The 56,978-nt window shown below is 50.3% G+C and carries 57 protein-coding genes and 1 tRNA gene (2 of these 58 cut by a window edge); 21 read left to right on the top strand and 37 right to left on the bottom strand.

All coding sequences use genetic code 11. The features are described from left to right. Window positions 1–335 carry the 5' portion of a sigma-70 family RNA polymerase sigma factor gene (locus CBR65_RS10520; protein WP_232461413.1) on the bottom strand. It extends 271 nt beyond the left edge of the window, so 335 of the gene's 606 nt are visible here — the first part of the coding sequence; it begins with the start codon at window positions 333–335; its stop codon lies beyond the left edge, outside the window. 307 nt (window positions 336–642) lie between these two features. Here CBR65_RS10520 and CBR65_RS10515 point away from each other — a divergent pair, with 307 nt between their 5' ends. The 6 genes from CBR65_RS10515 (at window position 643) to CBR65_RS10490 (ending at window position 8,327) form a co-directional block, all read left to right on the top strand. Continuing rightward, a complete protein-coding gene (locus tag CBR65_RS10515) occupies window positions 643–3,462 on the top strand; it encodes a DUF4397 domain-containing protein (protein WP_198300938.1) in 2,820 nt (939 codons plus the stop codon). A 171-nt stretch (window positions 3,463–3,633) separates the two neighbouring features. Then, window positions 3,634–4,473 carry a CPBP family intramembrane glutamic endopeptidase gene (locus CBR65_RS10510; RefSeq protein ID WP_087466804.1) on the top strand — a complete coding sequence of 280 codons (840 nt, stop codon included), beginning with the start codon at window positions 3,634–3,636 and terminating at the stop codon, window positions 4,471–4,473. A 15-nt stretch (window positions 4,474–4,488) separates the two neighbouring features. After that, complete coding sequence (locus CBR65_RS10505; RefSeq protein ID WP_087466803.1) at window positions 4,489–4,866, top strand: GntR family transcriptional regulator; 378 nt, start codon at window positions 4,489–4,491, stop codon at window positions 4,864–4,866. Between the two features lie 14 nt (window positions 4,867–4,880). Beyond that, complete coding sequence (locus CBR65_RS10500; protein WP_198300937.1) at window positions 4,881–6,401, top strand: alpha/beta hydrolase; 1,521 nt, start codon at window positions 4,881–4,883, stop codon at window positions 6,399–6,401. Further along, window positions 6,398–7,141: an ATP-binding cassette domain-containing protein gene (locus tag CBR65_RS10495; protein ID WP_087466801.1), complete on the top strand. Its 744-nt coding sequence runs from the start codon at window positions 6,398–6,400 to the stop codon at window positions 7,139–7,141. The genes CBR65_RS10500 and CBR65_RS10495 overlap by 4 nt, the downstream gene beginning before the upstream one ends. Further along, window positions 7,131–8,327, top strand: coding sequence for an ABC transporter permease (locus tag CBR65_RS10490; protein ID WP_087466800.1), 1,197 nt, complete (start codon window positions 7,131–7,133; stop codon window positions 8,325–8,327). Before CBR65_RS10495 ends, CBR65_RS10490 begins: the two co-directional genes overlap by 11 nt. 37 nt (window positions 8,328–8,364) lie before the next feature. Here the strand turns inward: CBR65_RS10490 and CBR65_RS10485 are convergent, their stop codons facing one another. Beyond that, complete coding sequence (locus CBR65_RS10485) at window positions 8,365–8,922, bottom strand: glutathione S-transferase (protein WP_087466799.1); 558 nt, start codon at window positions 8,920–8,922, stop codon at window positions 8,365–8,367. Window positions 8,923–9,055: 133 nt separating this feature from the next. Then, window positions 9,056–9,481, bottom strand: coding sequence for a nuclear transport factor 2 family protein (locus tag CBR65_RS10480; protein ID WP_198300936.1), 426 nt, complete (start codon window positions 9,479–9,481; stop codon window positions 9,056–9,058). Window positions 9,482–9,678: 197 nt separating this feature from the next. Here CBR65_RS10480 and CBR65_RS10475 point away from each other — a divergent pair, with 197 nt between their 5' ends. The 3 genes from CBR65_RS10475 (at window position 9,679) to CBR65_RS10465 (ending at window position 11,784) form a co-directional block, all read left to right on the top strand. After that, a complete protein-coding gene (locus CBR65_RS10475) occupies window positions 9,679–10,194 on the top strand; it encodes a hypothetical protein (RefSeq protein WP_232461412.1) in 516 nt (171 codons plus the stop codon). Between the two features lie 78 nt (window positions 10,195–10,272). Continuing rightward, a complete protein-coding gene (locus tag CBR65_RS10470; protein ID WP_087466798.1) occupies window positions 10,273–10,965 on the top strand; it encodes a YceH family protein in 693 nt (230 codons plus the stop codon). A 51-nt stretch (window positions 10,966–11,016) separates the two neighbouring features. Continuing rightward, the gene (locus CBR65_RS10465; RefSeq protein ID WP_087466797.1) at window positions 11,017–11,784 is read left to right on the top strand and encodes a sulfite exporter TauE/SafE family protein; all 768 of its coding nucleotides are present in this window, start codon (window positions 11,017–11,019) and stop codon (window positions 11,782–11,784) included. Between the two features lie 17 nt (window positions 11,785–11,801). Here CBR65_RS10465 and CBR65_RS10460 read toward each other — a convergent pair whose 3' ends face one another. Together CBR65_RS10460 and CBR65_RS10455 are read right to left on the bottom strand one after the other, a co-directional pair. Then, the gene (locus CBR65_RS10460; protein ID WP_087466796.1) at window positions 11,802–12,287 is read right to left on the bottom strand and encodes an MOSC domain-containing protein; all 486 of its coding nucleotides are present in this window, start codon (window positions 12,285–12,287) and stop codon (window positions 11,802–11,804) included. Window positions 12,288–12,337: 50 nt separating this feature from the next. Further along, on the bottom strand, window positions 12,338–12,874 hold the full coding sequence (locus CBR65_RS10455; RefSeq protein WP_087466795.1) for a hypothetical protein: 537 nt from the start codon (window positions 12,872–12,874) through the stop codon (window positions 12,338–12,340). A gap of 892 nt (window positions 12,875–13,766) precedes the next feature. Between CBR65_RS10455 and CBR65_RS10450 the strand changes: the two genes are divergently transcribed. The 4 genes from CBR65_RS10450 (at window position 13,767) to CBR65_RS10435 (ending at window position 18,568) form a co-directional block, all read left to right on the top strand. Further along, a complete protein-coding gene (locus CBR65_RS10450) occupies window positions 13,767–15,221 on the top strand; it encodes an undecaprenyl-phosphate glucose phosphotransferase (RefSeq protein WP_087466794.1) in 1,455 nt (484 codons plus the stop codon). Between the two features lie 16 nt (window positions 15,222–15,237). Continuing rightward, complete coding sequence (locus CBR65_RS10445; RefSeq protein WP_087466793.1) at window positions 15,238–16,419, top strand: outer membrane beta-barrel protein; 1,182 nt, start codon at window positions 15,238–15,240, stop codon at window positions 16,417–16,419. A 49-nt stretch (window positions 16,420–16,468) separates the two neighbouring features. Further along, window positions 16,469–17,290 carry a polysaccharide pyruvyl transferase family protein gene (locus CBR65_RS10440; protein WP_087466792.1) on the top strand — a complete coding sequence of 274 codons (822 nt, stop codon included), beginning with the start codon at window positions 16,469–16,471 and terminating at the stop codon, window positions 17,288–17,290. Between the two features lie 69 nt (window positions 17,291–17,359). Further along, window positions 17,360–18,568, top strand: coding sequence for a polysaccharide pyruvyl transferase family protein (locus CBR65_RS10435; protein WP_157672035.1), 1,209 nt, complete (start codon window positions 17,360–17,362; stop codon window positions 18,566–18,568). A 139-nt stretch (window positions 18,569–18,707) separates the two neighbouring features. On the opposite strand, the gene CBR65_RS10430 is transcribed toward CBR65_RS10435, so the two are convergent. From CBR65_RS10430 to CBR65_RS22085, 17 genes are all read right to left on the bottom strand, one after another. Next, a complete protein-coding gene (locus CBR65_RS10430) occupies window positions 18,708–20,195 on the bottom strand; it encodes a lipopolysaccharide biosynthesis protein (RefSeq protein ID WP_087466790.1) in 1,488 nt (495 codons plus the stop codon). Window positions 20,196–20,245: 50 nt separating this feature from the next. Further along, complete coding sequence (locus CBR65_RS10425; protein ID WP_232461411.1) at window positions 20,246–21,349, bottom strand: glycosyltransferase; 1,104 nt, start codon at window positions 21,347–21,349, stop codon at window positions 20,246–20,248. Window positions 21,350–21,351: 2 nt separating this feature from the next. Further along, the gene (locus tag CBR65_RS10420; RefSeq protein WP_232461410.1) at window positions 21,352–22,125 is read right to left on the bottom strand and encodes a WecB/TagA/CpsF family glycosyltransferase; all 774 of its coding nucleotides are present in this window, start codon (window positions 22,123–22,125) and stop codon (window positions 21,352–21,354) included. Next, window positions 22,122–23,282 carry a glycosyltransferase gene (locus tag CBR65_RS10415; protein ID WP_087466789.1) on the bottom strand — a complete coding sequence of 387 codons (1,161 nt, stop codon included), beginning with the start codon at window positions 23,280–23,282 and terminating at the stop codon, window positions 22,122–22,124. Before CBR65_RS10415 ends, CBR65_RS10420 begins: the two co-directional genes overlap by 4 nt. A gap of 27 nt (window positions 23,283–23,309) precedes the next feature. Continuing rightward, window positions 23,310–24,362 (bottom strand): glycoside hydrolase family 5 protein, encoded by a 1,053-nt coding sequence (locus tag CBR65_RS10410; protein WP_087466788.1) that lies wholly within the window; start codon window positions 24,360–24,362, stop codon window positions 23,310–23,312. Beyond that, a complete protein-coding gene (locus CBR65_RS10405; RefSeq protein ID WP_232461409.1) occupies window positions 24,359–25,492 on the bottom strand; it encodes a glycosyltransferase family 4 protein in 1,134 nt (377 codons plus the stop codon). Before CBR65_RS10405 ends, CBR65_RS10410 begins: the two co-directional genes overlap by 4 nt. Continuing rightward, entirely contained in the window at window positions 25,482–26,846 is a 1,365-nt protein-coding gene (locus CBR65_RS10400; RefSeq protein ID WP_198300935.1) for a polysaccharide biosynthesis protein GumE, read from the bottom strand. Before CBR65_RS10400 ends, CBR65_RS10405 begins: the two co-directional genes overlap by 11 nt. A gap of 23 nt (window positions 26,847–26,869) precedes the next feature. Next, window positions 26,870–27,745, bottom strand: a complete 876-nt coding sequence (locus tag CBR65_RS10395; RefSeq protein ID WP_087466787.1) for a polysaccharide biosynthesis tyrosine autokinase — start codon at window positions 27,743–27,745, stop codon at window positions 26,870–26,872. Further along, window positions 27,742–29,121 carry a chain length determinant protein EpsF gene (gene epsF / locus CBR65_RS10390; RefSeq protein WP_087466786.1) on the bottom strand — a complete coding sequence of 460 codons (1,380 nt, stop codon included), beginning with the start codon at window positions 29,119–29,121 and terminating at the stop codon, window positions 27,742–27,744. Before epsF ends, CBR65_RS10395 begins: the two co-directional genes overlap by 4 nt. A 12-nt stretch (window positions 29,122–29,133) precedes the next feature. After that, complete coding sequence (locus CBR65_RS10385; RefSeq protein ID WP_087466785.1) at window positions 29,134–29,934, bottom strand: SLBB domain-containing protein; 801 nt, start codon at window positions 29,932–29,934, stop codon at window positions 29,134–29,136. Window positions 29,935–30,406: 472 nt separating this feature from the next. Continuing rightward, on the bottom strand, window positions 30,407–32,338 hold the full coding sequence (locus CBR65_RS10380) for an ATP-binding protein (RefSeq protein WP_087466784.1): 1,932 nt from the start codon (window positions 32,336–32,338) through the stop codon (window positions 30,407–30,409). Continuing rightward, window positions 32,335–32,937, bottom strand: coding sequence for a YfiR family protein (locus tag CBR65_RS10375; RefSeq protein ID WP_087466783.1), 603 nt, complete (start codon window positions 32,935–32,937; stop codon window positions 32,335–32,337). The genes CBR65_RS10380 and CBR65_RS10375 overlap by 4 nt, the downstream gene beginning before the upstream one ends. A 10-nt stretch (window positions 32,938–32,947) precedes the next feature. Further along, on the bottom strand, window positions 32,948–34,921 hold the full coding sequence (locus tag CBR65_RS10370) for a TonB-dependent siderophore receptor (RefSeq protein WP_087466782.1): 1,974 nt from the start codon (window positions 34,919–34,921) through the stop codon (window positions 32,948–32,950). Between the two features lie 741 nt (window positions 34,922–35,662). Next, window positions 35,663–35,998, bottom strand: a complete 336-nt coding sequence (locus tag CBR65_RS10365; RefSeq protein WP_087466781.1) for a hypothetical protein — start codon at window positions 35,996–35,998, stop codon at window positions 35,663–35,665. Between the two features lie 41 nt (window positions 35,999–36,039). Next, window positions 36,040–36,369 (bottom strand): hypothetical protein, encoded by a 330-nt coding sequence (locus CBR65_RS10360; protein WP_087466780.1) that lies wholly within the window; start codon window positions 36,367–36,369, stop codon window positions 36,040–36,042. Window positions 36,370–36,397: 28 nt separating this feature from the next. Further along, window positions 36,398–36,742 carry a hypothetical protein gene (locus CBR65_RS10355; RefSeq protein ID WP_087466779.1) on the bottom strand — a complete coding sequence of 115 codons (345 nt, stop codon included), beginning with the start codon at window positions 36,740–36,742 and terminating at the stop codon, window positions 36,398–36,400. Between the two features lie 102 nt (window positions 36,743–36,844). Continuing rightward, on the bottom strand, window positions 36,845–37,171 hold the full coding sequence (locus CBR65_RS22085; RefSeq protein WP_157672034.1) for a hypothetical protein: 327 nt from the start codon (window positions 37,169–37,171) through the stop codon (window positions 36,845–36,847). A 404-nt stretch (window positions 37,172–37,575) separates the two neighbouring features. On the opposite strand from CBR65_RS22085, the gene CBR65_RS10350 reads away from it, so the two are divergent. Continuing rightward, window positions 37,576–38,184: a PEP-CTERM sorting domain-containing protein gene (locus tag CBR65_RS10350; RefSeq protein WP_087466778.1), complete on the top strand. Its 609-nt coding sequence runs from the start codon at window positions 37,576–37,578 to the stop codon at window positions 38,182–38,184. 43 nt (window positions 38,185–38,227) lie between these two features. Here CBR65_RS10350 and CBR65_RS10345 read toward each other — a convergent pair whose 3' ends face one another. From CBR65_RS10345 to CBR65_RS10335, 3 genes are all read right to left on the bottom strand, one after another. Then, complete coding sequence (locus CBR65_RS10345) at window positions 38,228–38,524, bottom strand: transposase (RefSeq protein WP_198300934.1); 297 nt, start codon at window positions 38,522–38,524, stop codon at window positions 38,228–38,230. Window positions 38,525–38,640: 116 nt separating this feature from the next. Next, entirely contained in the window at window positions 38,641–39,915 is a 1,275-nt protein-coding gene (locus tag CBR65_RS10340) for a Shedu anti-phage system protein SduA domain-containing protein (RefSeq protein ID WP_087466777.1), read from the bottom strand. A 219-nt stretch (window positions 39,916–40,134) separates the two neighbouring features. After that, entirely contained in the window at window positions 40,135–40,407 is a 273-nt protein-coding gene (locus CBR65_RS10335) for an XRE family transcriptional regulator (protein ID WP_232461408.1), read from the bottom strand. A gap of 482 nt (window positions 40,408–40,889) precedes the next feature. Between CBR65_RS10335 and CBR65_RS10330 the strand changes: the two genes are divergently transcribed. Further along, window positions 40,890–40,966 (top strand) — tRNA-Met (locus tag CBR65_RS10330). A 633-nt stretch (window positions 40,967–41,599) separates the two neighbouring features. Here the strand turns inward: CBR65_RS10330 and CBR65_RS10325 are convergent. From CBR65_RS10325 to CBR65_RS10270, 12 genes are all read right to left on the bottom strand, one after another. Next, window positions 41,600–42,574 carry a tyrosine-type recombinase/integrase gene (locus CBR65_RS10325; RefSeq protein WP_087466776.1) on the bottom strand — a complete coding sequence of 325 codons (975 nt, stop codon included), beginning with the start codon at window positions 42,572–42,574 and terminating at the stop codon, window positions 41,600–41,602. Beyond that, window positions 42,555–42,737, bottom strand: coding sequence for a hypothetical protein (locus CBR65_RS10320; RefSeq protein WP_087466775.1), 183 nt, complete (start codon window positions 42,735–42,737; stop codon window positions 42,555–42,557). Before CBR65_RS10320 ends, CBR65_RS10325 begins: the two co-directional genes overlap by 20 nt. A 10-nt stretch (window positions 42,738–42,747) precedes the next feature. Then, window positions 42,748–44,034 (bottom strand): hypothetical protein, encoded by a 1,287-nt coding sequence (locus CBR65_RS10315; RefSeq protein ID WP_087466774.1) that lies wholly within the window; start codon window positions 44,032–44,034, stop codon window positions 42,748–42,750. Between the two features lie 99 nt (window positions 44,035–44,133). Beyond that, window positions 44,134–45,180: a zonular occludens toxin domain-containing protein gene (locus CBR65_RS10310; protein WP_087466773.1), complete on the bottom strand. Its 1,047-nt coding sequence runs from the start codon at window positions 45,178–45,180 to the stop codon at window positions 44,134–44,136. A gap of 2 nt (window positions 45,181–45,182) precedes the next feature. Then, complete coding sequence (locus CBR65_RS10305; protein WP_087466772.1) at window positions 45,183–45,566, bottom strand: DUF2523 family protein; 384 nt, start codon at window positions 45,564–45,566, stop codon at window positions 45,183–45,185. A 1-nt stretch (window position 45,567) separates the two neighbouring features. Next, window positions 45,568–46,905, bottom strand: coding sequence for a virulence factor TspB C-terminal domain-related protein (locus CBR65_RS22080; RefSeq protein ID WP_157672033.1), 1,338 nt, complete (start codon window positions 46,903–46,905; stop codon window positions 45,568–45,570). A 127-nt stretch (window positions 46,906–47,032) separates the two neighbouring features. After that, entirely contained in the window at window positions 47,033–47,254 is a 222-nt protein-coding gene (locus tag CBR65_RS10295; RefSeq protein ID WP_087466770.1) for a hypothetical protein, read from the bottom strand. Beyond that, window positions 47,251–47,487 carry a hypothetical protein gene (locus tag CBR65_RS10290; protein WP_087466769.1) on the bottom strand — a complete coding sequence of 79 codons (237 nt, stop codon included), beginning with the start codon at window positions 47,485–47,487 and terminating at the stop codon, window positions 47,251–47,253. Before CBR65_RS10290 ends, CBR65_RS10295 begins: the two co-directional genes overlap by 4 nt. Window positions 47,488–47,502: 15 nt before the next feature. Continuing rightward, the gene (locus tag CBR65_RS10285; RefSeq protein ID WP_087466768.1) at window positions 47,503–47,823 is read right to left on the bottom strand and encodes a hypothetical protein; all 321 of its coding nucleotides are present in this window, start codon (window positions 47,821–47,823) and stop codon (window positions 47,503–47,505) included. 16 nt (window positions 47,824–47,839) lie between these two features. After that, the gene (locus CBR65_RS22075) at window positions 47,840–48,097 is read right to left on the bottom strand and encodes a hypothetical protein (RefSeq protein ID WP_157672032.1); all 258 of its coding nucleotides are present in this window, start codon (window positions 48,095–48,097) and stop codon (window positions 47,840–47,842) included. Window positions 48,098–48,223: 126 nt separating this feature from the next. Continuing rightward, a complete protein-coding gene (locus tag CBR65_RS10280; protein ID WP_087466767.1) occupies window positions 48,224–48,460 on the bottom strand; it encodes a helix-turn-helix domain-containing protein in 237 nt (78 codons plus the stop codon). A 199-nt stretch (window positions 48,461–48,659) separates the two neighbouring features. Next, a complete protein-coding gene (locus tag CBR65_RS10270) occupies window positions 48,660–48,920 on the bottom strand; it encodes a hypothetical protein (RefSeq protein ID WP_087466765.1) in 261 nt (86 codons plus the stop codon). Window positions 48,921–49,056: 136 nt separating this feature from the next. Between CBR65_RS10270 and CBR65_RS10265 the strand changes: the two genes are divergently transcribed. The 6 genes from CBR65_RS10265 to CBR65_RS10235 all read left to right on the top strand — a co-directional run. Further along, on the top strand, window positions 49,057–49,329 hold the full coding sequence (locus CBR65_RS10265; protein ID WP_087466764.1) for a helix-turn-helix transcriptional regulator: 273 nt from the start codon (window positions 49,057–49,059) through the stop codon (window positions 49,327–49,329). 46 nt (window positions 49,330–49,375) lie between these two features. Further along, entirely contained in the window at window positions 49,376–50,014 is a 639-nt protein-coding gene (locus tag CBR65_RS10260; RefSeq protein ID WP_157672031.1) for a hypothetical protein, read from the top strand. Between the two features lie 815 nt (window positions 50,015–50,829). Next, window positions 50,830–53,772 carry a TonB-dependent receptor gene (locus CBR65_RS10250; protein WP_087466762.1) on the top strand — a complete coding sequence of 981 codons (2,943 nt, stop codon included), beginning with the start codon at window positions 50,830–50,832 and terminating at the stop codon, window positions 53,770–53,772. Between the two features lie 95 nt (window positions 53,773–53,867). Beyond that, a complete protein-coding gene (locus tag CBR65_RS10245; protein ID WP_087466761.1) occupies window positions 53,868–55,421 on the top strand; it encodes a tryptophan halogenase family protein in 1,554 nt (517 codons plus the stop codon). A 4-nt stretch (window positions 55,422–55,425) separates the two neighbouring features. Next, a complete protein-coding gene (locus CBR65_RS10240; RefSeq protein WP_157672030.1) occupies window positions 55,426–56,106 on the top strand; it encodes a SapC family protein in 681 nt (226 codons plus the stop codon). Window positions 56,107–56,442: 336 nt separating this feature from the next. Further along, a protein-coding gene (locus CBR65_RS10235; RefSeq protein WP_198300932.1) for a glycoside hydrolase family 97 protein crosses the window boundary here: on the top strand, window positions 56,443–56,978 show its start. It continues 1,450 nt past the right edge of the window; 536 of the gene's 1,986 nt are visible here — the first part of the coding sequence; its start codon is at window positions 56,443–56,445; the stop codon falls past the right edge of the window.

The raw sequence follows: 56,978 nt of genomic DNA, 5'->3' as shown, positions 1-56,978 counted from the left end.
TCCGCTTTGGTACGGTTCATCTTGCGCAGCAGATCAATGCGCTGGTTGCGCGAAATGGTGAAGATCCAGGTGGATACGGAGGCAAGGGCTTCGCTGTACTTATCGGCATTGCGCCAGACATTGGTCATAACTTCCTGTACTAAAACCTCGGCGTGCTGACCAAATCCCTGATTAATGGCGTAGGCCTTTATGCGCGGAGCAAAATAGCTGTAAATCTTACGAAAGGCGTCTCTGTCCCCGTGTTGCGCGACGCGGGCGAGCAGGGCAGGCCAATCCTGGTCGTCGGCCTTGGTTGCGTTCCTCTCGTTCATTGGCTTTGCCTTGGTGGTTAACATGCAATGCCTCGATTATCGCTGATTGGTTGAAGTTAAACACCCGATAAGGTGAAGAAATAGCCCACTAATTACGCTCCGCCTCTTAGAACAGATCAATCAACCGCCACCAAAAATAAAGATTTTTCAGTGGTACGTTAAATTCATACATAGCGCTTTTTTTCCTTTCCGAATTGTGATCTACAAAAAAAATCGCGCCGTAAATGGCCGAGTCAGTTAATCGGGATGAGCAGCCTGACGTATTTCATCCCCCATCTCCCACCGATCAATGCACTTGTTGATCACCCATCAGCACTTTGAGGAAAGGATAATGAACATAAGAGCGCTATTCAGTGTGTTGTTGATGTGCGTGTTCATGGTCGCCTGTTCCGGCGATGATGACCCACGCGTTAGAGTCAATATTTCACCGACCACAGCTTCTGTGGTGACGGGCGGAACGCAAACCTTCACAGCATCCGTGACCGGTACCAGTAACCGCGCAGTAACCTGGTCTGTTGAAGAGTCCGGCGGTGGCAGTATCTCCGCCAGCGGTGTGTACACCGCTCCCATGACAGCGGGCACTTACACGGTTGTCGCTACCAGCGAGGCTGATGACAGGCGGTCTGCCAGTGCGACAGTTACTGTGACGGCACCCCCGCCGGAGAACGCCATGGTGCGGGTATTCCATGCATCCTCCAACGCCCCCAAGGTGAATATCTGGGTAAATGGTGAAGTGGCTGCCGAGATGGTCGACTATCAGGAATCCACCGGCTATCTGACCGTACCGGAAGATACCTATGAGATCGCTGTAGAGGGCATCATTCCTGGCGGTAACGCGGTGGTAATTGGCCCGGTTGATCTGGAATTTATGGGTAGCACCGATTACGACATCATCGCAGTTAACAGTGTTGATGCTATTGAGCCGCTGGTGTTAAGCGATACCGGCAGCCTGAGCGATGAGTCCATGGTGCGGGTCCGCGTAGCGCATCTGGCACACGCCGCGCCGGAAGTGAAAGTCTTTGTTACCGCTCCGGATGCCGAGATTGCCGGCACAGAGCCCTTGGGCAGTTTCATGTTCAAGGACACTCTCGGCCCGGTCGAAGTAGCTGCCGGCGATTACCGCATTCGCGTAACGCTGATGGACGATACTCTGGTGTACGACTCGGGCACTGTGTCCCTGGCTGCGGGTAAAGACCTGCTGATTGGTGCAGTACCGAATGTGGGCACCGGTGATTCGCCCATTGAGCTGGCCGTTCTGGACGGCGGTGAAGTCGCGATACTGTCTGACGCCTCTGCCGGTGCTGACCTGCGTGTGGTCCACGCATCCGCCGATGCGCCTGCTGTCGATGTTACCGCCAATGATGGCGACACACCGGCTATCGCCAACCTGGCGTTCCCCGATACCACCAATTACCTGAATCTCCCTGGCGGTGATTACAACTTCAAGGTAACCCCCAATGCAGCAACTGAGCCGGTGGTTATCGATGCGGATCTCACCCTGGCGAATGGCGCTGCCTATACGCTGCTGGCGGTTGGTGCGCTGGCCGATATCGAACCCCTCGTCTTGACTGATGACAACCGTTCGGTGGCGACTGAAGCCAAGGTGCGCCTGGTACATGGCTCCACTCTGGCGGGTAATGTGGACATATATGTACTGCCGGAAGGCACACCTATCGGCACCAATGCCCCGGCGTTTGCCGACGTGCCCTTCAAGGCTGACACCGGCTATGTTTCCCTGGCCGCGGGTGCTTATGATGTGATTATTACCCCGGCCGGTGCGCCGGAAACCCAGGCCATCATGGTGACCCTGGATCTGGAAGCCGGTGGTGTGTACACCGCTGTAGCCCGTGACGGTGCCGGTTTGATCGCCCCGCTGGGTGTGATTGCACTGGACGGCCTGGCACCTATGCAGGCGATGGTTCGGGTATTCCATGCCTCCGCCGATGCGCCCATGGTCAACCTCTGGGTTGATGGCGCTGTCGCGGTAGAGGAGCTGGATTACCAGGAATCTACCGGCTACCTCGCCCTGGATGAAGGCACCTACGAAATTGCTGTAGAAGGGATTATCCCCGGTGGCAATGCCGTGGTGATTGGCCCGGCCAATCTCGATTTCATGACCGATATGAACTACGACGTCATCGCGGTTAATACCGTGGCGGACATCGAACCTCTGGTATTGGAAGACGACGGCAAGTTGATGGACGGCAGCAAAGTGCGCGTGCGCGTCGCTCACCTGGCCGCTGCCGCGCCGGAAGTGAAAGTCTTCGTGACCGCGCCTGGCGCTGACCTTGCGGGCGCGACCGAGCTGGGCAGTTTCGTGTTCAAGGAAACCCTTGGCCCGGTAGAGGTGGATGCAGGGACTTACCAGATTCGGGTCACCCTGGCAGACAACACCGTGGTGTTTGATTCCGGTGAAGTGCCCTTGATGGGTGGTAAGGATCTGTTGATCGGCGCGGTGCCGAATGTTGGCACCGGTGACTCACCGATTCAATTGGCGGTATTGGATGGCGATGATGTGACGATTCTTTCGGACGCTATGGCCGGTGCTGACCTGCGCGTTGTACATGCGTCAGCCGACGCGCCTGCGGTTGATGTGATCGTTAACAATGCCGGTTCAGCGGCTATCAGTAACCTGGCGTTCCCGGATGCGACCGGCTACGTCAACCTGGCTGCCGATACCTACAACTTCAAGGTAACCGCCACCGGTACCCTGACCCCGGCGGTGATCGATGCCGATGTGGCCTTGGGCAATGGTATGGCCTACAGCTTGTTGGCCGTCGGTGCCCTGGCGGATATCGAGCCGCTGCTGCTGACCGATAACAACCGTTCCGTGGCTACCGAGGCGCGCGTACGTCTGGTTCACGGCTCTACCCTGGCCGGTAATGTGGATATCTACGTGGTGCCTGCCGGTACGGCGATTACCTCCGCCGAGCCTGCGTTTGCCGATGTGCCCTTCAAGGCAGAGACCGGTTATGTCTCCCTGGCCGCCGGTGAATACGATGTGGTGATTACGCCTACCGGCACTACCACGGCGGCGATCAGTGCAACCCTCGACTTTGCCGCTGGCGGTATCTACACCGCTATCGCTCGCGATGGTGCCGGTTTGACGATACCCCTGGGGGTTATCGGCCTGGATGGTCTTGCTCCCTGATTTTTTCCGGAATAACGTCTCCTCTTGGCCCGGTTTAACGCCGGGCTTTTTTATTGCAGGACAAAATAAAATTTTTGCATTCCCGACTTATGTGTATTAGTGTTCTGATACGCCTGAACAGGCGTCATCGGTTAAGACTATTTCCAACCATAATTTGTCAGGGACTCGCTTATGAATGACTCATCGCTCGACATCATCAATCCAGACTCCTCCTCTGCAAACGCACCTGAACCTCCCCTTACGCCGCAAGCTCCGGCTTCTCCACCCGTTCCGCAACAGTTGCCGCGGGTCGGGCCATCATTTGGTTGGCTGCTGCTTTTTCTGGTGTTGTTTTTTGCTTCCGCCGTCTTTTACGTGGTGGGTTATGGCGCGGTGCTCGGCTATCAATCCGCTGTGCAAGGCGTCGCGTTGCCTGATCCCGCGCAAATAGAAGTCATGATTCAGGAACATTTGGGGCAGCCCAACGGGCTGGCGGGTTTGTACTTGTTGCAATGCCTGATCCTGTTGCCAGTGATTGCGGCTGTGGCCCACTTCCGCACACAGCATTGGTCTGTCACCCTGGGGTTCCGGGGGTTTGCTGTGCAAAGCCTGGCAGTGTGGATGCTGATATGGCTCGCTTATCTCGCCATTACTTATGTCATCAACTTGCTGGCGGACGTGGACCCGGGCGATTTTATGCGTTCCCTCAATGGCAGCCAGCATTTCGGTGTGGCACTGGTATTGGTGATTGGAGCACCGCTGCTGGAAGAATTAATCTTTCGCGGCTATCTGTTTAAAGCCTGGCGCCACAGCCGCCTGGGGTTATCCGGCACGCTCTTGTTAACCTCGCTGCTATTTACCGCGTTACACCTCAGCCAATACAACTGGATTTACCTGTCGATGATTTTCGTGCTGTCGCTTATCCTCGGCCTTGCGCGCGAGAAATCCGGTTCAATCTGGGTGCCTTTGGCCATTCATGCCGCCAACAATCTGGTGGCAACGGTCACGATTATTTATTTGGGCATGCTCTGAGGCGGAAACACAACAATGTTCATCCTCGATCCACATTCCGATATACCGATTTATCGGCAACTGGTTGAGCAGATCAAACGCATGATCGCCAGTGGGCAGTTAAAAAAAGGCGATGCTTTGCCATCGGTGCGCGATCTTGCGCTTACGCATTCGGTGAATCCCATGACCATCTCCAAAGCCTACGGGTTGTTGCAACGCGAAGGTTTACTGGTGCGTCAGCAAGGCAAGCCGATGCAGGTTGCGGCATTAAAAACCCGTGAGACAGCGAATAAACGTATTGAGCGGCTTGCGCCGCAATTGGAACAACTTATTCTGGCTGCGCGGCAGTTGGAGGTATCTGATCAAATGTTACTGGATGCGTTAAGTAAACAATTATTGAAGCCATCATCATGAAGCAAGGAGCACCTATGCGAATCATCCCTGTTGCACTGTTGAGTGTCTTCCTGGCGAGTTGCGATAACCCGTCGGTAGAGGAGTCACCGATCACTCAAGGGTTGCTAACGGCGTGCCCGGATTTTTCCGAAACCGGAAAGCCGCCGATTGTACAAAATGCACAATGCGGCGTCCTGCACGTAAAAGAAAATCCGCAGGATGCGAACAGCCGCGAGATTGGTTTGAATGTTTTGCGTTTACCGGCGATTAATCCGACCCCACAGCCTGACCCGCTGTTTATCATTGCCGGCGGTCCCGGCCAATCCGCAGTGGAGATCGCGGAGCATATTTTCTACACCTTCAACGAAGTCAGAAAAAATCGCGATATTGTTTTTATCGATCAGCGCGGCACAGGAAAATCCAACCCGCTGGAATGTGCAGAGTTTGATGAGGTTCATTACCAGTTGTCATTGCTCGAACAACAGCAGCGCTTAAAAACCATCGTGCAAGCTTGCGCAGAAAAACTGGGTGAACAGTTGCAGTTTTACACTACGCCTTACGCCGTGCAGGATCTCGACACCGTGCGGCAGGTGTTAGGTTATCAGCGTATTAATGTGTGGGGCGTTTCCTACGGTACACGCGTTGCACTGGAATATATGCGCCGCTATCCGGAGGCAACGCGCAGCAGCATTTTGGATGGTGTCGCACCGGTCAATATTGCCTTGCCCTGGCACGGCGGAGAAGACGCTTTGGCCTCGCTGCGTTTACTGAGCGAGCAGTGCAGTGCGATGGACGCTTGTGCAGAAAAATTCGGTGATGTGTTGCGCAATGCCGAAAGCATCGCGCAACGATTGGCGGAACAACCGGTGGAGGTCACCGTTGCGCATCCTCGTACCCAGGCGCCTTTTACCTTGTCGATGAATCACCAGATTTTTGCGTCGATGATTCGCATGGCGCTTTACACGCGCGATTTGTCGGTGCTGCTACCGCTGGCTATCAGCAATGCACAGGATGACAACTATGACTTGCTGGCATCGTTGATTGTGATGGCCGGTGAACAAACGGAATTAATGGGTATCAGTTACGGAATGCATTTCACCGTGTTGTGCAACGAAGATTATCCACAGTACCAGTCGCGCACCGAGGCTTCGGTGGATTTTTTGTCGGCCAATCTGGCAACCGCTTTTGCGGACGTGTGCGAGATCTGGCCGCGTTATCCGCTGGATGAAAACTATTTCACGCCAATTGAAAGCGATATTCCCACCTTGATGTTGTCCGGCCGGCGCGATCCGGTCACGCCGCCACGCTGGGCCGAGCAAGTCGGCCAGCATTTATCGCAGGCGCGTCATTTGATTGCTCCCGGCGGTCATCACTCAATCACCCACGACGGTTGTGTAGCGCAATTGATTGCCCAATTTATCCAGCGCGCCAGCGCAGAAACACTGGAAACAGGCTGTGTAGAGAACATCCAGCCACTCACACCTTATTTTGCAGTTGGGCAAGCGGTTGAAACAGACACGGATGCGGAAGACACATCGGGAGAGCTAACACCATGATTCAGGTTGAACACATCAGTAAACAATTTGGAAAAATTGAAGCACTCAAGGATGTCAGCTTCACGTTGAATGATGGTGAAATCACCGGCTTGCTGGGTGTCAATGGTGCGGGCAAAACCACCCTGATGCGCTTGATCTACGGATTGCTGCAACCCAGCAGCGGCCGCATCCTGGTGGATGGTGTTGAGGTCGCGCAGCAACCGGATCGCGCGCGGCAACGCCTGGGTGTCTTGCCTGACGATACCGGTTTGTACAAACGACTGACGGCGCGGGAGAACATTCGCTACTTCGGTGAGTTGCATCATTTATCGCCAGCGTCCCTGACCGAGAGTTGTGAGGAATTAATTGAACTGCTTGGTATGCACAATATCGCGGACCGTCGCGCGGAAGGATTTTCCCTGGGTGAGCGAATGAAGACGGCGCTGGCGCGCGCCATCGTGCATCAACCGCAACACATCATGCTCGATGAACCAACGAACGGGCTGGACGTGATTACCACACGCGCCGTGCGGCGCATGTTGGTCGCACTGCGCGATCAGGGGCGGTGTGTATTATTCTCCAGTCATTTAATGCACGAAGTGACTGGCTTGTGTGACCGTATTATTGTTATCGCCCAAGGCCGCATTGTTGCTGATGGCTCCGTGGCCGCAGTGATTGAACAAACGCAAACGACCTCGTTGGAAGAGGCATTTATTTATTTGTCGGAATTACCCGCACAGGAAGTCACCCATGCTGAATAAATTATTCTGGCGCTCAGTCGCCATTGTCCTGCGCAAGGAAATCAAGGATGCCGTGCGTGATAAACGCACCATGCGCCTGGCATTTTTACCGGCGCTCTATTTTGTGGGAATGTTTGCGGCGGGCGTGTTGTTTGCTATCAACCTGCAAAAAGATCACCAGGAGGGTGGCCTGCTTAATGTACCTGTTGCTATTTCCGGTGCGGAAAATTTACCGGAGCTGACGCAATGGCTCACCGAACGCGGTGCAGAACTCAAGCCTGTAACCGGGGATGCCTATCAGCAAGTCAAAGATAAAACCCTGGATTTTGCGCTTATTATTCCGCCCTCGGCCAAAGAAGAACGCGCCCAGGGTAAAGCGGCAACCCTGTGGTTGGTGTATGACGCGGCCAACCCCAAGGTGCATTCTGGCGTAGGTTTTGTGCGCGGGCAGATTCACGCCTGGAGTGCCAAAACCGGCAGCGTGCAATTGATGGCGCGCGGTATTTCGCCCGAGCTGCGTAACGCCATTAACCTGCGCGAAAGTAACGTGGCCAGCGATCAGAAGATGGGTGTTTATATCCTCGGCAGTTTGCCCATGCTGTTGTTGCTCAGCGCCTTTATCGGCAGCGTAGGATTTTCTGCCGACATGACAGCGGGCGAACGTGAGCGACGCTCACTGGAATCTTTGTTGATCACTCCCACCGCATCCATGGCGATTATGTTGGGCAAGTGGTTTACGTCGGTGCTGATTACGATAGCCGTGTTGCTGGTAACAATGTCGCTATTGGGGGTTGCGTTAAACCTTCTGCCCTTTAACCAGTTAGGGCTGCGCGTCGACGTGAGTCTGTTGGATATGGTGTACGTCTTCTGTTGCCTGTTGCCGGTGATTTTTTTTGCGGTGGCCTTGCAATTATTGGTGGCGGTTTTTGCGCGTTCATTCAAGGATGCACAAACCTATATCGGCCTGCTCGTGTTTCTGCCAATGGTGCCGATTTTGTACAGTATTTTTAATCCCGGTGTATACCACGAGTGGTTTTTGTGGGTGCCGGTATTGGGCCAGCAGGTCGCTATCAAGGAATTATTCCTGGGCGGTGAACTGGCGCCTTTCGCGCTGCTGAAATTCTGGCTGGTGGCGCTGGTGTTGTGGTTGATCTGCCTGCCGCTGGCCGCCAAACAATTGCGTCGACCACGAATCGTGTACGGCTAGCATCGCGCACTTGGCGGCGCGATGCTTACCGTTTTTTTTATCCGTGCGGAATCGTTTGGGTAAAAGGCTGATAGGCGCGTGCGCCGGCCAGGAATGCGGTGAGGTTGGTATATTCATCAAAGGTAAAACGCTTGCGGAATAATGCCCAATCCAGAAAACAGAGCAAGCGTAGTTCCGCATCATTGTAAGGGCCGGCCGATGGCCAACGCATATCATCAAGTGTTGCAAGGCCCGATTGGATGCGCGCGACGTGGCGTTGCAGATAAGCACTCTGTGCGGGCAGGATGCCGTCTTTCTCCAGCATAAATAAATTGACCGAGGCTTCGAGCAAGGTGTTCACCAGGCAGAAGCGGTCGTACTCAATCGCCGTAAAACAAAATGCCTGCATATTTTTTTCGCGCAGATATTTAATAATGGAGCAGGAATCCGTTAAAAATAATTCGCCATCTTCCAGGAAGGGTACCTTCTTGGTCGGCGACTTGGCCGAGCTGGCAACGCCATCCGTCACGATAAATTCACACGGCAATCCGCTTTCCAGTAAGAGGATGCGACAATGGCGCACAAAGGGTGAGGTGTAGCTGCCGTAGAGTTTCATCTTGGCTCCTGTTGACGGATTCTGTGGTGAAAAACGCGTGCCGATTTAGATTGCCCGCCTGTCAACAACAGGGGGCAACATCAGCGTCATATAGCAAACATAGATCAAATGTAACGTAACTGCGTAACGGTTTTTATGACAACTTGAATGCCTGGCGCGCAAGTAAGGTCCATTCACCTTGCTGTTTCTGCCATACCATCATCACCCCGATGCGCACACTGCCGGGTTTGCCGCTGTCGTTGGTGTCTCCTGTCAGGATATGACGCACGATGGCGATATCGCCTACCATACTGATGTTTTGTTCCTGTAACTCAATGGTGATGAAATCTGACGAGCCATTCACGAGGTTGCTGATAAACGTCTTCTGATCTTCTACCCGACCACTGGAATGGCCGTAATTCAATGCCGTTGCCGTCAGCGACTGCAAGGCTTTTTCATCGGCATCAATCATGGCTTTACTCAAGGCGTTGATGCGTTGCTCCAGTTCGGTTGCGGGTGAATCGGCAAACACAGTGTGAGATACGAACAAAATAAAAAGAAAGGGTAATATTTTTTTCATCGTGATTAATCCATACAGGTTGATAGGAAAGCGGGTTCCGGTGCTTTTTATTAGAGGCATCCCTGATCACGCAGGATTCTAACCTGTTCATTGCGTTTTCATAACCCGGCTTGATCTTGTAAGGAAGTGTTAATTCAGGTCGCATTCAGTTGCTGCGTCCTATTCTGGCGCCAGTATCTATTGTGGAGGTGCAGGTTATGAAGAAGATCGCGCTCGGTCTGGTTATGCTGACAAGCCTGATGATTATCGGATGTGGCGGTGGCAGCTCGGCAGCGCCCGACCCGTCCTACAACTATACGCCGGCGCTGTACAGCTATGACATGCTCGACAGCTACGACACCGACACCGCGGTATCTAATGCACCGCTGGCATTAAATCCCTATCTCTATTACGGGTTATTTGAAGTCTACTGGACCGCTAACAGTCTGGAAGATTATCGGGTTCGGCTGTCTATCAACGACCGCCCAAGTCTGACCGACAGTGTGGAGATTCACAACGAACGCTGCGGTGCCGGCTTATGGTGTGACCAAGGTGGCAGCCTGATCTGCGAATACGGTGCAGACTTGACGCTCTCCTGTGACACCAGCGCCGATCCTGTGGATATCAGCTACCTCTTCTATACCATTCCTGAGGATCTCTATTTATTCCTGGAGATCTGCGATATCGATTCACCTTATTGTGAGTACGATTATTATCCGGTGACCATGGAATAATTCCGCACCCGCAAAAGGGGATGCAATCTCTCCGCAGGAGGCATACTCTATGCCTCCCGCCAGAGTGGAGAAGAGTGCATGAATTCCCCCGAGTCAGAGACTGAAACCGGCTCAGCCGAGCCCCTGTTAACAGAAATTGAAGCGCGTATCCTCGGCGCCTTGATGGAGAAGCAACTGGCGACGCCGGATGCCTACCCGCTGACCCTGAATAGCCTGGTATTGGCGTGTAACCAAAAAACCAGCCGTGAACCGATTACCAATCTTGAAGCTGGTGAAGTCCAGCGCTGTTTGAGTCAGATGCAGGACAAAAAACTGATTGAAGTGGATTACGGCTCGCGCGCTAATCGCTTTGACCAGCGTCTGACGCGTGTCCTCAGTCTTGATAAATCTGCCCAAGCTATCCTTAACGTCATGTTGCTGCGCGGGCCGCAAACCCTGGTGGAGTTGTTGACGCGCACCCAGCGCATGTTTGATTTTTCCTCGCCTGAAAATTTGCAGGAAAAACTTGATCAACTCTGCGCTAAAACCCACCCCATCATCCTGCGTATTCCGCGTCAACCGGGGCAGCGGGAAGATCGCTACATGCATTTGCTGTGCGGTAAACCTGATCTTAATGCCATTGCCGCCATGGGCAGCAGTGCAAAAAAATCTGCATCACCGGAGCTGGAAGAGCGGGTTGAAAAACTGGAAGCCCAGGTGGAGCAATTGCAGAAATTGGTGGATAAATTGCTCGACCTTAACGGCTTTACCTTGGAAGACCTTCAGGATTAATACAGAGTCAGTACGCATTGGTGATGAGTGTGTCGCACATCAACTGTAGATATGATTAACGATCCGGCGTTTTATTTACTGGCAATACCCGTGGTGTTATTGGTGGGTATTTCCAAAGGCGGTTTTGGTGGTGGGCTGGGCGTTCTCGCTGTTCCGCTGTTGTCCTTGATGATCGATCCGCGCATCGCCGCCGCGCTCCTGTTGCCTATCCTCTGCGTTATGGACATCTTCAGTGTCTGGAGTTTTCGCGGCGCCTGGGATAAAGCGAATCTTAAACGGCTGATGCCCGGTGCCTTGCTCGGTATTCTCGCCGGTGCCCTCACATTTTCTATTACCAACGTCGATATGATCCGCATTCTTGTCGGTATCCTGGCGATGTATTTTGTCGGCCACTACCTGTGGGGATTGCGATTGTTGCAACAGGCGGCACGTCGCGAGCCGGGAAATATCGGCGGAACTTTCTGGGGCGCGATGGCGGGTTATACCAGTTACATTGCCCATGCCGGTGGTCCGCCGGTGTCCATTTATCTCTTGCCGCAACAATTGCCCAAGATAACCCTGGTGGGCACCACCGTATTATTTTTTGCCATCATCAACCTGATCAAGTTGGTACCCTATGTCTGGTTGGGACAATTGAATACGGCGACCTTGATGACATCGCTGGTACTTTTGCCTTTGGCACCTATCGGCGTGAAGATTGGGGTTTATTTGCTGCATCGCGTGTCGGAGCGATGGTTTTATTGGACGTGTTACGGATTTCTGATGATGGCAGGCATCAAATTATTTCTGGAAGGCTTAATCAATCTGCTGAATCCATAGCAGATAAAATGGATCGATTACTTTTCTAATACCCGCACCTTGTCGTTTACCCGAATAACGCCGCTTTCGAGAATGCGTGCAGTAATGCCACCGTGGCCACGCACGGCGTTGTAACCACCGGGACCAAAACGTGTTTCCATTTGCGAGCAGGGATGACATAAACCAGTGTATTCCAGAACGGCATCGCCAATCGCAAAACGTTTATTTTTCAACGCCAATAAATTAAGCCCGGCAACCGCAATATTGCGTCGCAATAATTCCGGTTCGATAGCAGGGCGGCCGAGCAATCCACCGATAACGGCCAGGTGTTCCCACTGAATCAAGGTGACCTGACGTTTGCCGTTGCGGCTGGCGTAACGATCGCCCGTTAAACCTTTTCCCGCCACCGCCTCTACTGCCGAAACAATCTCCATGGTCGCACCGCGCTCAGGGCGCGTGGCAATCCATCGTACTTCGCCAATCTGGGGCAGAGTATCCAACAAGGTTTGCAGGGAATCGCTCATAAATATCCACTCAACGTCAGGGTGGTGATGATTCTAAAGACACATCGCATTTATTGCCAGTCAGGTTCCCGCGTGCCCGCCATACATTCGCGCACATCATCGTCGAGCAAATTGCCGGGTTTTATGCATTCATTTAACGGCCGCTGGCGAGTTTGATTTTCCGCAAGGGTAGGAGGGTGACGTTGCGCATCATCCAACGCGCGGCAAGCGGTATCACGGTAGGTTTTATTTTCCGGTGAGGGGTTGCGGTTGTAGGATTTGATCCAGAAGTTGCAGGTCGTCAATAATTTTTGAACCACAGGATGGTCGCTGTCTGCCTTACGCAGCTTTTGAATATCCGGTTTCGTGCGCTTTGTTTGCTTGCTGCCGGTGGCCCGGTGCATGCTGGGTTGCGCGCGCAGGCATTCGCGATAACGCGCTGAATATTGTTTGCGTTGCGCCTGCCAGCGATTCATCTGCTTGGCGCTGCCACCGGCACGCTTTAATTGGGTGTAACGGTCCACCTTTGCTTGCAGATGTTCGCAGGCGTGGGATGAGAAGGGGATAAAGAGGCAGATTGCCAGACAATAGATGGCGATGTATCGCATAGATTTCTTCCTTGAATGTTAATCCTTGGGTCAGGCCCAGCGCGTTAATTAGCGCTTCGTTGTTGAAGGCGCACCTTAAACCAGTTCAATAAAAAATACCAGACCTGAAGACTGCGGGTTGACATGGATAGCTTAAGTGCCATCGATTGTGATCCGTATCCTGTTTTGCGTCATCGCAATTTACATTAAAAAAATAAGTGCGGAAAAATGATGAGAAATTCCAGGCATTCATACATTGGAAATGATTCAGCGTTTTAATCCGTTGTGCATTGTAGTTCACAGATTACCTTTTCTCTTAAGTTAGTGAGTGGAAGCGAACAGAAGGAGTTTGGTGGTGAATGCAAGCTACGTCCACCAATCGATCTGGCTGCCTTGAGCGCGGTGTAAAAAAACCTGACGTTTCATGGATATGCCAGCGCAAAAATGAGAAGTCCTTCCTGTGGTTTTGATGCTCATTGCTGAAATTTTTTCCACGGTTTGTTTTCAGGCAAAGGACGACTTGCCGTTTAATTTCGGACGGTGCTCACGGTCGGTGTTGTGTTTATGGTTAACCTGATGACAGGGGAGGTTGGCGCGTCAAATGTAGTAGAGGTTTCATCAACAGGTCAGCAGTTTTAAACATTATGGTTAGCAACTCTAACAACAAAATTGAATTCAAACGGTTTCATTTTGTGGGCGTAGGGTCGTAAAAGTGCCTTAAAGTGGGGCGAGCGACTTGCAGCGAAATCACTACGGTAAACAGTGGTGGCGGAAAAAGTATTTCTGAACAGTTTTTTTAGTACTTTTTCACAGCCCGACGAGACTTATCTCACGCTGTTTGCATACATATCCATCTCTGGCTTAAAAAATGCAAGCTGGAATAGTTCAAGCAGTAACGCGCATGGAGGTAGTTATGGGCAGTCAACAAATACCAGGTATTTCGGGGACCCCGGTTGTATCCACTCAGCCGCCAGTTATCCGGCTACATCACTCAAAAATCCTCGCGTTATTTCGCGCGCTGGATAGTTTTCTGATTATTTTTCTCCTCTGGTTCACTCTGCGTAGTATGGATTTGGCATGGACCAATTCCTACACCGCGTTGGGTATCAGTGCGGTGATTATCTTCGGCTTTTTTGCCGAAGGTAATGAAGTCTATTATTTGTGGCGCGGCCACTCCACAGAAAGTCTCGCCTATCGTTTGATGGGTGCCTGGCTGGGAACGGCAGCGGCGGCCAGCCTCGCTGCGCTGACGATTTATATTTTCCGCGATGTAAATTTGCAGGCAATTTTTACCTGGATGGTAGCCACGCCGGTGGTGATGATAGGGTTGCATTGGGCACGCCGCGCATTGTTGACGCGCCTGCGCTCCAAACCTACAGAGCCGCGCCGCGTTGCGATTGTCGGGGCCAATAACCTCGGTTCCCGCGTGGCTAAATCCATGCGCGGTATGCCGTGGATGGGTTACCGCGTGGTGGGTTATTACGACGATCGCCAAGGCACCGATGATCCAACTCGTCGGCTCAACGAAAGTGACACCACCATCCGCGGCGGCTTCGAGCAACTCTATGCCGACGCGCGTGATGGCAAGATTGATATTGTATTTATCACCTTGCCGATGCGTGCAGAGTTGCGCACGCATTCGTTGATCGCACGCCTTGCTGATACTACCGTCTCAGCCTATTTAATCCCCGATGTCTTCAACTTTGACTTATTGCACTCGCGCTTAACGTGCTTGCAAGGCATACCGGCACTGAGCATCTATGATTCGCCGATGGTAGATAACGGGTGGGCCAAGCGCATGGAAGATATTGTGCTCGGCACCGGCATGATGATCGCGCTGGCGCTACCGATGTTAATCATTGCGCTGGGGGTGAAGTTATCATCGCCCGGACCGGTATTCTTCAAGCAAACCCGCTACGGCATGCGCGGTGAACGCATCAAAGTCTGGAAATTCCGTTCCATGACGGTGTGTGAAGATGGTGAAAATGTTGCTCAGGCGCGTAAAGAAGATCCGCGCGTGACACCCTTCGGCGGATTTCTGCGGCGCACGTCGCTGGATGAATTGCCGCAGCTGTTTAATGTGTTGTCCGGCAGCATGTCATTGGTTGGACCGCGCCCACATGCGGTGTCACACAATGAATATTATCGCAGCCAGATCAAGGGCTATATGTTGCGCCATAAAGTGAAACCTGGCATTACCGGGCTCGCACAAGTTAACGGCTTCCGCGGTGAAACGGAAACCCTCGACAAAATGTCCGGGCGCATTGCTTACGATCTGGAATACATTCGCAATTGGTCCTTGCTGATGGATTTAAGAATCCTGTGGATGACGGTATTCAAGGGCTTTGTTGGTCAACACGCCTATTGATATCGGGATATTGTTCATGCGGGAATCAGTGAGTTTTTTTCGTGTTATACCTCTGTGTACGTTAGTGGCAATGCCGGCAGCGGCGCAGACGGATTTATTTTCCATGGGCGCGTCGGTACGACAATTGTGGGACAGCAATTACGAACGTACGCCTGAGGAAAATTCGGAACGCATCACCATGTCATCGGCGTTTGTCTCGCTGGATAAAACGCTGAGTCGTCAGCGTTTTATCGCGCGGTGGCAATTGTCTCACTATGATCATGCTGAACGCCCCGATCTGGATGCAACGCTCAATGAAGGGCGTGTTACCTGGCAGGGTCAATGGGGCAACCGGTTGAAGTCGCGCCTCGAATGGATGCGCGATTCTTACCCTGTCGATCGCCTGGAATTTCGCGACAAGGATATTGTGAAGCGCGATGAAGCCCACGCCTTGATCAGTTATGGCGCCGGCCATCGTTTGACCTTGGGTGTTGGTGGTCGTCAGGCCGAACAAACTCACTCTAATGGCCTGCGTGAAGGACTGGACTTTGAAGAAGACGAAGGTTACTTCGAGGCGGGTTACAAAACCGGTATTCAATCGACGTTATTCTTGCGCGTTCGCTACGGTGAACGTATTTATCCCAACCAGCAAATAGGTTTGCCGGTCGATGATCCGGATGTTGATCCGGGTACGTTGGAGCCCTATGAAGATCTGGATTTTGACTACCAGCAAGCGGAACTGGAAACAGTCTGGGAAACTTCTGCCAAAACCAATCTGACGGCAACACTCGGTTACTTCAATCGCGATGGTGTGGTGAACGATGGCACTGGTGTGCTCGCGATACTGGAAGCTAATTGGGCGATGACAGAAAAAACCGAATTCAATGGCGGCTATTCCTATCGTGAACAAGCCGTCGGTGAAACGTCTGACTCACCCGCAGGCACGCACACCGTATTTGTTGGCACAGAGTGGCAATGGACACCCAAGATAAGCGTGGGTGCCGATGTTAATGTTATTAGACAAAATTATCAGGACGACAGCCCCGGCCCTGACCGCGACGAAACGGTTTATAGCATTTCACCCTTGCAAATGGTTTATGAATTTTCCGAACAGTTCTCTATTCGTCTGGATACCCGCTGGGTCGACCGTGATTCACCTTTGGCGTATCGGACCTACACGTCTTCCCAGGCTATTTTGGGATTATCGTTTCGTTATTAATTTGTTGAGCGTAATTTATCGCCGCTCTTATTTCCGTTAAGGAGCAAACGTGTTAGCAAAGTTATCAACACTCGCCAAAAACCTTACCCAAGCGTCACCCCTGGTGGGACGTTTGCCTTATCCCCATGTGGATTTATTTCATTGGTCACCTGACAACGGCAATGTGAATTTCGGTGATCGACTTTCCGACATTGTGACGCGCCAGATGCTGGCGTTCCACGGATTAAGCCTTGACGATCAAGTCCGCGATCCGGCGCGCCTGTTAGCGATAGGGTCTATCCTGCATTTTGCCCAGACCGGTGACAACGTGTGGGGCTCGGGCTGGAATGGCAAAATTCCGGAGAAAGAATTCACCGCAGGCGATTTAAAAGTGCATGCCGTACGCGGCCCTTTGACTGCTGAGTTTTTGCGCAAGCGCGGCATTGTTGTGCCGGACGTCTACGGTGATCCGGCATTGCTTCTGCCGTATATCTTCAAGAATCGTTTCGTGGCTACCGCTGAAGACGATTACGTCGTCGTGCCCAACCTGCATGACCTGGCGTTGGTCAATGATCATCCCAAACTGGTGTCGCCATTGTGGGGTTGGAATATTGTTATTAATAAAATTCTGAAAGCAAAGTTTGTGTTGGCCAGTTCACTCCACGGTTTAATTATTGCCGAAGCCTTCGGCATCCCGGCCCGTTACGTACGCTTGTCGCAAACGGAAGATTTGTTTAAATACAAAGACTACCACCTGGGAAGTGGAAGAACGGAAGCTGAGTTCAGCTTCGCTACATCTTTACAAGAAGGTTTGGAAATGGGAGGTGCTCCTGCTATTCGCTATGATCATACAGCTTTGATGTATGCGTTTCCGCTGGAATTGTGGAATTAGCAATATCGGGTTGATGCAGTTTTTCTGGGTGAGGGAGCTTCATGTTAATGCGTTATGAAGGATTACATTATGGAAAAGTTAGCGATCTCTGTAGGACGTATGCTTGGCAGCATACGCAACAAATCTGAAACAACCGGGGCAGGCGTTGCTGTTGATCAGCGCGCGTTAATTATCCCGCCGACCGTGCCGGGCAGCTTGGGTGATTCGGCAATGATCTCCGCTACGGCGGGTATCCTGCGGGATAAAGGTTTCTGGCAAGTTGATCTTATGTCCGGAAAAACCTGGGACCTGGATGAAAAAATAGATCGCAGAATCAAATCCGAACGTTATTTTTACAAACGCTCACCGCTACAACATGCGCTGCTGGTGTCCTGCTTACCTGGTTATGCTGAGTTCTACATGATTGGTGCAGACGTCATTGACGGTTCATACAATCTCAAATCCATCACCGGCCGTCTGGCCTTATTTTCCGAGGCTGCCCGGCTCGGCAGAAAAGCAACCCTGCTTGGTTCAAGTTTTAGTAAAAAAGCCCAGGAACCTACCCGGAAAATTTTGCGGGAAATGCCGGACAACGTGACGATTTGTGCGCGCGATCCTTACTCCAAACAGCGCATGGAGGAAATGCTGAACCGACCTATTCGACAAGTAGCTGACTTGGCTTTCCTGGTTGCACCCAGACCCGGATGGCCGTCAGCTATCAGTGCTACAGCCTGGATTCATGAGCGCCGCAAAGCGGGTGATCAGGTTATCGGCTTAAATGCCAATTTTCTCCACGCCGAGCGAAACAAAGATATTCCGGCGGCCTTACAAGTGCTGGTGAAAAAATTATTGGAACATAATATTTCACTGCTGTTAGTTCCGCACGATACGCGTTCCAGCAAACCCGATGAAGCGGTTCTTCTGGACGCCGTATCTGCCGTGGAAGAGAAGGATCGTGCGCGTCTTTATTTGCTGCCGCCGGAAAGTCCGGGCGCTGTTCGTGCGGTGCTGGCCGAGCTGGATATGCTTGTGACCGGGCGTATGCACGCGGCTATCCTGGCCATGAGTGGCGGTACACCAACCTTCAGTTTTGCTTATCAGGATAAATTTGAAGGCTTGCTGCAGCTATTCGATCTGGAGCACCAGGAGTTGCTGTCGTCACCGGAAGAATTAGCGACGGACCCCAAACGTGTTGCGGATCGGGTGATTTCTCTGCTCAATGACAAAGAGCGTCTTGGTGAGCATATCGGGCAACACCTACCCGGTGTAATTGACTTGGCTAAACGCAACTTTTTATAAGGAAAATTTGGCTTATAAGGAAAATTAGGCTAATAAGGAAAACTAGACTAATAAGCAACGTTAGACCTCTTGCGGATTTGATTTCTACGGCTTCCTTGATTATTTCTGTCTATAATTTTTTCGTCATGACGGAGAATACTTACATTCTGAGTAATCTCCGTCCCTTTGCCAGTACAGGTCTGAATTTTTGCGGCACCATATCCTGTCCCTCGTTTAAAAAATTGCGTGTCTCTTTGCGAAAGACAGTGATCATCAGTGCGGCATAAAGGGTGGCGCCCGCAAGACAAAGTATCAGAAGGCTCGTGATCGCCGGCAGGTCATCGGGCAGGTAGAACCTGATAAGAGATACCAGCGCAAACATAATCACCGCGGCGATAAAAGACGCGGCAACAGAGCGCATGACGAACAGGATATTTATCCCGAACACTTTTCTGAAGAAATACATATTAAAAAATATAGTCAGGTAACTACGCACAGCAAAACCATAAGCGGCGGCAATCAATCCGTAGGATACGGACACTAGTCCCAGACCACAGTTAATCACAAAGACAACACTGGCCAACGCCATAACCATGCGCGAGTTGCCGCTGGCGGTTAGTGCCGCATTGATTTGAAAACCGATAACCAATGGCGCAGTACCCAGGGCGAGGATGGTCATGATCTGGCCGCTGAGCGCCCATTTTTCACCAAACGCAAAGATAATAAATTCCGGTCCTATGGCTGCCGCGCCGAAGAAGATCGGAAAGGTGATGTAGGCGCTGATCTTGATGACACGTAAGGTGCCAGCCGCCTGCTGATCGCGCTCAGGAATGCGTGACAGTGCCGACAAGACGGTCTGTTCAAACGGTTTGAGTACAATTTCCTGCAAGATAAACAGCGCGCGTCCGCCGACGCGAAAAAACCCGAGTGCCGCTGGCCCGACCATCACCCCGATCAACACTTCAAAAATCTTTGAACTGATATTGCCGATCAATTGTGCAGCCATCAGAGGCGACGAGAATTTCAGCAGTTGTTTGCAATCCTCTTTGGAAAATACCAGGCGTGGTACCCAGCGTGAAGCAGTCAGGGTAAACAGGGTGATGACACTGTGGTTGATCAATTGTTGCCACACCAGTGCCCAGACACCGAAACCTTTGATCGCGAGAAAAATACCCACCGCGCCGGACAACAAACCCGCGACCACCATGCGTATTGCGATGACCTGAAATGCAAATTCCCGCTTCAACTTTCCTTCGTGGACTGCCTTGGCGCCTTCGATAAAAAAGATAACCGACAGAACTTCCAGGATTGGCCCGGCATCGGGCTCGTAATAGGCTTCCACCAAGGGTACACCGATAAAGAAAATCAGTGTGCTGATTAATAACGCAAAAACCATATTGAGGTGAAAGCAGGTGGAGGCGTAAACATCGTCCCACAATTGGCGTTGCACAATGGCCTGGGGAAAACCGGCGTTGACGATGATCTTGCCCGCCTCTACCACAATCAATGCAAAAGCCACCAAGCCAATTTCAGCCGGCGCGAGGATGCGGGAAAGGACAATAAAAATCAGAAAGCTGACGACACTGTTACCACTGGCCGCCGCGCTCATCCAGACTGTACTGCGGCCCAAACGTTGTTTTAAGGTCATGTAGGTTTATCGATCAGAAAAAGAAATAAAAAAATAACACGGCGGGCCGGTTATAAACGCTGATACAACTTCACGGTTGCATCGGCCAGATGATCCCAGTTGTATTCATCCAGCGGGCATACAGCGGGGCGCTCAGCAGTTTCCAGTTGCGCAATCGCCTGCTGCAAGGTTTGTGTCTGAAAATCGTCGCGGTAACTGTGTATCCATTGTTCGCCGAGTTGTTTTTGTAATACCACCATGGCGCCGATGTGCGGTGCAATCACCGGTTTGTCGAACGACAGGGCCAGCAAGAGCGCGCCCGAATTAAAGATCGCCTTGTAGGGCAGGACAACAATGTCGGCGGCGCTCAGATAAGTGTGTAATTCATTGTCCGGAATGAACCGCAAAAACACGTGCACATCGGGATTGCTTTCGGCGAGGTGCTTGATGTCATTCGCCAGCGCGCTGGTTTCCGGGCTCCCGGCCACCACCAGTGTGTATTGTTCAAGCTGTGCCTGGTTAAACACTTTAATCAGGTTGTCGACATTTTTATAGGGTTTGATCATGCCGAAAAACAACAGCACTTTTTTATCGGGCAGCAATCCCAGCGTAGCCTTGGCTTGTTGTTGATCAATGGCGGCGGGATAAGAATTACGATAATGGCCGTGGGGGATAATGGCATATTTCAGCTGTTGCGGTGCCTGATACTGTTTGAAGAACGCATTCTTGCTGTCTTCGCTCATAAAGATTAAACCGTCGCAACGCTGGATAAACCAATTCATAAAGCGCTGGGATAACGCCGGGCGAAACGCGTCGTGGGGTGCGACATTGTGTGCGGTCCATACCACCTTGGTGCCTTTTAATTTCAGCAGGGTAATGATCAACACAAACAGCGCAATACGCTGCCAGGCCTTAAAAAAACCGCGCTCATTCATGTAGCCATCGGGCCAATGGAAATGCACGATATCGTAAGGTTCCAGCACCGCCTTGCGGTGTGAATACTCGTCAACCGGTACGCCCAATTTCTGCATCTCGCGGTAGAGCAAAGCGTTGTAGGGATTAACCCGTTCATTGGAAAAAGCCGGTGAAGCAAGTATGCGCATCGCGTGCGTGGCTCCGCTACTTTTATCGCGACCCTTTACATAAAGTGGTTCGCTGTTTGATGAGGTTTGCATGCTCAATCCTGTACCGGTACCCGGGTGGGTTGTTGTTTGCCGGCGCGCAGGCACAGTGCCAGAAACACAGCGATGTCGATGGTGTAACGCCGCATCAGGCGCGTGGGCTCAAGGCATAAACGATACAGCCATTCGAGTCGCAGGCTTTGCACCAAGCGCGGTGCGCGGGGTTTATCACCGGCGAGAAAATCCAGCAGCGCGCCGACGCCGATAAATACCGTCGCCGTGGTGTGCTGACGGTTGTCGAGAATCCATTGCTCCTGCATGGGATTGCCCATGGCGACCAACACAATATTGGCCTCGGCGGCGTTGATGGCGGTGATCACCTTTTCAGGATCGCGCCCCTGTTCATAGCCGTCGCAGGTGCCGACCACCTCGACATCAAAATCTTTTTTTAACGTGTCCGCCGCGCGCTGCGCAATGCCGGGTTTACCGCCAAATAAAAATACCCGCGCTTTGCCGCGCACACTGTGCAAATACTGCGGCGTAAAATCAGTGCCGTTCAGGTTCTGCGGAAATTTGCGGCGATGCACCAGCCAGGTAGCGATATCCACGCCGATGCCGTCGTTGACGATCAGGGTGCGCTGCTCGTTCATGGCCTCTTTCATCGGCTGGCATTTAACGATGAAGTTGGTGTTGGCAAAAAACAGTGTGTGTGTTTCACCGGTTTCCAATGCGCGTTGTAATTGCTGTGCGAGTTCGGTTGCTGTCGTGCGCAGCAAGGGAAAGCCGCCCAGCGACAAGGTGTCTGGCGATGGGTTTACTGACATATTCATGCAGTCATCTCCGTATCGCGAAAGAATTGCGGGGTAAGCATGCGTTCTGTTACTTCGCCCCAGCTCAACACCTGCCGTGTAACCAACGGCTGCACCGGGCTCAGTGCGCGATTGATGGCCTGTTCGATCGAATCGCCATCGCCAATCTCGTAGCCGAAACGGGTCGGGTAATCCGCCGCAATAAATGTCGGGCAGATCGCCGGTAATTTAAAAAATTCGTATTGAATTAATTTCAGCGAGGTATCGCGCAAATAAGCCGGTAAATTGGTGCTGGAATAGGGCGCAATACCGATGCGCGCGTGTTTGATGTAACGCAGTGTCTGCGCGAAAGGCATCTCACCATACACGGTAACGTTATCGCCGTACTCCGGATGACGCGGATGCCCCGAGCCGATCACATGAAAATGGATCTGCGGAAAACGTTTGGACGCGAGCACAAAAAAGCTGGGATCAAACAACATGGAACCCACGGATACCGCGTGAATACCCTCGCCTTCATAGGGCGATGGATCAGCTTTCTCCGCGACGGAATGATCAATACCGTGAGGAACAAAAATCAAATTGTGGCGACTGGGAATACTGTCCACCAATGCTCTGGACGGTAGGGCGATAGTATTGATGTCGCCAGCGATACGCGCGAAAGCATCATTGACATACTCGGCCACGTTGATGGCTTCCAGCGAATCCGACGCGCGATACAAAATTTTAGCGGAAGGATTTAACTGTTTAATCAAATCAAAAAATACCGGTGCGACACCGCTTTCCAACAGGATGACCGTCGCGTCCTTGATCCACTGGCGCAACACATTGTTACGCCCCTGGCTGTACCAACGATACATGATGCTCTCCGCCGGGCGCAGCCAGGAACGCCGCGTGTTGAACGGGTGGATCATGGTCTTCCACAAATAACATTCCACACCCTGATGGGTGGCGATGCGATTGGCCTGGTCATCCAGCGACAAACGCGGGTCGGCGGTGTAACGCGAGAGCATGCTGTAACGCAGTGAAAAAAATCGCGTCGGTCCGCGCTTGGCCAATTCATTGGTAATGAAATGGATACTCGCCTTGCGCGGAGAGCGATAGTCGTGCGCTGAAAGCACCAGGAAATTATCCGTCGCGGTAGACGGTTGTTCCTTAACAGCGGCTTGCGAATTCATAGGCAGGCTCCCATAGCGTGCGAAAAATTAATTCACCGGTTCCGGCGGATTAGGTGGATTTTCAACATAGAAATGATCTTTCAGCGGTTTCCACTGCAAGGAGGGTGTTGCGGCGTTGGTGTTCAACGCAAAGGGATAGTCGCCCCACCAGCCGCCAGCAGCCCAGTAGCTCCAACCTTTCCACACCGGCCCTTCCATTAGTGACAGGATACGTTCCAACACCTGCAAACATTCTTCGGTGGTGGCCATGCCGAATTCGCCGAGGAACAGTTGCTGATTATGTTCCGCGGCCCAGGCGCTGATGCGTTCGAACCTGGGATCAAAATGATCTGGCGGATGGCAGTCGATCTTGGTGCCGGAATACCACTCATCGGCGTACTGATGCACTTCAATGGTGGTGCGCTTGAGCGGATCTTTCAGGTCCGCGAATTCCGCTGCATTGGTGGTGTCGCCCTTGGGTTTGAACCAATCGTGTAAACCGCTCCAGCCGCCGCCGCCGACAAATATGCGGTTGGTGGCGCCTTCATCGCGCAGGGTTTTCAGGGTGCGTTTGGCCAGGTCGGCCCAGCTATCTACCGGCATATGCGCCGGCTCGTTCATCAGACCGAAGATAGTTTGGGTCGGATCGGTAAACTCATCTGCAAGGCGCTTCCACAAGTCGACAAACGCATCTTCCAGGGCGGGCTTTTCTTTGAAGGACTCGCCGTAATACTGGGCATAGTTATGCACATCCAGCAGGACGCATAACCCCTCGGCGCTGGCTTTGCTAACGGTATTTTTCAACCGTTTGAGTTCGTCGGCATTGAGGGCTTTGTTCGCTTCCGGCTGTATGCGTTCCCAGCGGAAGGGCAGGCGAATGATGTTGGCGCCCTGGGCGGCGATGTACGCCAGTTCCGAGTCTTTCGGGTAGGTGTAATCCTTGAAGATCACGCCCGGTAAACGCTTCGAATTAAACTCGGCACCGGCAATATTGACGCCGGTGAGGCGTGGTGAACTCAGGCAATTATTCGCATGGGCAGTGGACACCGTGAGCAACAATGCCAAGGGTGCGCAGATAACAAGGTGGATAAGGGATTTCATGACGGTCGACCTCCTAACTTGTCGTACAACTCCAGGTAGCGATCAGCTACTCTGGGCCAGGCGTACTGCCGGGAGAAAGACATGGCAATGCGCCGCCGCGCCAGATAGGCATCCTGCCCCTCCGCATGAAGTTGCAGGAGGCTGTCTATGGCGGCATCCGGGGATGCATCGGTATTGATAGTGAAGCCCAGACCGGAGCGCTTAGCCAAGCGCTGGAATGGAGGAATATCAGAAAGGATGGGCGTCAGCCCGGCGCTCATGCCTTCAATGGGCGCGATGCCGAAACCCTCATGGCGCGACAGGCAGAGAAAATAACTGGCCTGCTGCAACAGGGTGCGGATCTGCTCATCGCTGGGGTTGGCCACCAGTTGTACGTGATCCTTGATCCCCAGTTCGGCAACCCGCGTTTGCAGCTCGGAGAGGCTGTGATCATATTCGCGCCCGGCAATAATCAGCTGCCAGCACGGGTCGCGCGCCTTGAGTCTGGCGATCAGTTGCAGGGATTCCACCAACCCTTTGTTGGACGACCAGCGTCCGAAATACATCAAGGTCGGCTGCAGGCTGAGGGACGCCTGGTCGTGGTACTTGTCCACATCCACGCCGTTTTCAATCACCTGCAATTTAGGCCCGCTCATGATACGGCTGAATAGCTGGCCGTCATTGGCACTGGTGGCTACCACCTGGCTGTAGGCCTTGGCCGACAATCGGGTAACTGTCTTGAAATAGGCCTGCTTGGCGCGGGAGGCAAAGCTGGTATGGAAGAAGCCGCCGTGGGTCGACAACACCAGCGGGCGACGGTGCCACCACTTGGTCAGCGCCAGAAAGTCATAGAAGAAATCCACACCGTGTACATGCACCACATCGGTAGAACCCAACTGGCCGAGGATACTCGGGCACAGCGGATAGCGGCTGGAACCGTAGTAAGGCAGCCGCACCACCTCCACGCCACCGATCTCTTCGCGCTCCGGCAACCGCTGGCTGGTATTACGGAACAAGCGGTCCAGCGTGATGATGCGGGTTGCCTGTTGCCCCGTGCGCGCCTGATGCAGGGCAATGTTACGCACCACTTCTTCCATGCCGCCGATAGACGGCAAATACTGGCGAACAATATGGGTGACGTTAATAGACATCCTTCCTCCGGGTGGCTTGGGTTTGGGGCGCCTGGGAATAGGCTTCGTGGAACTGGTTGACGCGCTTTATCAAGGGTTGGGCTGAGGGGCTTTCCGGCGCCGGATTGCGCAGGGTGCAGCCCACCAGGAACCAGAGCAGGGCAGCGGTTTTGAAGGCAAATAACGAGGTGCCGCTAACGCAGAGGATCAAGGCGATATACACCGAGACAAAGGCGCGAAAACGCTGGCCGCGCGCATCGGGAATCTTGAGCAGCCACAGGCTGAACCACAGCAACAGACACAGCGGCAGACTGAAGGTGGACAGCACATAGGCATAACCCATATCCGCAAAATTCTCACCCGGTGCCGCGCCCAACAGCGTTGCTACATCAAATTCCGCCAGCGCCCAGCCACTGATGGCCAGACGCCCCAGGAAGGTGTCGCCGATGCGTTCATCGATCATCGCCCCGGCCACCATCACAATGGCAATGGCGCCGAAGGGCGCAAGAATCGCGAGGTACAGACCTTTGCCACTCAGCACCATGCGCATCGCTACCATCAGCGATACCGACATCAGCGCGAAGCGCGAATCGGAGAGCACCATCAGCACCACGGCGGCACAGACAAAGAAGATGCCCTCGCGCCAGTCGTCTTTATCGCGGCTCAGGCCCCAGGCGGCGGTGATCGCCGCAAAGTTGCCGAGCGACACAGGTTCAAGAAACACCGAGGACACCCGGTGGCTGCCCAACAGACCGGGTAGCAGCGTGCGGCCGATGCCTTCGGGGCGAATCCCGTTCATTTGCAGCTTGCTGTCGCGCACATACTCGGTGATGACCTGCAGGTTACCGATGTTCACGTAGTAGCCGAAGATGTTGAAAAATTGGGTGTAGAGGTCGAGCAGGAAAAACTCGAACAGCCCCATGGTCAGCACTACTGTGAAGGCATAGGTCAGGGCGCGATCCGCCAGTTCAGGGCGGCCAATATTGCAGCCGAGCCAGAAGAACGCCAGCGGGATGAGCAAGTCGCGGAAGGCCTTGATTTCAAGCTCACCACTGAGCAGGGTCAGCAGGCAGAGCAGGGCGCCCATCAGCGCCAGGATGACGATCACACCGGGTAACAGACGGCGCACCAACAAGGGCAGGCAGGCGGCCAGGATAATCGCTTCGGCCAAACCGACCATGGCGCGGGAGACGGAAAAGACCTGGGTATTGATCAGGCACAACAGCGCCTGGTAAGACACGGCAGCCACCAGAATACCCAACACCAGACGCTGCTCGAACACCTGCTCGGCAGAGGTATCCCTCATCAGCGAATTACCCGTCGGTACTGGCGAGGCCAGCAGGCCGGGCGGTGATTGGTACCGTGCAAATCCCATCCTGAATTCTCCCGCAATGGGCCTTAGTGGCGCAGTGCCACACCGACGACGCGGACGCCCACGCCCCAGAGGTTGGCGCAGAGCTTTTCCAGATCTTTCATCCGCGAACTGTGTTGCTGGGCGATTAACAATGCCGCGCCGGCTTGCGCCGCCACTAACTGGGCATCACGGTTGCGCGCCATGGGCGGTGTGCTGATCAGGGTGATATCGAAACGATTGGACAGTTCGCCCACATAATCGCGGTAATTCCTGCCCGACAGCAGTTCCTGGGGATTGGGCGCCTGGGTGCCGGCAGGCAACAGCCACAGCGATTGCAGGGCTGCCACAGTTAACGGCTGGATGCGCGCGCGGTCCGCCAGCAAGTCCGATAAACCCGGATGGCGGCCGTCCACGCCGAACAATTTATGCAGTTGCGGCTCGCGCAGATTGCTGTCGATCAGCAATGTGCGCAGACCCAACTGGGAAAAGACGATAGCCAGATTGGCGGTCGTGCGGGCAATGGTCTCGGCCTCGTTCGCGCCGACCACAGCCAGACTGAGGTTGGGCGCGGTATTGAAATAGCGCAGCATCAATTCGCTGCGCAGGCTGCGCAAGGCTTCTACCTCGCTGCTTTCGGGCCTGAATATGGCCGTGAGCGAAGGCGCGAGCCGGCTGGCGGCATCGGGTACGGCGGTGTAGGCAAATTGCCGGGCGAGTACCGAGCGGATATCCGCCGGGCTGACCAGCCCGAGCAACAGCGCCGCTTCACCAAAGCGAATGCCCCGCTCGTTTTGCAGGGTGATGATGGCTTTGAGGTCGGCGGCGGTGATCTTGCCGTTATCCACCAGCATGTGGCCCATCTTGACGCGCGTACTGGGGACTTGCAGGTCGTCGGTTGTAGCCTGTGCCAGGTTGTTCATCGCTTGATCTCCCTTTTGGACCAATTCCGCTCCAGAGGTATATAAGCCAACACCGGTATGCCGAGACTGGCTTCCAGTTCTTCGCCGCTGCGCACTCGCCGATCAATCCACTCCCAGCACAAGGCGACCGCCGTACCCAACAACAAGCCGAAAACCATGGCAATGAGCAGGTTTAGCGCCGGCTTGGGTTCGGTGGGTTTGCTGGGGATCGCAGCGGTGTTGAGGATGGCGACATCCGTGAGTGCAATACGGCTTTCCAGTTTGGTCTGGGAAGCCCGCGCCAGCGCTGCATCATAGGCAGCCTGGGCGTTATCAACTTCCTGACGTAAGAGGGTGAGTTGGTTGCGATTGCGGTTCAATTGCAGCACATGTTCTTTTTGTGCGGCGACCTCGGCCTTTAACTGCTCCTCGCGGCTTTGTGACAGTTCAACCGAGGAGCGCAGACTGCCGCCCACCAGTTTGAGGGTGCGCTGTAACTGGGTTTGCAGGGCATCCACTTCGCGCTGGGCCTGGCGATACTGGGGGTGATTGCTGCCGACCTGGGAGCCAATCTCGGCCATGCGCGCTTGGGCCTGGGACAATTCGTCAGAGATCTTCTGTACCTGGGGATTGGTCAGCACATGTTCCGGCAGGGCGCCGGGCTTGCTGCCATCCAGTTGTTTGCTGCGACTTTGTTCATCGAGCCGCTGCCCCTGTACCACCAGCAACATGGAGGACAACTCCGCCAGCTTTTCGCTCTCCAGATCCAGGCGATCACTGGACGCGATGATGTTGTGTTCTTCCTGATAAGCCGCCAGCGTATTCTGCCGGTCCACCAGGTTTTCGCGCAGGGACGCCAGTTGCAGGTCGTACCACTGGGTGATTTGTTTGGCCGGTTCAATGCGCAGTTCCAGGTTGGTCTGGATATAAGCCTGGGCAAAGGCATCGGCGATGCGGGCGGCCAGTTCCGGGTTCCGCGCCTTAAAGGAAATACTCAACACGCTGCTGTCGCGCTGGGGAGTGACTGCCAGCCCGGTCTTGAGGTAATAGAGCAGCCAGCCGCGCGAGGGCAGGGGTTCAGTGCTGGCCGCACGAAATTCCGGTTGCAGGGCCGGCTCTTCAATCAGGTTGAGCTGATCAATCACCTTGTTGGCGACATTGCGGCTGCGGATGATATCGGCCTGGGTGGCGATATAGCCGGACAGCATCCGCGCCGGCAGGGATTCACCACTGATGGGGTCCTGCCCTTTGCCATCAATGATCAATTCCGTGGCGGCTGTGTAGGACTTGGGTGTTTGTAAGGTGACTACGCCTGCAACCACTACGGCGATCAGGGTGAGGCCGGCGATGGTTATCCATCGCGCGCTCAAAATGCGTAAAAGTGCCGCCAGGTTCATACTGCTGACTCCCTAAAAAAGACTTTCCTGAATAACCAATACATCGCCGTCCATGACCGGATCATCGGGTTGGGCCCGCAACTCTTTGGCTGAACCATCGGGCTGCCGGCGATAAAGTTTCACGGCCTTGGCGTTGGCGCGCGCGGTGGGGCCGCCGCCGACACCCAGTGCCTGCATCACGTTGAGTTTACGATCGAGGGGATACATGCCCGGCGAGCGCACCTCACCGCTGAGATAAAACCGGCCCGCTACCGGCACGTAAATGGTGTCGCCATTCTTCATCCACACCACTGGCTGATCTTCTGCCTGATGATTCAACAACTGCTGCAGGTCGTATTCGTAACGTTCCTGCTTACCGTTTTTGTCGGTGCGGATCAGGATCAGGCGTTCGCTGCCGGTTTCTGCCACACCGCCGGCGAAGGCCAGGGCATCGGTTAAAGAAGTCGGACCTTCAAGCACCAGTTTTCCGGGGCTGTTTACTTTGCCCAGAATGGCAATCGATTGGCTGCGGTACTTGGTGATCAGGATATTGACGTGGGCATCCTGCAAAAAATCACCGCGCACATAATGGTCAGCGATCATCCGCGCGGCGTCGGCGCTGCTGCGGCCAGCGAGCTGCACGCTGCCCAATAACGGAATTTCCAGCGTGCCATCACCACTGATTTGCCCTTCGGTCGTGAGGTCGGGTTGGTTGTAAACGGTCAGACGAATTTCATCGCCCGGACCCATTAAATAACGGCTTTGCGCGTGGGCGTTGGCAACTGCCATGCAGATCAGGACGCCCCATACTACTGTTCGAAAAAAATCCTTCATGGGTTTTCCTTAGTGGCGTTAATGGCCTTTCCCCGTGTTAACGACGACTTTGCATAGCAATACCTATGCAAAAGAAAGGCCGCTTCGGGAGTGCTGGAGAAAAGGAGTGCCGTTTTACATCAATCACCGGAACACAATGTGAATAAGTGTGAAAGAGTTACCACTCTTTGCGTATTCCGCTGTCGTTGCATCGATGTAACAACACAGGTTTGAAGTTAGTGTGAGCCTTTTGTCTTACAGCCGTGTGTAAGCTACCGCTTCGGGTTTAATTGCTTCCGTGCGTAAGCTAACACTTAACTGACGCATGATTTATTTTGTGCGCCAAGTCCGTGAGTCAGCGGGGTGCGTGCGCACAATGAATGTGCGTGATGGCATGAAAGAGAGCGGTTATGCTGCAGCGACAAGAAGAAAAAAACAGGATGAATAATAAAATTTCTGAACAGATTTTTTATCTTGCATAGCGAATAAACGTTTAATGCGAATGGTTGGTACGTCGGTGTCCATCATCCGTGTCGTTAACCAGCGCGGTGCCTTTTTCAATGATTGACAGGATCTGCGCCAACTCCACCGGTTTCACCAGATGGTGATTAAAGCCGGCACTGCGGGATAGATCGCGATCTTTATCCTGGCCCCAACCGGTAACGGCAACCAGAACGCATTGGTGTGTTTCCGGAAACTGGCGTAACAAGCGTGCCAGATCATAACCATTCAACCCCGGCATGCCGATGTCGAGAAAGGCAAACTCGGGCATAAAATTGCGCGCGATATGTTGGGCGGTTGAGCCTTCATGGGCTGTGCGGACATCGTGGCCCATTGCACTGAGCAGTGTGGCCATGGTTGCGACGTAATCCACATTGTCATCCACCAATAAAATGCGGCGCGGCGCTTGTTTGTGTGCGGTGGTGGCGGGCGATTTTTCAGACGTGGCAAAAGGTGCTGTTGCACTGGCTAAATACACGCGAAAACTGCTACCCAAACCGGGCCCGCCGCTGTGGGCGACCAATTGTCCGCTGTGCAGTTCTACCAGGCGTTTTGCCAATGCCAGACCAACGCCCAGGCCGGCGTGCGTGCGCTCAAGGGTTTGGTCAACCTGGGTGAACATATGGAAAATATTGTCGAGCATATCCGGCGCCAGACCGATGCCATTATCGGTGACTTCCACGACGACTTTATCGTCTATTAATTGCCCGCTGAAGCTGATCAGCCCGCCGCGATTCGTGTACTTGGCGGCGTTGTTCAAAAGGTTGGAAAATACCTGCGCAAGGCGAATCGGGTCGGCATCGATATACAGTGATTCTTCCGGCATATTCACGCTGAGTTGATGGCCACAATTTTCAATAAAACCGCGGCTGGCTTCTACAGCATCGCGCATGATGGATTGCACATCGATGCGTGTTTTGCTGATGGTTAATTTCCCGGTCGTAATACGCGAAACATCCAACAGGTCATCCACCAGTCGCACCATTTGTTTGAGCTGGCGCTCCATAACGGACTTTGCGTTGGCGGCAATGGCGGGGTTGGTATCTTTAGCGCGGAGTATGTGTAAGCCGTTGATGAGGGGCGCGAGCGGATTGCGCAATTCATGGGCGAGGGTTGCCAGGAATTCATCTTTGCGGCGATCTGCCAATCGCAAGGCATCTTCAGCCGCTTTGCGCTCGGTCATTTCGTGTTCCAGCGATTGATTCGATGCTTCCAATGCTCTGGCCCGGCGCTCGACTTCGCTGAGCATGTCATTGAAGGCATCCACCAGCACGCCAATTTCATCCTCCGTAAATTTTTTCGCACGCAGGGAGAAGTCGCGGCTCTGCATCACTTGGCGAGCAACGTTGGTCACGGCGAAGATCGGTTTGGTGACCGCGCCGCGCAACCAGATGGCGACCAACAGCGCCAGCCCCAAACTGGAAATCAACACGCCCACGAGGATGATGGCGTAACCCACCAGGCGGGCGCCTAACTCGTACCGGGCGTGAATATAAACCGCGCCGAGAGGCAGGTCGTTTTTTACAATCTGCTGCCAAACCTGAATACGATTACTGTCAATGATGGTTTCATTGTTTGTTTGCGGTTGTGGCGGTGGGGTAGATTCCAGCTCGCCGTCGTTCGTATATTCCGCAAAGATCGCACCGGTATTGTCGTACAGCACCGCTCGCAGAATCATCGGGCGGGTGCGCAATAAGTCCAGGTTTTCCTTGCCCGTCGCCGGGTCATTAAATTCCAATGCCGGGGTGCTGACTTCCGCAATGATATTGGCCTGGGTTGTCAGATCCTTGATCACGCTGTCGCGGTAGGTGCTCAGGTCATAGGCGAGCATGACAATCGCATAAGCCACCAGGGCCGTCAGCGTGGTGGCCATAATGACCAGCATCAGACGGTTGGAGATTGACCGTTTGGCGATATGCATCATTGGGACGTCTCCTGTTCTACGGTCAAGGCGACTGAGAGCAACCGGGCACTGAGCTTGAGGTTGTTGCGGCGCGCATCGGAAAGCGACACATCGAAACCGATACGGTCGTTCAGCAGGCGGAGGTTGATGGTGCTGCCGGGCACCAGCCCCTGGTCATTTTCCGTCACGATCAAAATCGCCTGCTGCTCGGCCATTTGGGCCAGTTGAGGCAGGTGATGTTCTGCATTGCGCCCGACAAAAACAATATGAGGTTCGTCGATACGATCAACGAAGCGGGTCTTGAACACGTTAATAGCGCGGTCGTTAGAATTGCGCTCACGGGTAATGACTCGCAATTCATTACCAATGTCATTGGCATCCAACAGCCAGATGCGATAGGGCGATTGAGGTGCATCAAAGGACTCGACAGGCCACTCAGTGTAGTCGAGAAATTTAAACAGCATGGCGGCTTTGATCTGGATTTCCGCCGAGTCGGTTGCGTTCTCGGCGTTGGCCACATGGAGTGATCCGCAGACGATCAACACCGCGAGATAAACCAGGCGGGATAACCATTTTCGTCTGGGGGACCGATCTTCAGTGTGGTCGCACATCGTTAACATGATCAATGTTTTACAGATCCCAAATTAATTTGCCGTAGAGCGCACGCTCATATTCGCTACGACCGGGCGAAGCGCCAAATTCCGGGTGCGAGTGATCGGTAAGATTCTGCCCCACCAGTGAAATTTCGAGGTGTGGGCTGATCTCCCATGCTACACGGACATCCAGCGCCGTGTAAGCCGGCACTTGTGAACCCTCAAGTTCATCCACATAGCGCAGGGTTGAATCAATCGTTACGTGTGACGACAGATCATAAGACGAACGGATAGAGGAATAGAAGTCCGGGTCCTCGCTGGCCAACCCGGTGGTGTTGGAAATATCGGTGCTGCCGGGCTCCAGGTACACATCAAACGTCTGCGTCACCAGGCTGGCATGCAACCGCCAGTTATGCACGGGCTGCCAACTGCCCCAGATTTCCATACCGTAGGTGTCTGCTTTTGCCTGGTTTTCAAAGACATAACCGGTGGCTGGGTCATTCAGCTCCAGGGTGCGCAATTTATCGTATTCACTATAAAACGCCGTGATTGACCAGGACATCTGCGCGACAGGTTGTTGGCGATAACCCAGTTCGTAAACACTGGCAGTTTCCGATTCAAAATCGGGGCCGCCGGCAATCAAATATTGGGGAACGCCATCGACAACCGGCGGGTTGGCGGGGCTATAAAAATCCCGGTCGATGCGTGAAGGCGTGCGTACAGCACGGGACGCCTTGGTCCATATCAGCTGGTTATGTCCCGGCGTCCAACCCAATTGAATAGCGGGCAAGGTTTCCCAGCCGGTGAAGGGATTATCCTCCCACTTGGCGCCGATTGTCAGCTCCAGGTTTCGGGTCAATTTGATTTCATCCTGAATAAACACATTGCGCCATTGCATGTTCAGGTCTTCAGGCAGGAACGCAAAAAATACATCGTTATCGACATGGTCCGACATGTAGCGATAACCGCCGCCCCACATAAACATCTGCCGCTCGCCAATCAAACACTCGTGTTGCAATTCCAGGTCGATGGTATTCAGGTGTTGCACGAAGGCGTTGGGTTGATGGCGTTGGGTATGATCAACATAAGCCTGGAAGGTCAACCGGGAACCCGGCGCGAACTCGCGGCTGGCGCGTCCGAGAATATTGGCGCCGCTGATTTTTATGTCGTCGGTGCCGGCCTGATGCAGTCGGCCGCTGTAGGCGTCGCCCTGCAAGGTGTAGTGATCATCATAGCCCTCCCAGTCTGCGCGAAAACCGGTCTGGCTGCGCTCCCAACCGGTATGGGTGGAAATCCCGCCCGCCGTTTCGGTGTCATCGTGACGACTGTGCTTCGCATAGATGCGATAAAAACCATCGTTGGTCAATTCACCGCCGTGACGCACAGCGGCCTGTTGCTCATGCACACTGCCGCCCACGGAAATCAGTTCACCCTGCGTGTCTTCCGCCGAGCGCGTGACGATATTCACCACACCGTTTACCGCATTGGCACCCCACAGGCTGCCGCCTGGCCCGCTGATAACCTCGATGCGATCCAGGTCAGCCAGCATGACATCCTGCGCATCCCAGTACACGCCGGAGAATAAGGGTGAATACACACTGCGTCCGTCGATCAAGACCAATAATTTATTGGCGAAAGCGCTGTTAAATCCGCGCGCGGTAATCGCGTAATTGCGCGCATCCAATCGCGCCACTTGCAGGTTGGGTGCCAGACGCAAGGCTTCTGGCAAGGTGGTGGAGCCTGAGCGGCGAATATCCTGTTCGGTAATAACGAAAACGGATGCCGGTTCATTAGCCAGCGGTTTAGGCTTTTTTGAAACAGAAGTAACACGCAGTTCTGCCAACTGTTCGAGTGACAGATCGGCAAGTGTGGCGGCTGCCTGTGATGAATGTATTACGCCCGCGCATATAAATGTGACAACCCATATCGCCTTGGGAAGAAGGTGGCGATGGTAAAAGTTTGAGTGCCGATATGTCGGATGAATTTTCATAGAGATAATAATCGGAGCCATCGCCGGTGAACCAGATTGGCGCTTTAAGTTGCAAAAAGAGATTTACTGTCAGCGAAAAATATTTTCATTATCTGTGTCCGTCTGATGATCATAGAGCATTCGGCCAATAGGTCAACGTTTTGATAATGAAAGAAATTATTCATTAGCGAGGCGGTTGTAGAAAATTCATTAAGGAGTGCGGTGACTCTTCGGGTAGTGAAAATTGTTTTGGGATTTCTGATCGAAGCTGATGTGTCTCGTCCAGTAAAGAGTGCTCTGCGAAAGTTCACAATTTTAGTGTGCTGGTAAAAAGTTATTTCGGCCGGACACCAAACGGAAAAAGACCGAAAACAAGCCGGCCCCTATCGCAAAAGAACTAACCTGAACTACTGCACCCCATCGGCATCTTCGCCAGCGCTGTGAAATAACGAAGCATGTTGTTTCTCGCTCACCTTGTTGCGAAAACGAATTTTTTGGTAGTGGGGTGATTATCGAGATTGGGATGTGACGAAGGGTGGGGCGACAGATGTGATAGTAATAATCTTATGAGAACCGGTAAATTTTCTAAGTACCTGATACTGATAGGGCATTGGATGCATAGAAGGGACTGTAATTAAATCTGTGTAACGGTTTATCCTTCTCTTAGGTCGGGGCAATGATAAACTATTACGCAGATTTAATTACAGTATCGGAAACCTATTTGGGGTCCCAACGATTTTATGTTGATACTTTTCCCATTTTTCCGCGCATCCTTTCTGTTGGCTACTCTTTTGTTTCGATAAATCTGACGTAACATTGACCTACTTCGTTTTTGCTGTTGTCATCTACCGAAAGCGTTACCCTTTTTCCTGCCATTTTTGCGGCTAATGCCATTGAGTATGATCTATCGCCCGAGGTGCCAGTCCGAAAAGCGGCTATCACTAAACCCTCTGCGGAGAGCGGGCAGGTACCTGCTGACTCAAAGCCATTAAGAATGATAATGTCGGAGTCGATCTGATATTCGATGACTGCTAATCTTAAAATGGTGTCGGTGTGTTTAAACGTAGCAGCGAAGCCTAATGTCGGAATCAATAAAAGGATAAAAGCTAAATTTTTCATGATTATTACCTCTTTTATGAAAGAGTGTTTAAAACAAGGCTTTAGAAGTTAACGTCGACTCGATATACCTTGGGGTGATCTGCGAAACAATCTGCTATGCCCAATGTGACGGTTTTTTGTGCTACTGCGGCTGCTATCGCTAAGGAATACATTTCTCTCTTTTCTATGGTGCCTACTTCAAAGTTTATGATTGCCCTGCTTTTTGAAGCTAGGCAATTTTCTTGTGCATGAGTGAATGGTGGTTCGAAGTACACAACGGCATAATCGTCATATGCTGACATTTTTGTTATGGTGACTTGGTGTGTGGTTTCATTGGCTGCATGTGCAGCAATAGAGAATATTAGTAGTGCAAATGGAATTAGTTTTTTCATAGTGTCTTTTCTCGATAGATATAAAAAATTACTTCATGATGGTGTAGTTTGGTTTAACGTAATGAGGGCGGGTTGCGCAGGTCTCGCCATTATCACTGTTCATGTAAATTAGCAGGGGCTTTTCTGCAACTTTGGCGCTTAACACAAGAGAGGATGCTGCATCGCTATTGTTGCAAAGCCAGTTGTCTGAACCGGTAATTTTAAAGGCAAGTTGCTTTTTTCCATTCCCGTCTGTGCAGTTAGGGTGATCTCCCATGACCCATGTGACTGTCCCGGTACAACTAATATCTGCAGCAAGAGTTTGGAATGAATTGGCTGATAACACTAAAATAACTGCTTTAAAAAAGACGGAGTTGTTTGGAAAGGGTAACATTGATAATTCCTTTTTAATCCTGGATAAATTTGCAAGCTATAACTTTTCTTAGGAATATCCCTTAAAAGATCAGAGCTTTAGTTCCCCTTCTGTCTGGCAGTACTAAGACTTCTCCAGTCTAATATGCTTAATGGCTGGTAGTCCTTCATGGCATCCCGAAACTGTCATGCTGACTCTTTTATTTGCTATTTGTGCGGAAAGTAATAACGAATAAATTTTATCGGAGCTTGGGTGTGAATTTGGCAGGATGAAGTAATCACTTCTGCCACAATTATCAGGATCGGCTAAATTTTCGTGTTTTATTACTACCCCGGTATGGGATGCGTGGAAGTAAATTGCATTAACCTCTCCCGCTGAAATATATCCATCTGCGCTAGCCGCTGAGCTAATAATCAGTGCTGGTATTAATAATTTAATAGATTTTTTCATATGACGTCTTCCTTGTGGCTAAAGGGTTGTTTAAGCAGGCTTTTTCCATCTTTTGCATAAAGAGGCCGCTCCAGTACAACTTGAGGTTCGATACTAAATAGATGGATGGTGCTTCATAAAAAAGGTCAGTAGGCGTTAACCTGCTGACCCTTGTCGCATATGGTAGCTAGAGGCGGACTTGAACCGCCGACCCCAGCATTATATGAGTCCCGTGTACCGAGGCATATTAAACCACAATATCAGTTAAAACAGCAACTTAAAGCCATTGCAACCTGATTGAACCATGGGCTTTGAGAAAAACTGGTGAGTTGGTTAGTGACTGTCATACAGTTTAGTTGGCGGAGAATTGATCCTAGAGTTTTGTGAAGTTATAATTCGCGCACTTTTAAAAGGAGCTTTCAAAAATGCTTGTCCGACTGATATTCGCTACCCTCATCCTCTGTGCCTCTGCCGTATCTCACGCTGATCTGATTGATTTCGAAGGCTACGCCCCCGCAACCCAACTTGGCGGTTATTCTATCTCTACATCCGATTTTCCGCTTCAACATGGTGACTTCTACACCTATTCGCCAATAAACAGTAGCTCAATCTGGAATGAGACCAGTTTTTATGTCCAAAACGGGATCTATCCCGATTCAGGCTCCGATTGGCTTGCCACTTCTTCTTTGGGGATCGAGCTCGCTGGTGGAGGGGTCTTTTCACTGTTAAGCGCTGATATCGCAGAGTCGTTTTATTTTATGCATCCCACCAATAACATTTTGACCTATATGTTAATCAATTCAGAAGATCAGTTTGTTCAGGGGGTGCTGGGCCTTGATGAAATCTTTGGCTTTGAAGCAGTTCAGTTTGGTTCGGTATTTTCTAATATTCGCCAGATAATCATCAGTGCTGACGCCGCTTTTGCGATTGACAATGTTGTTGTAACTAGAACAGTTCCTGCTCCGTCGACTATCGCATTGCTGTTTTTGGGTGTCGCCGCGCTAGTCTTCGCTCGTCGCCGTCAAAATAATTAAAAACTCGCTATCTCTGTTTTGCTTCTTTAAAGAGTCCGTCTTTCTACGAGCCTCGCTTCTTGACCAGCTGCGGCTCAAAGCTGCCTTCACGATCACGGGGTGTGTTGAGCTGGAATTCGCCGTCTTCGGTTTTCAGCGTTTTTGTCGTATGGCCATTGCGGCTATTGGTGGAGGTGGATTTCTGGTGTTTTTCATAACCGAGGTGGACATCCAACTCGCCGTTGAGAGCGGCCTCAACGGCGACCTTGGTCAGCATCTGGGTAAAGTAACTCAGATCCTTTTCGGTATTCATGTGTTTCGTCGCTTCACAGGCGAAGGCTTCGAGGTCTTTCGGGTTCATACTGTTTATCCTTCCCTTCGGAGGGTTAATGATAAACAGTTACACAGATTTAATTACAGTCTCATGCTACTGCTACTAAGATCCAAATTTCCATTTTTTTTGCGGCTTTTAGCTGGTCAATTTTCCAATGATCTTGACATATTCAAGACTGCTGTGGCCAGTTCATCTAGGCTGATGAACCCGATTAATTTGTTTTCATTCTTTTGTTGGTGTCGGTTATAAAATACTTTATTTTCATTGTCTTTTATCCCGGCTATCACAAATCCTGTTATTTTATTAATATCTTTTTCGCTCAACTCCATTTTCTCAAGAACCTGATTTTTGCTTCGTCTGATTTCAAATAGCCAATCTGATACCTGACTATATGCATGATTTAGATCTGCGGTTTCGTGTCCGTTCCTTTTGAACAGTCTCATTTTTGGCCTTTCAATCTCTATAAATATTAAATTGTTGTTTGCATCTAAAACTGCGAAGTCTGCTTGGTGATTTCCGATTATTTCGGGCTTGTTAAATACTTTTTTTGCATTGAACATACAAAGCATTACCGGATTTTCTTCGATGAATCTTTGAATTACGCTTTCATTATTTTCCGTTTGAAGGATGCCTATAAAATCACCTACTACAGAGTTAATTGAGTTCTTGGAGTATAGATTTTGTGTGCTTGTTGATTCTGCGGAAAGGAATTTTTGGAATAGCAGCGCGTGCATGCTCTCTTTGCAATACCTTAATGGCGCATTTACTTTTCCGCATTTACACCTAAAATATTCTGGTAAGTCTGACTGCCATATGCAACCGTCATTTTCTAGCTTGGTGCTTCTACTTAATCCTGTATATGCGGGAAATTTTTGATTGCAGGAAGTGCACTTTATCTCTAATTTTGCTTCCTTGTAGCTCATTAGTCTTGATCTAATTCCTTGAACGTCATTGGCATTCAAAGGTTTTTGCGGATTGTAGGTGAAAATAATTTCTGATAGCCACATTTCCTCTTTATTCTTTTTATTTCTTAGAAATATCGCTACTACACCGGGTTCTTCAATTAACACGCCTCCGGCTGGGATTTCGAAACTAATCCATTCTTGATACTTTAGATAACCGTAACCTTTTATTTTTTCGCCTTTCTTTTTTGGGGGCTTTCCCAATACAGATGTTTCCCATATGATCTTGGCCTTTCTTTTGAACACTAGCTCATAGTGTCCATCGAAAAAGTCTTTGGTAAAAGAGTTGTGTACGATGAAGATGTACTTCGCGTTATGGGGAGAGGTTGGGTAAATTAAGTAGTTCTTAGCTAACCCTATATTTATGAAGTCTGTTCTTGCGTAAGGATAGCTAGCGTCAGAAATGACTCTGTCGGCCATGCCTAAGAAAACTATTGGCGGTGTGCCATTAATCATTGCTTATTCCTTTGCTGAATCTTTTTGTCTTTTTATTGCTTTCTTTTTATATGGAGGGTGTTTAGCGTCCACACACTCCTAATTTTTTATATTTTAAAGGTCAATATAATTAGTTTTTCTTTCGATTTTTTCCTGGGCGAATGTTTCGTATGCTTTATAGCAGCTCTCCTTCCTGTTCTTACACCTTCCTCCACCTGCGGGCAACCTTGCTTGCTATCTTCAAGCCTTCTTTTGTGTTCCTAATTCTTTTTGAGCGGCTTTTGTCATTGGGCTTATTTGCCCTGCATCTGATAACTCTTCTCCATACGCCAGCCATAGCATGTACTCAGGCCGTGCTTTTCCTATTGCTTCGATTTCTTCACGCCTGAGTTTTGCTTTCCGTTGGAGAACATTAGTCCATCTGGTATGGCTAATGCCTGTCCTTTGGCTCAGAGAATCTTTACTGGCTGGCTCAGTTTCAATAATTAAATTGATTCTGTCTATTACATCCAATAACGGCTTAAGTATTTATTGCTGGCAATTAATTACCGGTAAGTATTGCCTTTATCGGTAGTTGATCGTGGTTCATTGTGGCTCAGCGAGGTTTAAAAACCAAGCCCTGAACCGTAACCGGAAAGGGTGCTTGATATGCCGACTCCCGTTGTTTACCTCACCTTTGATAACGGGCTGGAGCTCCGCCTCTCAAGTTCCTGTATCGATTTCTTCATGGCCGTTCTGGTCGTCTTCTGTTCACTGACCATCAGTTCCATAGCATCCATCACATTATCCCTGCTGGCGGTAAAGACTTTGCCCTGCATTTCGATCAAGCCTTCTTCGGCCTCCCTATTGCTAACTCCTTATGTAGAAAGAGTTTTTGCCGCTAGCTCGGGCTGTTCGTGCTGCCCGTCGTTTGTGGCACATTTATTTGCATTCTGGCGATCAAATCTAGGGTTGACAATCATTCAAACGCCCCCCAAAATACGCGCCCTCACTATGGCTAGATAGCTCAGCTGGTTAGAGCACAGCACTCATAATGCTGGGGTCGGCGGTTCAAGTCCGCCTCTAGCTACCATATACGACAAGGGTCAGCAGGTTAACGCCTACTGACCTTTTTTATTGGCTTACCAAAAACTTACCAAACTTTCCTTTTTACCTCAGCCGCAGTATTTACAAACCACAGCTTTCGCAAAACGCACCGTGCCACCACAATCTAAAAGCAACGCTCCACGCTGGTTCGTAACTCGCCGTTACAGGCGTCTCCGACGGCTCTCCGAGGGCTTAGGGGGATGATCCCCCTAAGAACCCACAATCTCATGCTGCAACATCCCCAGTAATAGAAAGCCGATACCAACGGGAAGAACCAAAGGGTTGGGTGCACACCCGTGTTAGATGATTGCCACCCATTGCCGTGTGGACAAAACGCGAGAGTAACGCCTTAACCTGAAACACCGTGTTGCGTTGTTGCCCACACTGCCCGCGCTCACGCGCCCTTGTTGCCTATCCGGCAACCACAGGTAGCAATATAAAAACTTAAAAAGCGATTCCTTTTTTTTCCTCTTCGAGAGTCGCGCGACTTATCACTGAAATGGTTTTTCAATCGCGTGATTATCGTGCTAACCGGAAGCATTGCGCGGTGCGATTAAAAAACCATTCCAGTGAACGCCGTGATACAACGTCATGAAAGCAAGAAGTGGTCAACAGGGTGTCATATCAGCGAGAGTTCCCGAACCTTTGCCATGTAGTCAGGGGCAAGGTGTGCATACCGCATGGTGATCTTCAAGTCTGAGTGCCCAAGGATACGTTGCAGAGTGAGGATGTCACCACCGTTAATCAGGAAGTGACTTGCGAACGTGTGCCGCAACACGTGAGTCAATTGACCATCCGGCAACTCAATGCCCGAACGCTCCACCGCCTTGCGAAATGCCCCTTTGCACGGAGAGAACAACCGCTTTCCTGTGGGAAACGCCAGCGACCGCAGATAGGCCACCAAGTCAGGCTTCACAGGCACAACACGCACACGGCCATTTTTAGTAGCAGCGAACACTATGCGGTCATCAAGAAGCCCTGTAGGCGGCAAATCATTAGCCTCAGACCAACGAGCACCCGTAGCAAGACACAAACGAACCACAGCACCGCAATGATTATTAGAGGACTGATCACATGCGTGAAGCAATGTCGGAATTTGTTCCAGGGTGAGAAAAGATAATTCCCGCTCACGCTCAGCAAACGTGCGAATTTTAGCAAGAGGATTTTTGCCCGCGTATTGATCCAACCGAATAAGTTCAGAAAACACCGCCCGCAAATAACGGGTTTCATGGTTAACCGTAGAGGTAGAAACCTCAGTCAAACGGCGCTCACGATAGGCTGAAAAAGCTGATCCGGTAAATTTATCTAAAGTAGGATCACCAAGAGCATTAACAACCGCCAAAGTGCGAGATAATCGATACTTAGCGTCACGCAAAGTACGACCATGCAGCCTATACCAAAGTAGCACCAGATCGGAAAGGCGACGCTTATCGACTTCAAACCGCTCAGGGGCAGCTTGATAATCCATCTCATATTGAGCCTGCAAAACCTTTAGTTCTTTACGAGACCTCCTAATGCGAACAATACGAGGACCAGAAGAACCAGCAGGGTAAAAATCCAGTTTATACCGCCCATCAGAAAGCTTTTTTATCACCGGAAGATCCCCTACCACCAACAAATAAAATCGAAACGAGAAAGCCAGCGATAAATCCAACCGCTATCCACGCCAGTGACGTGTAAAAAGTAAAATTTTCAAACCAGACAAGAAAATCCCAGAGATCAAGAAAAAGCGCCTCACATGAATCAATCTTTTCCATAAAAACCCCCTTAAGCAGCCACACCGTTTAACAAGTGCAAACGCATTTTTTCAGATACAAATTCAAGCAACACGTCATAAAGCACATCAGAGTTACCATAGAAAAGCACACCAAAATAATGCGCCAAATCAGACTCCAACCCCGAGGAAAGGAGTTTAGAAACCACATACTCAGGATTGAAGCGCTTGCGAGAATAAAGCTTGATTTGATTGCCAAGCCAAAAAGCAACATTGCGACGGGATGAATCAGACGGTGGCTTTTGTTCACGACGATATGGCAACGCCGGAGCAGGGCAAAAAAACTGAATATCTTCAATCAATGCCTGCCAAAGCGGATCAATATAAGACGTTGAGTGCTGCAACCGGAAATTGTTTAACGAATACTGCCAAAGAGCAGTTAAATGTGGAGCCAATTCGGAATAGTTTTTAATTGAAAGAGACTTACCATCAGGCAGTTTAGTACCCCAACAAAACTGATTAATTACCGAGTGATGAAACCTTGCCTCAATCCGATGGACCGTATCCCCAATTTGATATTCACTGGCAGCAACAGGATTAGAAAAATCGCCATCAAAATCAGACGCTGGCACTTGAGACCAGATCGATTCCCAAAAATCAATCTTGTCACTCTTTAGGGACTCGGCAACTTTATCGTAAACACAAAATTGCAGAGACCCAGCCGAGCCAAAAGTATAAGACTGACCAGCCCCGTAAATCACCGCCGTTTCATTCAATTCAAGCTGGGCGTTACTGATCGAATTAAATTTATATTGACGCTTAGCTTTTGCCACCAAACGCGCCTCAAAGTCCGCAGGAACCACAAAACCCTTAACATCTACCGCAATATGGACAGACACCCCAGCGTAGACCAGCTGGACGCAGAACAGCGACGCAATACGATCAATTTCAGCCGTCAAAGACTCAGGCGTATGTTCAGCAATAAGCTGGGGCGTGCACTCGATCTTAAGATGACTGGCGGACAGGTCAGCATCCGCATAAAACGATTTAAGCAGCACCACAAAACCAGCATCAAGGTTTTTAAGAATGAACTGGTAGCCAGACGCTTTAGATGACCGGGTAATCAACCAATCAAGACCACCCCACGTAAAGACAATATCACCGCCATCATAGGCTTGCTGGATAGCACAAAGCACATCATGGCGAATCAGGCAATTATAGAGCTGTTTAATCGTATCCACCCCGGTGTGAAGATAGCGAAGCCCGGAAAGATCAACAGAAGCCGTTTGATTAAAAAAGCGGTGGCCATCACGGTGCCAGAATTTATTTTCGTAACGCATGCGGAGATTCCTAAAAAAAGCGGTTTAAGGAAAGAATGTGGCGTTTTGTGGTTCTGTGTGTGTTTGCACTCCCCTTATTATTAACGTGTTACAGAGACGTTAGCGTGCCGCCGCGAGCGGGCGGGGCAAGCCCTGTTCGCCCGCATTCGCGGCAGGCCGAGCAGATTGATAGTACTCATCAGGTTTGGTGTGATCGAAATAACCATTTTCCACATAGTTGTAACAAGCAGTTTGTGAAATGGTTATAGGGGTAGCTTGTTGGCTAAAGCATTTACATACACCGGTAAGGTTATTGCGAATGCACTGAGGCCGTGGAAAGCTCTTAGGGGTGGTTACCGCATCATAGATAGGTGCAGACCAAGGCACATCAGGCAAACGCGGTGTAAACGACTGGGTGTACTCTTCTGTGGTGATAAATTTTGTTGTGCCTGATGAAGACGTGGTGGTCAACGACGGAAAACTTAACGATACACCCGTAGAAGATTGCAGTTCAGCATCAGCCAAAGCCACCTCATCCCCAAGCCGATCATTCCAGCGCGAGAGAAAGTGAACCACCAGCCCGATAAGCAATGCCAGGAAGATAAACGGAATAAATACCTTGAACGGAATCTTGCGCTTGTGAGTGTGGACCTCGGCGGATTTATAGAGGCCATAGTATTTCTTATCGAAAGAAACCCTTTTAACTACCGCCTCTTTGCGCTTGAAGTGATCCTCGACATCTGGCACACACTTTTCCCACGTCATCCACTTGGCCGACTCCAAGCCGAAGACCCGCTCAATATGAACATGCTTACCCACAAAGCGACGAAAGCCCGCATCTAACAGCATAGGATTCTGTGTGATGAAGATGAGGTCATAGCCTTTGTGGCGATGCTCCGACATTTTGACGATCCAATCCGGCATAGGCTTGCGACTGTCGCGAGTAGGCATCAGGTATTGCGCTTCATCCACCACCAGCACCGCACCATCCGGCAAGGTATCCCACTCCATTACCTCATCCGCCGTTAACTCAATCCATGGCAATTTCAATTCCTTGATACGGTGATAATAAATCTCCCGGTTTTTGAACGTGGGATCTTCATTAATCATCTTCAATACGTTTAACGTCTTCGAGGAACCGGGAACACCTGTAAATAAATAGATCATGACTACGCCTCCATGCCGCCCGGAATATTGGAAGGTTTATTCCATACAACTTTTGCAGATTGTGTTGTGACTTTAATCGTGATTGCTACGGACATGGCAGCAAACATCATCGACATTCCGATATCCAATTTCAGCAAAAGTAAAATTTGCAATAGGTCCGAGGGAAGGCCATCAAATTTGTTCATCAGGTACGAAGACAAAGAGTCAATAAAGAAATTGAAACCGAGGAACGACACCAGCCCAATTCCGAACAACTTTAAAATGAACCCCATCATCTGAGGTAATAATGCAAAAATGAATGTTGCCAGCCAGCCCCAGAAGGATGTAAACGCAAAGCGGAAATAGGACAATAAGCCTGCCAGTGCTCGCAAAAGTAAACCGACCATATCAAACCCCCTGCAAAGAACGATAAATAAGAAGTGACGAAAGGTAGGAGAAAATTAACACAAGGAAGCCCGACAACTGAGTAGCTAAATCGCAGAAGGGCTCATAGGAAACTTCATAGCTTCCAACAGACAATTGAATTGTTCGAGGTGGCGGACATGAACCCGACGAAGGAGAATTACCAATGGCATAAACATCAGAAAGGCCAAAATCTTGCGAAGACAAGTCAATGCGATCAGGCGCTAATTGTGTAAGCACTCCGTTCTCATCAGTTTCTTCACCCTCTTCTGTCAGCGTGGTAATAAACTCATTAAATTTGCCCTCATCCTCAGTCTTGAATCCATCAAGGCCAGAACCGAAGTTATTTTCAACGAGGTCAGAGTTTTGTTGATGATCTTGACAATTAATCAGCCAGGTTTGCTTGAGGACAGAACAACCGACAGGATCACCCGTACAACTCGGCTCCTCGCCACAACTGCCGGCAGCCGTGGATTGTTTGTCAGTATTGCAACGGTGGTAATGCGCGTTTAAGAGAATTGCACAGCCAACCGGATCACCATTACACACCGGAGCCGCACCACAGGTTCCCGCCGCCGCTGCATCAGCCCCATCACTGGAGGCTTGCCCCTCACTGCTCGGCATAGGATTGGATTGGCAATACCACTGATCACCAATCTGGAATTTATTAGGACACGTTGAATCAGCAGGCACAGGATTACCCGGAGAAGAACTACCGCTCCCACCATCATCACCACCATTACCGCTTGAAGAATTACCGCCACCCGACGAAGACGCCGAACCACCACCAGAAGAAGAACCCGCCGAGGAATTACCAGAAGACGAAGAAGAAGGCTCAGGCAAACAATCACCTGTCTCAGGATCAATACCCCAAACACAAATCGGTTCAGAAGAAGAAGCCGAAGAACTGCTACCCTCACAGTCCCCAAAAGGGCAATCATCATCTACACATGAAAAATTTGTCCCGTTGTACTGCCACGACTGACCCGCAGGGCATGAGGAGGCCATATAGTTGCATTTATTGTTGTAGTAGCCGACGAAATTGGAAAACCCACTGCAAGAACCGTTGCAATAAAACGCTTCCCATTGATATTCAGTGTGTTGAGTAGGACCAGTAATAAGAATGCCATTAGGAAGCGGGTTAGAGCATTGTGAATTAGGCGTTGGATATGAGCTACAAGAACGAGAAATCCAATTAGATGTACACGCGGGATTAGTTTGAGCAGAAGCAGGAAAAGAAAAAAGCAATAAAACCAAATAAATAACGGCAGTAAAAACAAGCATATAAAATGAATAGAGCCGGGGATCTTTAAACACAATCACACCCCCTCACCCATCACCACCAACGCCGCGAGCAAAACCAGTAACAAGTAGGCATAGGGATCAAAAAACATTGTGGTAGCCCTCAAAGAAAAAAGGAGGCCGAAGCCCCCTTTCTGGGTTGTTGCTATTAACCGAAGAAAGTCGCCTTCACCCACTTGATACCGACGGCAGTCACCGCCAGACCGATCATGGCACCGCCTACGGTGATGATGTCGGTGTTGGTGTCGGCCATGTTGAAATCAATCGGCAGAACAGACTGAGCCTGTGCAGCACCGGCCAAAACCACACCGGATACAGCAGCAGAAGCAGCCGCAAGTTTTTTGTTGATAAACGCAAATTTGTTTTTCATGGTTGGTCACCTTTTGGAGAAGAAAGTAAAAGTTTTAAAATCACACGCACACTGATGGCAGTGAGCATGATTGCTATGGTGCCCCCGGCCAGTTCGTAGTAATCAGCCTGGGTAAGCTGGCTAGAGCGGACGAGAGCACCAAGCAATTCGTTCTCCGAAACGGATTGCCATGCGGAGCAAGATATCTGGTTGTCGATCACGACAATTTCAGACTCGCACCGGAGATAATGCATACCCTACACCTAGCCTTATGCGCTGGGTTTAGAGCTGGAAACAGTTGAAGCCGAACCCGCCGAAGGCTTGGTATCGACCTTCACACAGTGCTGGCCCATGCGACCGCCAGCGGCTTTTTTCAGGCGCACATGCATATCAACAGGCGAGGGATACTTGGCCAATTTCAGGCTGTGATACACATCAGGATCACAAGGCAGTTTCATCATGACGATGCCTTTCGCGCCCTCTTCTTTTTCGTCAACTACCTCTTGACCAACATAGAGAGACGCATATTGCTTGCCGTCAACATCAGCGAGAGAAGCACCATACAAATTCACAGACATTACTTGGTTCATAACAGTTACCTTTTGGTTAAATGAGCTGGACTTTATTAAATCCTGCGCCCCAGCTTGTCAGCGCAGAATGTGTTGAATAAAAAGGTGGCACATGCACACGGACGATCCGCATATCGCCTTTAGTGTGTGCAGTGCCAGAAGCGGAAGTCATTGCGGAGCAGGAAGCTGACTGACTGTTGAATTTATTCTCAAAGTAAAAAATCGCTAAAGACCAGATCAACGCCGAGTGAACAAGAAGAATTAAAAAATGAACAATGTGTTTTTCTTTGATCACGATAAAAGCCCCTACCAAGGAAAACTCAAATTAGGCGATTCAGAAACCAAGCACCCCAAGATCAATAGCAACACCAAATGCGGAAGCAGATACAGGAAGCAGCGAGACAGACGAGTAATAAAAACGCTAGTCATGAGAAAAATCCCCGCTGGAAAAAATCGTTTTGCCAGACTCCAACATTTTCACGAAGCGGATCACGTCGATAAAACGCTGGCGGCCAATCTTTACGTGCGGGATTGTGTCTTGCTCTACCCAGCCGCGAACGGTGTCTTTGGTCACGCCTAAGAACTGGGAGAATTGCTCCTGTGAACTCACCGGAGGCAGCACGGACAGCTTTACCGGTGTGTTGTGATCGAACGACATTACGCAACCTCAACAATAAATTCACGAGTACAGCAGTCAAAAATCTGATGAAGCTGACCAATAGTTAAATCTTGGAAACTAATAGAACGAAGCTGACAATAAGCAGTAACACGCTCATAACAGAGTTGAGTAAAAGGCGCATTGCACCCAGAAAGCTCAAGACCACGGAGAAAGTGCAAAAAAAGAGTTTCCGAAATCATTACGCAGCCGCCTTAGCAGCATTCACTTGCTGCAAAAATTCTTTAAGTTTTGGGAGTTCAGAAATCGGGAAGCCGAAGAAGGCTTGATCGAAGTACAGGGTGAAGCCTTTACCACCGGCATCAATAACGTGATGGATGCTGTTGGAGCTGATGGTCAGTGAACCGACGACCAGAAAGGCCATGAAGAAATCGATACGGGGACTTGAGAGGCGGAATTCCAGCCCATTATCAGCGGTGAGGTAAACAACTGGAGTCGGCATAGCAAGCACCCTTTACGGTTAAGGTTCAGGGCTTGGTTTTTAAACCTCACTGAGCCACAATGAACCACAAGAATTAATGCGATAACTAATTATTAGTTATTTGATCATTTTATGGAAATAAAACTAATTAATAGTTATGAATGTAATAGATAGAATCAAGCTATTGAGAACCTTGGAAGGAATTAGCTATAACGAGCTTTCCGAAAGGACGGGCATTGACAGAAAAAGACTGGAAAACGTAATAAACTTAAAAGCAAAGCCAAGACATGAAGACATCGAAGCAATCGGAAAGGCATGGCCGGAATACATGCTTTGGATCGCATACGAAACTGAATTACCAGAAGCGGGACAAATAAGCCCAATGACAAAAGCCGCTCAAAAAGAATTAGGAACACAAAGGAAGGCTTGATATTAGCAAGCAAGGTTGCCAGTAAATGGAGGAGGGAGCAAAACCAATGAAATACTTAATCACATTCTTGTTAATTACAATAACCCAAATTGCAACAGCAGACGATTGCTCACACTGGGAAAGAGAAGCCGATTACTACACGGACCTAAGGAGAAAAGGTGGAAGCAACCATCAAATGAATTGGTGGCTAAAAAAGAGAAATGAATATCGGCAGAAATATCACGACTGCCGACTAGACGGAGGAACCACCGGCCAAATCGAAAAAGTAAAAGGCAGCAGAAATAAAAATAACTATGCCGACTACAGAGACCATGTACACAGCAACACCAACGACGAAACACTGCAAAAATTAATCAAAACCTGCAATTACTGGATAAACACTCACAACAACCACCCCTCATTTGATCATAAAAATTACCGAGATATCGCATGTAAAGCAGTAAGCGCAAGAGAAAGGGAAATCAGAAACCCAACAACACCAGACACACCAATAGTCAGAAGTGTCAAAGAATGCATGAAACCCAATAACGTCATTGACGAAGAAGTAAAAGACTGCGCCCAGGGTAAAATAAGCCCCTATTGGCTAGGTGAGACCAACAATGAATTGTGTGAATTTTGGATAAACGAGCACAAAAAAGACAGCTCAGATTTTAACAACAGCAGAATGAAAATGGCCTGCCAATAACAAGCTATTAACCAATCTAATCACCAATTACAGTAAAAAATAACCGCTTAGCATGTTTCAGTAAGTTTATAAACCATTGTTTTATATAGAATTGTGGGCCAGCATGGACAGATACACAGTTCTCATAATGCTGGGGTCGGCGGTTCAAGTCCGCCTCTAGCTACCATATTCGATAAGGGTCAGCAGGTTAACCTGCTGGCCTTTTTGTTTGCTCATTTTTTGTCCATTCTATTTGGTTCGCCATCGAGTCTTTGCCCTTCTTATGGGTTTGTCTCTAGGCCATTTCTACCCCCTATTACTTATCACTGGAATTTTTCGAATAGCGATCATCTTTGCTCGTGATTCACATGATGTGATTGAAATAGAGCTGGCCACTATATAACCATGGCGACCCAATCAAACGTCAATATTTTTCCAACGCTTTTTTTCACCTGACAGGAAATTTCTGTTTATCCACTTTCTTCTCATCTGTCGCATTTAGTTGAAAACGTTTTCCGCCAAAATATTATTTTTTTCGCACAGTCATAAACTTACAAAAATTATCCTGAAATCGTTTTCAGAAATTTGAAAACGATTTCTTTTTTTCAAAGCCTTGTTTTCTGCTGGACAGGTAATCCTGCACGTCTTTAAGATGATCTGCGTTGGGTGAAGCAGTTTCTTATAAGCAATAATCCGCTGCAAATGTTCCGCCCGATACCTATGTTTTAACTTACCCAAAAAGGGAATTTTTCATCTGGCGATTAATGGCAAATGTTGGCAAGTATTAAGAGCCGGATGATAAAAAATAATCCATAAATGAATAATTGGAGAGGTTCATGAACATCAAACGAGGTTTTAAGAAAAAAATTCTGGTAAGCGCCATCGCTTCCTATGCGGCAATCGGTTTGAGTGCTCAGACACAAGCGCAGGCTGGCAATGATACGGTTGAGGAAATTGTTGTCACGGGTGTTAGAGGTGCGCTGACATCCGCAATGGACACCAAGCGCGAGTCTTCCGGTATCGTCGATGTCATTAATGCGCAAGATATCGGTAAATTCCCGGACACTAACCTGGCAGAATCACTGCAACGTATCCCTGGTGTGTCTATCAATCGCGAGGGTGGCGAAGGAAAGTTTGTAACGGTTCGGGGTTTTGGTCCCGGCTTTAACGTGGTGACGCTGAATGGCCGTCAGCTAACATCGGAAAATAATAACCGCGATTTTGAATTCGATACGCTCGGATCAGAAATGATCAACGCTATCGTGGTCAACAAGAGTGGTTCAGCGCTTACCGATTCCGGTGGCATTGGCTCTGTTATTGATCTGCAAACACCGCGCCCTTTTGATGTTGGTAATAAGTTTGCCGGTACTATCAAGTATAACTATGAAAGTCTGGCGGAAGAGGGGAGCCCACAAGCCTCGTTGTTGTACAGTGGCAATTTTGCAGACGATACCTTGGGGATTTTATTTGCCTACAATCACTTTGAACGGGATTCGCGCGTTAATCGTGTAACCAACGCAAACTGGGCGCGGGTGGAAGCCAATTCGGGTTCTAATCTGTATCCGGACGAAACGGAATTGCGTTCTAACGCCAATCCTGATGGCCGTCTGTATCTGCCACAAAACCATTTCATCCAGGTGCAACAAGATCAGCGTACACGCGACAATGCTAATTTAGTGTTGCAATTTGCACCCAACGAAGATTTCACCATAACGGCGGATGTACTCTATTCCGAGTTCGAGTTGTTACGCGATCAAAATATGCTGGTGCATTGGTTCGGCAGCCGTCCGGATTGGCGCGATGTCGTAGCGGATGAAAACGGTACGGTGACACACTTTATCGCGGACCGGCGCGAAGGCGAAGGCGTTGTGCAAGCCACCGAGTTCAACGCAATTAAAGAAAACCGGAAGTCCAACACTTTAATGGGCGGCCTCAACTTTGCGTGGGACGTGACCGATACATTGAGTCTTTCCGTGGATGCTTACCACTCTGAATCTGAATACGATGACCCTATGGGGTATGGTAATTCACAGGTGACCATGGGTTATCGCAACCGTCTGACCTGGGATTTGGGTGATGGCTTTATTCCCGCCATCTCCGGCTTTGAGTCTGACACGGGTTCGGTTCCCTATCAGCCAGATGCTGACGGTAACCTGACTATTCCGAATGGCGATTACCTTGACCCCAGCAATTTGCGGCCGGGCTTTACGATTCGCAACGGTCGCGTTGTGGATGACACCATTGATCAATTCAAAATCGCTGGTGCATTTAAATCCGATGAAGCGACGGGTTTGGTAAAAGCCGATTTTGGTCTTTCCATGAAAAGCCGCACCAAGGCGCGCCAGCAATTTACCACCGGGCGCGGCCTGACTGAGCAAGAGGCGGAGACAATTGCTGAGAATGAGCCGCGCGCTTACGTCGGCCCAGGTGCAACGCTGAACTGTATGTTCTGTGGTGGCGAGTTCTTCTGGACGGAAATTGCACCGCCGCAAGTGTCCGTGCTTGATGCGGGTTCTGATTTCCTCAGCGGTGTGAGTGGCAGTGGAAATATTCAAACACAATGGTTGGAGTTTGATCACGACGAGTTCCGTCGCATCTACGAAGGCCACGTCGGTGTTCCTTTCACGACAGTCAATGTACCTTCAGAGTCTTACGACATTGATGAAGACATTATGTCGCTCTACACGCAATTGGAGTTCGCGGGTGATTTGGGTGGTTACCCTTACGGTTTTGTAACGGGCTTGCGCTATGAAAAAACGGATCTGACCATTACAGGGAATCTCGCATCGATTCTGCGCGTCGAGGCTGAAGGTGCGGAAGTGCTGAATGAAGTGCTCACAGCGGTTACGCCGACCAAGTTGGAATCGGATTATGCGATGTTCCTGCCGAATGTGAATTTCAGAATTGATTTCACTGAGGACTTGGTGGCGCGCGCGGCTTACTCGAAAACCATTACGCGTCCGTCTATGCAAGAGTTACGTCCCAATCTGGAGTTCAGGGATCTTAAACAGAACGGACCCTATCCGGTCACGGCGGGCAACCCGGATCTGAAGCCGCTGGAGTCGGATAACATCGACTTGTCTCTGGAGTGGTACTACGGTTCCGGTAGCTACGCCTCTATCGGTGTGTTTTACAAGCAGGTGGATAATTTTATTGTTAATGCAACGAGCGGGCAGGTTTTCCTGGGTGAAGACGGGGAGCCAATCACTGACCCGGCGACCGGTAGCATTACTATTATTCCTCCTGGTGGTGCGCCTTCTGATCTTATCGATCCAAATGATCAGGTCATCGAGTTTGCGGTAACCAAGCCGTCAAATGTTGAGACCGCTGATGTCGATGGTTATGAGTTGGCGGTTCAGCATATGTTCGGTGAGACAGGCTTTGGTGTGGTTGCCAATGCGACCTTTGTTAATACCAATGCCGAGTATGACGCGAGCAAATTTGATCAAGGGTTTGCGTTGGTTGGCCTGAGCGATTCCTATAACCTTGTCGGTTTCTATGAAAACGATAAGTTTGAGGTGCGTTTGGCGTACAACTATCGCGATGGCTTTTTGCAATCACTGGATCAGGGCGGCGTAGCCGAGCCAACCTTCGTCGAAGACTACGGCCAATTCGATCTGAGTGCGAGCTATAATCTCTTGGAGAATGTTTCTATCTTCCTGGAAGGTATTAACCTGACGGGTGAAGAAACACGTTGGCACGGTCGTTTTGCCAACCAATTCTTGCTGGCAGAAGAAAGTGGTCCACGTTATACGGTTGGTGTACGTGCATCCTTTTAATAATCTCTTTCAGTAAGGAGCAAGACAAGGGTCTTTTTTAAAAAGGCCCTTTTTAACAACCGGTTATTAAACCAAAGTCCAATGTTGAAAATATAATGATAAATGACAGCGTAAGACATGTGGTTGTAGTAGGTGGCGGAACCGCTGGTTGGATCACAGCGGGTGTTCTTGCTGCAAAATGTGTGAAAGAGCAGGGCCGGGATTTGACGATTACCCTGATTGAATCCCCGACGATCGGCAATGTTGGCGTGGGCGAAGGAACCTGGCCGTCAATGCGGACGACCTTGCAAGCTATGGGGATTTCCGAAGCTGAATTTATTCAGCAATGCGATGCAACCTTCAAGCAAGGTGCGCGCTTTAATCGCTGGGTTGATAACGCTGAAACTGATTTTTATTACCACCCATTAATGCTTCCCTTTAACCTGGGGCCAATCAGTACGGTGACACACTGGTTGGACAATGCACCCAACGCCGAAGGGCTTTCTTATTCGGCAGCTGTCTGTCACCAGGAAGCCATTTGCGAGGCGGGTCTCGCCCCCAAATCTATTACCACGCCCGAGTATCAGGGCAATCTTAATTATGCCTATCATCTGGATACCAATAAATTCGCCGCGTTTATCAAAGACCATTGCATCAACAAGCTCGGTGTCCACCATGTGGTCAATGACATTATCGGTACCCGTGCGGGCGAAGATAGCGAGATAGCCGTACTGCAACTGGCAGATAACACTGAGTTGGTTGCGGATTTTTATATTGATTGTTCGGGCTTTGCCGGCTTGTTAATTGACAAGCACTTTAAAGTTCCATTCATTGATAAAAGCGACGTGTTATTTTGCGATAGAGCGGTTGCTGTGCAATGTCCTTATGGCATTAATGGGAAATCTGTTATCGCCAGTCACACGATCTCAACCGCGACCGGGTCCGGTTGGATTTGGGATATAGGCTTGCAAAGCCGGCGTGGGATTGGGCATGTTTATTCGAGCCGGTATATCGATGATGAAGAGGCAGCGCAGGGCCTGCGTGATTATGTTGGCGAAGCCGTGCGGGATTTGCCCTTACGCTTTATTAAATATACGCCGGGTCACAGAGAAAAATTCTGGCGAAAAAATTGTGTAGCGGTGGGGTTGTCTGCCGGTTTTGTTGAACCCCTGGAGGCTTCATCTATTCTGCTTGTCGAAATTTCCGCGTACTGGATCGCTGAAAAACTTCCTCAGTATAAAAGCGGTTTTGCGCGTTGCGAGCAACAATTCAATGAGATTTTCAGATACCGCTGGGATACGATCATTGAGTTTCTGAAGCTGCATTATTGTTTGTCAAAGCGCAGAGATACCCCGTTCTGGCGCGACAACACCAGTCCGGAGTCTATTCCCGATACGCTCCTGGAGAAACTGGCTATGTGGCAGGAGCATTGCCCCTCCGTGTTGGATTTTTTGAATCGTGCAGATGTGTTCCCCTTCGAGAGCTACTGTTATATTTTGTATGGTATGAAGTTCAAAACGGCTACCCATAGGCCGGATGAAAAAAACCTGCAACGCCTTGAACATAAAGTTACTAACCAGCGCCGACATCTGACTGCGCTGATGAGCGCTTTACCTGCTAATCGTGCACTTATCGATGCGATTCGTAAGCACGGCCTACAGAAGATATAAATCTATGAATGCAAACATTGAGGTGCTGGACAATAAAACCCATAAGGATCTCCAGGTTGACTTTAAAGAAGCGAGAAAGTCGGCATACAAACAACGATTGATTCCGGTGGTTGTGTCTGAGTTTCATACGTTGATGTTTCATTATCCGATCGTTTTTGTTAAGGATGGTGAAACGGGAGCATTTACCTGCTCACTATTGTTGGGTGTATCTGGAGAGTCGAGTTTGCTTGATGGTCAGGATATCTCTAATGATGACATGCTGCCACTAAATGTACGCCGACTTCCGTTGGTTGCCATAGAGTCATCAGATGCTGCTGGACCGGTTATCGGGGTCAACCTTGACTCTCCGTGCGTAGGTAAAGGAGAGAAGCTATTTGAATCGCAGTCCGAAGGACTGGAATCAGCCGTGGCTGCGCTTGGGGAACTCTATCGAGGCTACAAAGAAACGGATGCATTTATAAAAACTGTCTTGGAACTAGGCCTGATCACCAGACTTAAAGCAGAAATACAATTTAAGGGTAAACCCAAGACGGCCCTGGAAGGGCTTTATGGCATTGATACAAGCAAAGTGCTGCAAATCACTGATGGCGATGACAAGGATAAATTTTTGAGCATTGCTAATTTCGCTTATGCGCAAAGCTTTTCGCTGTTCAATATGCGGAAATTAACCTTTCTTAGTAGCTGACTGTTATGCGCGATTATTATCGTTGCGATATCTGATTTTCATCCGTTATTTTTTTTAAACAGAACAATATTTAATTGTTCTGTTTAAATATTTTAATCTTCAGTAAATTACCTTCTTAAACTGCTTCTCTTGCTATCCACGATAAAATTTTTTACATAGAAATCGTTTTCATAAAATTGAAAACGATTTCATTTTTTAAGACGCCTTTTATTCTATGGAAGCAGCCGCTAAGCTAATGCTTGGGTTGCGAAGGATGTCTGCTGCATCTTTTATTTTTTTAAAACATTAGTCGAAGTAAAAATAATGAAAAATTTATTCTTGATATTGGTTTCTTTTATGCTTGTTACCTCATGCGCTCATAAAAAGATCGATACCCTGGTGTCCTCTCCCTCCAACAACCTGAATGTGGAATTTTTTCTGACGCAGGAAGGACAGCCAGCATATCGCGTGCTTTATAAGGGGGGCGAGATCGTGAGCAAGTCATTAATGGGCTTCGATCTGAAAGATGCACCGGCTTTGGCTAAAGGGTTCAAGATCATTTCTTCAGATACCTCCAACTTTGCAAATACATGGGAGCAGCCGTGGGGTGAGGAGCGTTACATAGAGAATCGCTATACAGAACTGCGAGTTGGCTTGCAGGAAGTCAGTGAGTTGCAACGTAAATTGAATATCGTTTTTCGCGTGTATGACGACGGCATGGGATTTCGCTACGAATTTCCGCAGCAGCCTCAGTTGGGCTCATTTGAAATTATGGATGAGTTGACCGAATTTGCACTGACGGGCGATCACTCAGCCTGGTGGACGCCCGGCCAAGCCGGGAATCAATATGAATACCTGTACCAGAATACACCGGTCAGCGAGATGAAGCTGGT

This window comes from Cellvibrio sp. PSBB006 (assembly GCF_002162135.1).
GTDB lineage: Bacteria > Pseudomonadota > Gammaproteobacteria > Pseudomonadales > Cellvibrionaceae > Cellvibrio.
This window is presented reverse-complemented; position numbering and strand designations above follow the sequence as displayed.

Excerpts from the sequence above, each read along its gene's own strand:
- CBR65_RS10515 (WP_198300938.1), top strand. The coding sequence starts at position 643 with ATGAACATAAGAGCGCTATTCAGTGTGTTGTTGATGTGCGTGTTCATG.
- CBR65_RS10510 (WP_087466804.1), top strand. The coding sequence starts at position 3,634 with ATGAATGACTCATCGCTCGACATCATCAATCCAGACTCCTCCTCTGCA.
- CBR65_RS10505 (WP_087466803.1), top strand. The coding sequence starts at position 4,489 with ATGTTCATCCTCGATCCACATTCCGATATACCGATTTATCGGCAACTG.
- CBR65_RS10500 (WP_198300937.1), top strand. The coding sequence starts at position 4,881 with ATGCGAATCATCCCTGTTGCACTGTTGAGTGTCTTCCTGGCGAGTTGC.
- CBR65_RS10495 (WP_087466801.1), top strand. The coding sequence starts at position 6,398 with ATGATTCAGGTTGAACACATCAGTAAACAATTTGGAAAAATTGAAGCA.
- CBR65_RS10490 (WP_087466800.1), top strand. The coding sequence starts at position 7,131 with ATGCTGAATAAATTATTCTGGCGCTCAGTCGCCATTGTCCTGCGCAAG.
- CBR65_RS10485 (WP_087466799.1), bottom strand. The coding sequence starts at position 8,922 with ATGAAACTCTACGGCAGCTACACCTCACCCTTTGTGCGCCATTGTCGC.
- CBR65_RS10480 (WP_198300936.1), bottom strand. The coding sequence starts at position 9,481 with ATGAAAAAAATATTACCCTTTCTTTTTATTTTGTTCGTATCTCACACT.
- CBR65_RS10475 (WP_232461412.1), top strand. The coding sequence starts at position 9,679 with ATGAAGAAGATCGCGCTCGGTCTGGTTATGCTGACAAGCCTGATGATT.
- CBR65_RS10470 (WP_087466798.1), top strand. The coding sequence starts at position 10,273 with ATGAATTCCCCCGAGTCAGAGACTGAAACCGGCTCAGCCGAGCCCCTG.
- CBR65_RS10465 (WP_087466797.1), top strand. The coding sequence starts at position 11,017 with ATGATTAACGATCCGGCGTTTTATTTACTGGCAATACCCGTGGTGTTA.
- CBR65_RS10460 (WP_087466796.1), bottom strand. The coding sequence starts at position 12,287 with ATGAGCGATTCCCTGCAAACCTTGTTGGATACTCTGCCCCAGATTGGC.
- CBR65_RS10455 (WP_087466795.1), bottom strand. The coding sequence starts at position 12,874 with ATGCGATACATCGCCATCTATTGTCTGGCAATCTGCCTCTTTATCCCC.
- CBR65_RS10450 (WP_087466794.1), top strand. The coding sequence starts at position 13,767 with ATGGGCAGTCAACAAATACCAGGTATTTCGGGGACCCCGGTTGTATCC.
- CBR65_RS10445 (WP_087466793.1), top strand. The coding sequence starts at position 15,238 with ATGCGGGAATCAGTGAGTTTTTTTCGTGTTATACCTCTGTGTACGTTA.
- CBR65_RS10435 (WP_157672035.1), top strand. The coding sequence starts at position 17,360 with ATGGAAAAGTTAGCGATCTCTGTAGGACGTATGCTTGGCAGCATACGC.
- CBR65_RS10430 (WP_087466790.1), bottom strand. The coding sequence starts at position 20,195 with ATGACCTTAAAACAACGTTTGGGCCGCAGTACAGTCTGGATGAGCGCG.
- CBR65_RS10425 (WP_232461411.1), bottom strand. The coding sequence starts at position 21,349 with ATGCAAACCTCATCAAACAGCGAACCACTTTATGTAAAGGGTCGCGAT.
- CBR65_RS10420 (WP_232461410.1), bottom strand. The coding sequence starts at position 22,125 with ATGAATATGTCAGTAAACCCATCGCCAGACACCTTGTCGCTGGGCGGC.
- CBR65_RS10415 (WP_087466789.1), bottom strand. The coding sequence starts at position 23,282 with ATGAATTCGCAAGCCGCTGTTAAGGAACAACCGTCTACCGCGACGGAT.
- CBR65_RS10410 (WP_087466788.1), bottom strand. The coding sequence starts at position 24,362 with ATGAAATCCCTTATCCACCTTGTTATCTGCGCACCCTTGGCATTGTTG.
- CBR65_RS10405 (WP_232461409.1), bottom strand. The coding sequence starts at position 25,492 with ATGTCTATTAACGTCACCCATATTGTTCGCCAGTATTTGCCGTCTATC.
- CBR65_RS10400 (WP_198300935.1), bottom strand. The coding sequence starts at position 26,846 with ATGGGATTTGCACGGTACCAATCACCGCCCGGCCTGCTGGCCTCGCCA.
- CBR65_RS10395 (WP_087466787.1), bottom strand. The coding sequence starts at position 27,745 with ATGAACAACCTGGCACAGGCTACAACCGACGACCTGCAAGTCCCCAGT.
- epsF (WP_087466786.1), bottom strand. The coding sequence starts at position 29,121 with ATGAACCTGGCGGCACTTTTACGCATTTTGAGCGCGCGATGGATAACC.
- CBR65_RS10385 (WP_087466785.1), bottom strand. The coding sequence starts at position 29,934 with ATGAAGGATTTTTTTCGAACAGTAGTATGGGGCGTCCTGATCTGCATG.
- CBR65_RS10380 (WP_087466784.1), bottom strand. The coding sequence starts at position 32,338 with ATGATGCATATCGCCAAACGGTCAATCTCCAACCGTCTGATGCTGGTC.
- CBR65_RS10375 (WP_087466783.1), bottom strand. The coding sequence starts at position 32,937 with ATGTTAACGATGTGCGACCACACTGAAGATCGGTCCCCCAGACGAAAA.
- CBR65_RS10370 (WP_087466782.1), bottom strand. The coding sequence starts at position 34,921 with ATGGCTCCGATTATTATCTCTATGAAAATTCATCCGACATATCGGCAC.
- CBR65_RS10365 (WP_087466781.1), bottom strand. The coding sequence starts at position 35,998 with ATGAAAAATTTAGCTTTTATCCTTTTATTGATTCCGACATTAGGCTTC.
- CBR65_RS10360 (WP_087466780.1), bottom strand. The coding sequence starts at position 36,369 with ATGAAAAAACTAATTCCATTTGCACTACTAATATTCTCTATTGCTGCA.
- CBR65_RS10355 (WP_087466779.1), bottom strand. The coding sequence starts at position 36,742 with ATGTTACCCTTTCCAAACAACTCCGTCTTTTTTAAAGCAGTTATTTTA.
- CBR65_RS22085 (WP_157672034.1), bottom strand. The coding sequence starts at position 37,171 with ATGAAAAAATCTATTAAATTATTAATACCAGCACTGATTATTAGCTCA.
- CBR65_RS10350 (WP_087466778.1), top strand. The coding sequence starts at position 37,576 with ATGCTTGTCCGACTGATATTCGCTACCCTCATCCTCTGTGCCTCTGCC.
- CBR65_RS10345 (WP_198300934.1), bottom strand. The coding sequence starts at position 38,524 with ATGAACCCGAAAGACCTCGAAGCCTTCGCCTGTGAAGCGACGAAACAC.
- CBR65_RS10340 (WP_087466777.1), bottom strand. The coding sequence starts at position 39,915 with ATGATTAATGGCACACCGCCAATAGTTTTCTTAGGCATGGCCGACAGA.
- CBR65_RS10320 (WP_087466775.1), bottom strand. The coding sequence starts at position 42,737 with ATGGAAAAGATTGATTCATGTGAGGCGCTTTTTCTTGATCTCTGGGAT.
- CBR65_RS10315 (WP_087466774.1), bottom strand. The coding sequence starts at position 44,034 with ATGCGTTACGAAAATAAATTCTGGCACCGTGATGGCCACCGCTTTTTT.
- CBR65_RS10310 (WP_087466773.1), bottom strand. The coding sequence starts at position 45,180 with ATGATCTATTTATTTACAGGTGTTCCCGGTTCCTCGAAGACGTTAAAC.
- CBR65_RS10305 (WP_087466772.1), bottom strand. The coding sequence starts at position 45,566 with ATGGTCGGTTTACTTTTGCGAGCACTGGCAGGCTTATTGTCCTATTTC.
- CBR65_RS10295 (WP_087466770.1), bottom strand. The coding sequence starts at position 47,254 with ATGAAAAACAAATTTGCGTTTATCAACAAAAAACTTGCGGCTGCTTCT.
- CBR65_RS10290 (WP_087466769.1), bottom strand. The coding sequence starts at position 47,487 with ATGCATTATCTCCGGTGCGAGTCTGAAATTGTCGTGATCGACAACCAG.
- CBR65_RS10285 (WP_087466768.1), bottom strand. The coding sequence starts at position 47,823 with ATGAACCAAGTAATGTCTGTGAATTTGTATGGTGCTTCTCTCGCTGAT.
- CBR65_RS10280 (WP_087466767.1), bottom strand. The coding sequence starts at position 48,460 with ATGTCGTTCGATCACAACACACCGGTAAAGCTGTCCGTGCTGCCTCCG.
- CBR65_RS10270 (WP_087466765.1), bottom strand. The coding sequence starts at position 48,920 with ATGCCGACTCCAGTTGTTTACCTCACCGCTGATAATGGGCTGGAATTC.
- CBR65_RS10265 (WP_087466764.1), top strand. The coding sequence starts at position 49,057 with ATGAATGTAATAGATAGAATCAAGCTATTGAGAACCTTGGAAGGAATT.
- CBR65_RS10260 (WP_157672031.1), top strand. The coding sequence starts at position 49,376 with ATGAAATACTTAATCACATTCTTGTTAATTACAATAACCCAAATTGCA.
- CBR65_RS10250 (WP_087466762.1), top strand. The coding sequence starts at position 50,830 with ATGAACATCAAACGAGGTTTTAAGAAAAAAATTCTGGTAAGCGCCATC.
- CBR65_RS10245 (WP_087466761.1), top strand. The coding sequence starts at position 53,868 with ATGATAAATGACAGCGTAAGACATGTGGTTGTAGTAGGTGGCGGAACC.
- CBR65_RS10240 (WP_157672030.1), top strand. The coding sequence starts at position 55,426 with ATGAATGCAAACATTGAGGTGCTGGACAATAAAACCCATAAGGATCTC.